The sequence below is a fragment of the Curtobacterium pusillum genome (genome assembly GCF_007680845.1).
GTDB lineage: Bacteria > Actinomycetota > Actinomycetes > Actinomycetales > Microbacteriaceae > Curtobacterium > Curtobacterium pusillum_B.
Genome location: NZ_VEIY01000003.1, coordinates 111,339 through 169,009 on the forward strand (window position 1 = coordinate 111,339; position 57,671 = coordinate 169,009).

Annotated in this window: 52 protein-coding genes, 1 tRNA gene and 1 pseudogene (1 of these 54 only partly in view); 16 read left to right on the forward strand and 38 right to left on the reverse strand. The window is 71.5% G+C overall.

What is annotated here, in order from left to right; genetic code table 11:
- The 3 genes in view from FS825_RS08205 to FS825_RS08215 are tightly spaced (at most 10 nt apart) and all read right to left on the reverse strand, a layout consistent with a single transcriptional unit that may run on beyond the window.
- Positions 1-1,917, reverse strand: the 5' portion of a protein-coding gene (locus tag FS825_RS08205; RefSeq protein ID WP_144712058.1) for an ATP-binding cassette domain-containing protein. Its footprint begins 450 nt before the window's first position; 1,917 of the gene's 2,367 nt are visible here — the first part of the coding sequence; the start codon lies at positions 1,915-1,917; its stop codon lies off the left edge, out of view.
- Between the two features lie 5 nt (positions 1,918-1,922).
- Positions 1,923-2,381 carry an NUDIX hydrolase gene (locus FS825_RS08210; protein WP_144712059.1) on the reverse strand — a complete coding sequence of 153 codons (459 nt, stop codon included), beginning with the start codon at positions 2,379-2,381 and terminating at the stop codon, positions 1,923-1,925.
- Positions 2,382-2,391: 10 nt separating this feature from the next.
- Positions 2,392-3,156, reverse strand: coding sequence for an SDR family oxidoreductase (locus FS825_RS08215; RefSeq protein WP_144712060.1), 765 nt, complete (start codon positions 3,154-3,156; stop codon positions 2,392-2,394).
- A 153-nt stretch (positions 3,157-3,309) separates the two neighbouring features.
- Between FS825_RS08215 and FS825_RS08220 the strand changes: the two genes are divergently transcribed.
- Both FS825_RS08220 and FS825_RS08225 read left to right on the forward strand, forming a co-directional pair.
- On the forward strand, positions 3,310-3,783 hold the full coding sequence (locus tag FS825_RS08220) for an NfeD family protein (protein WP_144712061.1): 474 nt from the start codon (positions 3,310-3,312) through the stop codon (positions 3,781-3,783).
- A pseudogene (locus FS825_RS08225) lies at positions 3,780-4,700 on the forward strand (SPFH domain-containing protein); the annotation flags it as partial. The gene FS825_RS08220 and the pseudogene FS825_RS08225, both read left to right, overlap by 4 nt.
- Positions 4,701-5,183: 483 nt before the next feature.
- Here the strand turns inward: FS825_RS08225 and FS825_RS08230 are convergent.
- From FS825_RS08230 to FS825_RS08270, 9 genes are all read right to left on the reverse strand, one after another.
- On the reverse strand, positions 5,184-5,534 hold the full coding sequence (locus FS825_RS08230; RefSeq protein WP_144712063.1) for an RNA polymerase-binding protein RbpA: 351 nt from the start codon (positions 5,532-5,534) through the stop codon (positions 5,184-5,186).
- Between the two features lie 104 nt (positions 5,535-5,638).
- Complete coding sequence (gene lnt / locus FS825_RS08235; protein WP_260981092.1) at positions 5,639-7,252, reverse strand: apolipoprotein N-acyltransferase; 1,614 nt, start codon at positions 7,250-7,252, stop codon at positions 5,639-5,641.
- An 11-nt stretch (positions 7,253-7,263) separates the two neighbouring features.
- Complete coding sequence (locus tag FS825_RS08240) at positions 7,264-9,741, reverse strand: DEAD/DEAH box helicase (protein WP_144712064.1); 2,478 nt, start codon at positions 9,739-9,741, stop codon at positions 7,264-7,266.
- Entirely contained in the window at positions 9,738-10,490 is a 753-nt protein-coding gene (gene tatC / locus FS825_RS08245) for a twin-arginine translocase subunit TatC (RefSeq protein ID WP_144712507.1), read from the reverse strand. Before tatC ends, FS825_RS08240 begins: the two co-directional genes overlap by 4 nt.
- Before the next feature lie 492 nt (positions 10,491-10,982).
- Positions 10,983-11,954: a helix-turn-helix transcriptional regulator gene (locus tag FS825_RS08250; RefSeq protein WP_144712065.1), complete on the reverse strand. Its 972-nt coding sequence runs from the start codon at positions 11,952-11,954 to the stop codon at positions 10,983-10,985.
- Positions 11,947-13,047 (reverse strand): helix-turn-helix transcriptional regulator, encoded by a 1,101-nt coding sequence (locus FS825_RS08255; RefSeq protein WP_144712066.1) that lies wholly within the window; start codon positions 13,045-13,047, stop codon positions 11,947-11,949. Before FS825_RS08255 ends, FS825_RS08250 begins: the two co-directional genes overlap by 8 nt.
- Positions 13,048-13,118: 71 nt before the next feature.
- On the reverse strand, positions 13,119-14,048 hold the full coding sequence (locus FS825_RS08260; protein ID WP_144712067.1) for an FKBP-type peptidyl-prolyl cis-trans isomerase: 930 nt from the start codon (positions 14,046-14,048) through the stop codon (positions 13,119-13,121).
- A gap of 43 nt (positions 14,049-14,091) precedes the next feature.
- The gene (locus tag FS825_RS08265; RefSeq protein ID WP_260981093.1) at positions 14,092-15,186 is read right to left on the reverse strand and encodes a tRNA (adenine-N1)-methyltransferase; all 1,095 of its coding nucleotides are present in this window, start codon (positions 15,184-15,186) and stop codon (positions 14,092-14,094) included.
- Positions 15,183-15,893 (reverse strand): HAD family hydrolase, encoded by a 711-nt coding sequence (locus tag FS825_RS08270; RefSeq protein ID WP_260981094.1) that lies wholly within the window; start codon positions 15,891-15,893, stop codon positions 15,183-15,185. Before FS825_RS08270 ends, FS825_RS08265 begins: the two co-directional genes overlap by 4 nt.
- Before the next feature lie 150 nt (positions 15,894-16,043).
- On the opposite strand from FS825_RS08270, the gene FS825_RS08275 reads away from it, so the two are divergent.
- A complete protein-coding gene (locus FS825_RS08275) occupies positions 16,044-16,964 on the forward strand; it encodes a proteasome assembly chaperone family protein (RefSeq protein WP_144712068.1) in 921 nt (306 codons plus the stop codon).
- Positions 16,965-17,199: 235 nt separating this feature from the next.
- Here FS825_RS08275 and mshC read toward each other — a convergent pair whose 3' ends face one another.
- The 3 genes from mshC to FS825_RS08290 form a co-directional block, all read right to left on the reverse strand.
- Entirely contained in the window at positions 17,200-18,444 is a 1,245-nt protein-coding gene (gene mshC / locus FS825_RS08280) for a cysteine--1-D-myo-inosityl 2-amino-2-deoxy-alpha-D-glucopyranoside ligase (protein WP_144712069.1), read from the reverse strand.
- Positions 18,441-19,271: an undecaprenyl-diphosphate phosphatase gene (locus tag FS825_RS08285; protein WP_144712070.1), complete on the reverse strand. Its 831-nt coding sequence runs from the start codon at positions 19,269-19,271 to the stop codon at positions 18,441-18,443. Before FS825_RS08285 ends, mshC begins: the two co-directional genes overlap by 4 nt.
- 62 nt (positions 19,272-19,333) lie before the next feature.
- Positions 19,334-20,650, reverse strand: coding sequence for a M20/M25/M40 family metallo-hydrolase (locus tag FS825_RS08290; protein WP_144712071.1), 1,317 nt, complete (start codon positions 20,648-20,650; stop codon positions 19,334-19,336).
- 161 nt (positions 20,651-20,811) lie between these two features.
- Between FS825_RS08290 and FS825_RS08295 the strand changes: the two genes are divergently transcribed.
- Positions 20,812-20,897 (forward strand) — tRNA-Leu (locus FS825_RS08295).
- 331 nt (positions 20,898-21,228) lie between these two features.
- On the opposite strand, the gene FS825_RS08300 is transcribed toward FS825_RS08295, so the two are convergent.
- The 8 genes from FS825_RS08300 to FS825_RS08335 form a co-directional block, all read right to left on the reverse strand.
- On the reverse strand, positions 21,229-21,813 hold the full coding sequence (locus FS825_RS08300; RefSeq protein WP_260981095.1) for a hypothetical protein: 585 nt from the start codon (positions 21,811-21,813) through the stop codon (positions 21,229-21,231).
- 11 nt (positions 21,814-21,824) lie between these two features.
- Entirely contained in the window at positions 21,825-22,964 is a 1,140-nt protein-coding gene (locus tag FS825_RS08305; protein ID WP_144712072.1) for a zinc-dependent alcohol dehydrogenase, read from the reverse strand.
- Between the two features lie 192 nt (positions 22,965-23,156).
- A complete protein-coding gene (locus FS825_RS08310) occupies positions 23,157-24,485 on the reverse strand; it encodes an NAD(P)/FAD-dependent oxidoreductase (protein WP_144712073.1) in 1,329 nt (442 codons plus the stop codon).
- A gap of 32 nt (positions 24,486-24,517) precedes the next feature.
- Positions 24,518-24,736, reverse strand: a complete 219-nt coding sequence (locus FS825_RS08315; protein WP_144712074.1) for a hypothetical protein — start codon at positions 24,734-24,736, stop codon at positions 24,518-24,520.
- A gap of 7 nt (positions 24,737-24,743) precedes the next feature.
- Positions 24,744-26,510, reverse strand: a complete 1,767-nt coding sequence (locus FS825_RS08320) for a DEAD/DEAH box helicase (protein ID WP_144712515.1) — start codon at positions 26,508-26,510, stop codon at positions 24,744-24,746.
- A 128-nt stretch (positions 26,511-26,638) separates the two neighbouring features.
- On the reverse strand, positions 26,639-27,889 hold the full coding sequence (dinB, locus tag FS825_RS08325) for a DNA polymerase IV (protein ID WP_144712075.1): 1,251 nt from the start codon (positions 27,887-27,889) through the stop codon (positions 26,639-26,641).
- A gap of 37 nt (positions 27,890-27,926) precedes the next feature.
- On the reverse strand, positions 27,927-30,218 hold the full coding sequence (locus tag FS825_RS08330; protein WP_144712076.1) for an FUSC family protein: 2,292 nt from the start codon (positions 30,216-30,218) through the stop codon (positions 27,927-27,929).
- Positions 30,219-30,321: 103 nt separating this feature from the next.
- The gene (locus FS825_RS08335) at positions 30,322-31,476 is read right to left on the reverse strand and encodes an acyl-CoA dehydrogenase family protein (protein WP_144712077.1); all 1,155 of its coding nucleotides are present in this window, start codon (positions 31,474-31,476) and stop codon (positions 30,322-30,324) included.
- Between the two features lie 22 nt (positions 31,477-31,498).
- Between FS825_RS08335 and FS825_RS08340 the strand changes: the two genes are divergently transcribed.
- The gene (locus tag FS825_RS08340) at positions 31,499-32,293 is read left to right on the forward strand and encodes an SGNH/GDSL hydrolase family protein (protein WP_144712078.1); all 795 of its coding nucleotides are present in this window, start codon (positions 31,499-31,501) and stop codon (positions 32,291-32,293) included.
- A 28-nt stretch (positions 32,294-32,321) separates the two neighbouring features.
- Here the strand turns inward: FS825_RS08340 and FS825_RS08345 are convergent, their stop codons facing one another.
- From FS825_RS08345 to FS825_RS08355, 3 genes are all read right to left on the reverse strand, one after another.
- On the reverse strand, positions 32,322-33,704 hold the full coding sequence (locus FS825_RS08345; RefSeq protein WP_144712079.1) for a serine hydrolase domain-containing protein: 1,383 nt from the start codon (positions 33,702-33,704) through the stop codon (positions 32,322-32,324).
- 21 nt (positions 33,705-33,725) lie between these two features.
- On the reverse strand, positions 33,726-34,958 hold the full coding sequence (locus FS825_RS08350) for a D-alanyl-D-alanine carboxypeptidase family protein (RefSeq protein WP_144712080.1): 1,233 nt from the start codon (positions 34,956-34,958) through the stop codon (positions 33,726-33,728).
- A 92-nt stretch (positions 34,959-35,050) separates the two neighbouring features.
- On the reverse strand, positions 35,051-35,875 hold the full coding sequence (locus tag FS825_RS08355; protein WP_144712081.1) for a TrmH family RNA methyltransferase: 825 nt from the start codon (positions 35,873-35,875) through the stop codon (positions 35,051-35,053).
- 87 nt (positions 35,876-35,962) lie between these two features.
- Here FS825_RS08355 and FS825_RS08360 point away from each other — a divergent pair, with 87 nt between their 5' ends.
- The 3 genes from FS825_RS08360 to FS825_RS08370 all read left to right on the forward strand — a co-directional run bounded on the left by FS825_RS08360 (position 35,963) and on the right by FS825_RS08370 (position 38,312).
- Positions 35,963-36,844 carry a Sir2 family NAD-dependent protein deacetylase gene (locus tag FS825_RS08360; RefSeq protein WP_144712517.1) on the forward strand — a complete coding sequence of 294 codons (882 nt, stop codon included), beginning with the start codon at positions 35,963-35,965 and terminating at the stop codon, positions 36,842-36,844.
- The gene (locus FS825_RS08365) at positions 36,841-37,479 is read left to right on the forward strand and encodes a histidine phosphatase family protein (protein ID WP_144712082.1); all 639 of its coding nucleotides are present in this window, start codon (positions 36,841-36,843) and stop codon (positions 37,477-37,479) included. Before FS825_RS08360 ends, FS825_RS08365 begins: the two co-directional genes overlap by 4 nt.
- Positions 37,480-37,610: 131 nt before the next feature.
- Positions 37,611-38,312 (forward strand): hypothetical protein, encoded by a 702-nt coding sequence (locus tag FS825_RS08370; protein ID WP_144712083.1) that lies wholly within the window; start codon positions 37,611-37,613, stop codon positions 38,310-38,312.
- Positions 38,313-38,325: 13 nt separating this feature from the next.
- On the opposite strand, the gene FS825_RS08375 is transcribed toward FS825_RS08370, so the two are convergent.
- Both FS825_RS08375 and FS825_RS08380 read right to left on the reverse strand, forming a co-directional pair.
- Positions 38,326-39,489, reverse strand: a complete 1,164-nt coding sequence (locus tag FS825_RS08375) for a glycosyltransferase family 4 protein (protein ID WP_144712084.1) — start codon at positions 39,487-39,489, stop codon at positions 38,326-38,328.
- Positions 39,486-40,538 carry an alpha/beta fold hydrolase gene (locus FS825_RS08380; protein WP_144712085.1) on the reverse strand — a complete coding sequence of 351 codons (1,053 nt, stop codon included), beginning with the start codon at positions 40,536-40,538 and terminating at the stop codon, positions 39,486-39,488. Before FS825_RS08380 ends, FS825_RS08375 begins: the two co-directional genes overlap by 4 nt.
- 69 nt (positions 40,539-40,607) lie before the next feature.
- Between FS825_RS08380 and treS the strand changes: the two genes are divergently transcribed.
- Positions 40,608-42,317 (forward strand): maltose alpha-D-glucosyltransferase, encoded by a 1,710-nt coding sequence (gene treS / locus FS825_RS08385; RefSeq protein WP_144712086.1) that lies wholly within the window; start codon positions 40,608-40,610, stop codon positions 42,315-42,317.
- A gap of 112 nt (positions 42,318-42,429) precedes the next feature.
- On the forward strand, positions 42,430-43,194 hold the full coding sequence (locus tag FS825_RS08390; protein WP_144712087.1) for a 3'-5' exonuclease: 765 nt from the start codon (positions 42,430-42,432) through the stop codon (positions 43,192-43,194).
- A 334-nt stretch (positions 43,195-43,528) separates the two neighbouring features.
- On the opposite strand, the gene FS825_RS08395 is transcribed toward FS825_RS08390, so the two are convergent.
- The 3 genes from FS825_RS08395 to glgA form a co-directional block, all read right to left on the reverse strand.
- The gene (locus FS825_RS08395) at positions 43,529-43,777 is read right to left on the reverse strand and encodes a type B 50S ribosomal protein L31 (RefSeq protein WP_144712088.1); all 249 of its coding nucleotides are present in this window, start codon (positions 43,775-43,777) and stop codon (positions 43,529-43,531) included.
- A 124-nt stretch (positions 43,778-43,901) separates the two neighbouring features.
- The gene (locus FS825_RS08400) at positions 43,902-44,684 is read right to left on the reverse strand and encodes an ABC transporter ATP-binding protein (RefSeq protein ID WP_144712089.1); all 783 of its coding nucleotides are present in this window, start codon (positions 44,682-44,684) and stop codon (positions 43,902-43,904) included.
- Positions 44,685-44,693: 9 nt separating this feature from the next.
- Positions 44,694-45,893 (reverse strand): glycogen synthase, encoded by a 1,200-nt coding sequence (gene glgA / locus FS825_RS08405; RefSeq protein ID WP_144712090.1) that lies wholly within the window; start codon positions 45,891-45,893, stop codon positions 44,694-44,696.
- A 47-nt stretch (positions 45,894-45,940) separates the two neighbouring features.
- Between glgA and glgC the strand changes: the two genes are divergently transcribed.
- Both glgC and serB read left to right on the forward strand, forming a co-directional pair.
- Complete coding sequence (gene glgC / locus FS825_RS08410; RefSeq protein ID WP_144712091.1) at positions 45,941-47,182, forward strand: glucose-1-phosphate adenylyltransferase; 1,242 nt, start codon at positions 45,941-45,943, stop codon at positions 47,180-47,182.
- Between the two features lie 89 nt (positions 47,183-47,271).
- A complete protein-coding gene (serB, locus tag FS825_RS08415; RefSeq protein ID WP_144712092.1) occupies positions 47,272-47,910 on the forward strand; it encodes a phosphoserine phosphatase SerB in 639 nt (212 codons plus the stop codon).
- Positions 47,911-48,053: 143 nt separating this feature from the next.
- On the opposite strand, the gene fabG is transcribed toward serB, so the two are convergent.
- Positions 48,054-48,767, reverse strand: coding sequence for a 3-oxoacyl-ACP reductase FabG (fabG, locus tag FS825_RS08420; RefSeq protein WP_144712093.1), 714 nt, complete (start codon positions 48,765-48,767; stop codon positions 48,054-48,056).
- 166 nt (positions 48,768-48,933) lie between these two features.
- Between fabG and FS825_RS08425 the strand changes: the two genes are divergently transcribed.
- Genes FS825_RS08425 through FS825_RS08435 form a run of 3 tightly spaced genes read left to right on the forward strand, consistent with a single transcriptional unit; the run spans position 48,934 to position 50,629 of the window.
- Positions 48,934-49,353 (forward strand): DUF3099 domain-containing protein, encoded by a 420-nt coding sequence (locus FS825_RS08425; RefSeq protein ID WP_186377139.1) that lies wholly within the window; start codon positions 48,934-48,936, stop codon positions 49,351-49,353.
- Entirely contained in the window at positions 49,353-49,661 is a 309-nt protein-coding gene (locus FS825_RS08430; RefSeq protein ID WP_260981096.1) for a hypothetical protein, read from the forward strand. The genes FS825_RS08425 and FS825_RS08430 overlap by 1 nt, the downstream gene beginning before the upstream one ends.
- On the forward strand, positions 49,658-50,629 hold the full coding sequence (locus FS825_RS08435) for an SURF1 family cytochrome oxidase biogenesis protein (RefSeq protein WP_144712095.1): 972 nt from the start codon (positions 49,658-49,660) through the stop codon (positions 50,627-50,629). Before FS825_RS08430 ends, FS825_RS08435 begins: the two co-directional genes overlap by 4 nt.
- A gap of 111 nt (positions 50,630-50,740) precedes the next feature.
- Here the strand turns inward: FS825_RS08435 and FS825_RS08440 are convergent, their stop codons facing one another.
- Positions 50,741-52,339, reverse strand: coding sequence for an ABC-F family ATP-binding cassette domain-containing protein (locus FS825_RS08440; RefSeq protein WP_144712096.1), 1,599 nt, complete (start codon positions 52,337-52,339; stop codon positions 50,741-50,743).
- 115 nt (positions 52,340-52,454) lie between these two features.
- Here FS825_RS08440 and FS825_RS08445 point away from each other — a divergent pair, with 115 nt between their 5' ends.
- Positions 52,455-53,054: a biotin transporter BioY gene (locus tag FS825_RS08445; protein WP_144712097.1), complete on the forward strand. Its 600-nt coding sequence runs from the start codon at positions 52,455-52,457 to the stop codon at positions 53,052-53,054.
- 297 nt (positions 53,055-53,351) lie between these two features.
- Here the strand turns inward: FS825_RS08445 and FS825_RS08450 are convergent, their stop codons facing one another.
- The 5 genes from FS825_RS08450 to sufB all read right to left on the reverse strand — a co-directional run bounded on the left by FS825_RS08450 (position 53,352) and on the right by sufB (position 57,548).
- Positions 53,352-53,681, reverse strand: coding sequence for a metal-sulfur cluster assembly factor (locus FS825_RS08450; RefSeq protein ID WP_144712098.1), 330 nt, complete (start codon positions 53,679-53,681; stop codon positions 53,352-53,354).
- On the reverse strand, positions 53,681-54,454 hold the full coding sequence (sufC, locus tag FS825_RS08455; protein WP_144712099.1) for a Fe-S cluster assembly ATPase SufC: 774 nt from the start codon (positions 54,452-54,454) through the stop codon (positions 53,681-53,683). The genes FS825_RS08450 and sufC overlap by 1 nt, the downstream gene beginning before the upstream one ends.
- A 62-nt stretch (positions 54,455-54,516) precedes the next feature.
- On the reverse strand, positions 54,517-54,843 hold the full coding sequence (locus tag FS825_RS08460) for a non-heme iron oxygenase ferredoxin subunit (RefSeq protein WP_144712100.1): 327 nt from the start codon (positions 54,841-54,843) through the stop codon (positions 54,517-54,519).
- Positions 54,843-56,129 (reverse strand): Fe-S cluster assembly protein SufD, encoded by a 1,287-nt coding sequence (gene sufD, locus FS825_RS08465; protein ID WP_144712101.1) that lies wholly within the window; start codon positions 56,127-56,129, stop codon positions 54,843-54,845. The genes FS825_RS08460 and sufD overlap by 1 nt, the downstream gene beginning before the upstream one ends.
- Complete coding sequence (sufB, locus tag FS825_RS08470) at positions 56,130-57,548, reverse strand: Fe-S cluster assembly protein SufB (protein WP_144712102.1); 1,419 nt, start codon at positions 57,546-57,548, stop codon at positions 56,130-56,132. It abuts the gene before it with no gap.
- Positions 57,549-57,671: the final 123 nt, after the last annotated feature.

Sequence of the window (57,671 nt, forward strand, 5' to 3'; positions counted from 1 at the left end):
GGACACGGGCATGGCCAGGACCTCGCTGATGTCCTTCCCACCGAGGTGGTACGCCAGCACCGACTGGTCGAACCGCTTCCCGCCACACTCGGTGCACGGCGTCGCGATGCCCGCCATCATGCCGAGGTCGGTGTAGATCACACCGGCACCGTTGCAGGCGGGGCACGCTCCCTCGGAGTTGGCGCTGAAGAGGGCCGGCTTCACGCCGTTCGCCTTAGCGAAGGCCTTCCGGATCGGCTCGAGCAACCCCGTGTACGTGGCGGGATTGCTCCGGCGCGAACCCCGGATCGCGCCCTGGTCCACGGCGACGACGCCGTCACGTGGTGAGAGCGAGCCGTGGATCAGCGTGCTCTTGCCCGACCCCGCTACACCCGTGACCACCGTCAGCACTCCGGTGGGGACGTCGACGTCGACGCCCTGCAGGTTGTGCGCGTCCGCGCCGCGGATCTCGAGCGCGCCGGTGCGTTCGCGGACGACCGGCTTCACCGAGACACGGTCGTCGAGGTGCTTGCCGGTGACGGTACCGCTCCCCCGCAGCCCGTCGACGGGACCCTCGTAGCAGAGGGTCCCGCCGTGGGTGCCGGCGCCGGGACCGAGGTCGACGACGTGGTCCGCGATCGCGATGACCTCGGGCTTGTGCTCGACGACGAGCACGGTGTTCCCCTTGTCACGGAGGCGCAGGAGCAGCCCGTTCATCCGTTCGATGTCGTGCGGGTGGAGGCCCGTGCTCGGCTCGTCGAAGACGTAGGTGACGTCGCTCAGCGAGGACCCGAGGTGCTTCACCATCTTCACGCGTTGCCCTTCACCACCGGAGAGCGTGCCGGTGGGACGATCGAGCGAGAGGTACCCGAGCCCGATCTCGACGAACGAGTCGACCAGTCCGCGCAGGCCGTCGAGCAACGGCCCGACACCGGGTTCGTCGAGCGCGTGCAACCAGGTCGCGAGGTCGGTGACCTGCATCGCACAGACGTCCGCGATGCTCTTGCCGGCGATGGTGGACGACCGGGCGGTGTCGTTCAACCGCGTTCCCACGCAGGCCGGGCACGTCGTGAAGGTCACGGCCCGGTCGACGAACGCGCGGATGTGCGGCTGCATCGCTTCGCGGTCCTTCTGCAGGAGCGACCGACGCACGCGGGGCACGAGCCCTTCGTACGTCATGTTGATCCCCGCGATCTTCTGCTTCGTCGGTTCCCGGTACAGGAAGTCCTGGCGTTCGGCGTCGGCGAAGTCCCGGATCGGGGTGTCCTTGTCGAAGTACCCCGACTCGGCGTACATCCGGACCATCCAGCCGTCCGTGCCGTAGCCCGGGATCGTGATCGCGCCGTCGGCCAGGGACTTCGTGTCGTCGAAGAGCTGGGTGAGGTCGATGTCGTTCACGGTGCCTCGGCCTTCGCACTCGGCGCACATCCCGCCGAGCCGGGAGAACGAGACCGTCTCGGCCTTGGCGTCCTTGCCCTTCTGCACGGTGATCGCCCCGCCGGCGGTCACGGTCGCGAGGTTGAACGAGAAGGCGTTCGGGCCGCCGATGTGCGGCGTGCCGAGCCGGCTGAACAGCACCCGGAGCATCGCGTTGGCGTCCGTGACCGTCCCGACGGTCGACCGCGGGTCCGCGCCGATGCGTTCCTGGTCGACCACGATCGCGGTGGTCAGTCCGTCGAGCACGTCGACGTCGGGCCGTGCGAGCGACGGCATGAAGCCCTGCACGAACGCGCTGTAGGTCTCGTTGATCATCCGCTGCGACTCGGCCGCGATGGTGGCGAACACCAGCGAGCTCTTCCCGGAACCGGACACTCCGGTGAAGACCGTCAGCCGACGCTTGGGGAGGTCGACGTCGACGTCCCGCAGGTTGTTCTCACGAGCGCCCCGGACCCGGATCCGGTCGTGGCTGTCGGCGGCGTGCTCGGCAGTGGAATACATGTCGATCAGTGTAGCGACGCCCACCGACGGACGAGAGCGGGCAGTTCCGCGGGCTCGAACTCCTCGTCGGTGGCCTCGAGTTCGTCGGCGGTCCACCACCGGGAGCGCAGGATGTCGACCCGCTCGTCGTCGGTCCACTCCGCGTCGGACAGCACGAACCCGGTGGTCCGGACGACGTAGAACTCGGCGTGACCGCGGTCGTGGTCGGCGAGGTCCCACTCGACCGTGAAGTCCCACGACCACACGGGCTCCCCCGGGTCGTCGATGACGATGCCGGTCTCTTCCCGGAGCTCGCGGATCGCGGCGTCGCGGTGGTCCTCCCCCGGGTCGACCCCGCCACCCGGCGTGATCCAGCGGTGGGCGCCGTCCGACGAGGGCGAGTTGGTGTCCATCAGGAACACGCGCCCCTCGGGGTCGAGCAGGATGATCCGGGAGGTCAGTCGGAGGCCGGGCTTCGCAGTCACCCGCGCGACGCTACTCCTGGACGAAGCCGCTCACGTCGCCGACGAGCTTGGTGTGGTCGGCCGGGATCGACTCGACCGCGGCGAGGGCGATCTCGGCGGCGAACTCGGACACGCTGTAGAGCTTGCCCACGGCTTCCCGGCGACCCTCGATCGCGCCCGGGTTGAGCCGGTTCAGCAGCGTCGCGGTGATCGTGCCCTCGATCATGTCGCCGGAGACGACCACGAACTCGATGCCGGCTGCTTCCAGCTGCGGCACGAGCTCGCGGAGGGCGAGTTCCCCGGCCCGCTTGCTCTTCGCGACCGGGACGTACTCGTCCATGGTCTCGGCGGTCTCGACGAAGTGCGCCTGGTGGCTCGTCACGAAGACGACCCGCGAGCCGGCCGGCATGTGCGGCACCGCCGTCTGGAGCATGTCGACCTGGGCGTCGCGGTTGAGGCGGAGCGCGTAGTCCTCGCCGAGGCCGGACTCCATGCCGCCCGACGCGTTGAGGACGAGGAGGTCGATGCCGCCCCACTCCTGGACGACGGTGTCCACCATGGCCTGGACCGACTCGTGGTCGGTGAGGTCCGCGCCGACCGCCAGGGCCGACCCGCCGGCCGCGACGACCTTCTCGGCGATCTGCTCAGCACGACGCGCCTTGTTGCGGTAGTTCACGACGACCTTCGCGCCCGCCTCGGCCAGGTACCCGACGGTGTCGGCACCGATGCCGCGCGACGAGCCCGTCACGAGTGCACGCTTGTCGGCGAGGGATCCGGGGGCGAGGGGGTTGGTCACGTCGTGTTCTCCAGCTCTGGTTCGGCGGGTGGGCCGCCGTCGAGCCTACCAACCGCCTGAGCGGGGCCGGGGCCGGTCTGATATGTTGAACGGAGTTGTACCGGCAGTCGCGACGCAGCGAGCGGCCGCGCGCGACCGAGGGAGGGAGATCGCGTGAACGGATTCGATTGGATCCAGACCATCGTCTGGATCGGTCTGGTGCTCTTGCTCGGCGTGGTCGAGATCTTCACGCTCGACTTCATCTTCATCATGCTCGCGGCCGGTGCCGCCGGCGGGTTGATCGCAGCCCTGCTCGGCGCTCCGTGGTGGTTGTCCGCCATCATCGCCGCCGTCCTGGCCCTGGTGCTGCTGTCGCTCGTCCGACCCCGGCTGCTGACGGCGCTCGGCCGCGGCGCCGACCCGCACCGCACCAACGTCGAAGGACTCATCGGACTCCCCGGCACCGTCGCCGTCGCCTTCACGTCGAGCGCTCCCGGCCAGGTCCGCCTGGCCAACGGCGAGACCTGGAGCGCACGGATCTCCACCGCGTCATCCGACCGCACACCGCCGCTCGGGACCCCCGTGGTCGTCGAGTCGATCGAGGGGTCGACAGCTGTCGTCCGCATCGGAGAAAGGGCCACCTCGTGACCACCATCTCAGCCGGGACGATCGCACTGCTCGTCCTCATCCTGGTCGTCGTCATCTTCGTGATCGTCGTCCTGTCGCGCGCGATCCGGATCGTGCCGCAGGCGACCGCCGGGATCGTCGAACGGCTCGGGAAGTACCACAAGACCCTCAACCCTGGGTTGAACCTACTGGTGCCCTTCATCGACCGTCTCCGGCCGCTGCTCGACATGCGTGAGCAGGTCGTCTCGTTCCCGCCGCAGCCGGTGATCACCGAGGACAACCTGGTGGTCTCGATCGACACGGTCGTGTACTTCCAGGTCACCGACGCGCGGGCCGCGACGTACGAGATCGCGAACTACCTCGGCGCCGTCGAGCAGCTGACCACCACGACCCTCCGCAACGTGGTCGGTGGCCTCAACCTCGAAGAGGCCCTGACCAGTCGCGACAACATCAACGGGCAGCTCCGCGTCGTCCTCGACGAAGCGACCGGCAAGTGGGGCATCCGCGTCGGTCGCGTCGAGCTCAAGGCGATCGAGCCGCCCGTGTCCATCCAGGACGCCATGGAGCAGCAGCTGCGGGCCGAGCGGAGCCGTCGTGCGGCGATCCTGCAGGCCGAGGGCACGAAGCAGTCCCAGATCCTCGAGGCCGAGGGGCAGCGGCAGGCAGCCATCCTCGCGGCCGAGGGTGACGCCAAGGCCCAGGTGCTCCGGGCCGAGGGTGAAGCCCAGGCCATCGCCACCGTGTTCGACGCGATCCACACCGGCGACCCGGACGACAAGCTGCTCTCGTACCAGTACCTGCAGACGCTCCCGAAGATCGCCGAGGGCAGCGCGAACAAGCTCTGGATGATCCCGAGCGAGTTCACCGAGGCGCTCTCCGGCATCGCGAAGGGGTTCACGACCGGACGCACCGGCGGCGGTGCCGCCGGTGGAGCAGGCGGCGCCGGCGGGGACTTCCTCTCGCGCATCTCGAAGCTCGCGAACGAGAGCCTGGCGAACACCGCGGCCACCGACACCGCCAGCACCTCGGCTCCCCGTCCGGACGCCACCGCCGCGGACATCGTGCCGGAGTCCGAGCTCGACCAGCGCCTCGCAGAGTCGAACCGCAGCGTCGACGCGCACCTCGCCGCCGCCGACGACGAGACCGAGCAGCGACTCGGCGACGCACCCGCACCCGCACCCGCACCCCAGACCGACGGCTCCGCACCGACGGCGGGAGACGCCTCCGGTCACCGGACCAGCGACGGCTCCGGCCGGCGCTGACGCGGGCCGACGCCGACGCCCGGTGACGCCAGGAGGCGCGACACCGACAGGCGCGGCATCGACAGGTGCGGCGGCGAAAGGCGCGGCACCGCACTCCCCACACACGACGACGCCCGCCCCGGAGAACCGGGGCGGGCGTCGTCGTGTGTGCCGGCGGTGTCAGGCGCCGCGTCGTGCGCGGAGGAACTGCAGGCGCTCCTGCAGGAGTTCCTCGAGCTCTTCGCGCGAGCGCCGTTCGAGCAGCATGTCCCAGTGGGTCCTGGGTGCCTTCACGTCCTCTGCGGCGACCTCGACGGGGATCCCGTCGTCGCCGAGCAGCCGGCCTTCGCGCCCGGAACGGGGCTCGGACCAGGTCTGCGGGACGTCCGCGTCGGCGGAGAAGACGATGTCGAACGTCTCCCCCGAATCCGTCTGGTAGACCGCGCGCTTGCGGTCGGAGAGCTCGACGCCCTCTTCGCTCTGGAGACTCTGACTCCCGAGCCGCATGCCGCGGAGACTCCGATCAGCCATGTGTGTGCTCCTCTCGCTCGTCTGCCCTCCTCAACACTGTCCCACGCCGCATCCATCCCGGTCCGGCGCATTCACAGTCCGTTCCCAGTGGGCGGCGGCGGGCGTCAGGAGCGTCGAGCAGCAGACGGACGCCGACGCGTCCACGGTGCACACGCGAGCAACGTGAGCAGCCCGGCGAGCGAGAGCACGAGCACGATCGCCCCCGAGGCGACCGTCGCCGGTGTCGTGCTCGTCCCGAGCGGCACGTCCGTGATCATCGACGTGGCGGTGTAGGCCGGCACGCGGTCGATCGTCCGACCGGACGGGTCGATCACCTGCGAGGCACCCACCGTCGAGATGTTGACGAGCGAGCGCCCGGTCTCGATCGCCCGCATCCGGGCGATCTCGAGTTGCTGCAGGTTCTCGTCGGTGCCGTCGAAGTCGGCGTTGTTCGTCTGCGCCAGGATGACCTGCGCTCCCCCGCGCGCCATGTCCGTCGTGAGTCCGTCGTCGACGATGTCGAAGCAGATCGCGACCCCGACCCTGATGCCCGCGACCGGGAGCACGTTCGGCTTCGTCCCCGGCGTGTAGTCGCGTTGCAGCAGTCCGATGAGGGACGGCGCGAGCTTCGAGAAGAACCAGCGGTCCGGGACGTACTCGCCGAACGGCACGGGGCGCTTCTTGTCGTAGGAGGACTGCCAGCCGTCCTTCGTCCACACGAAGGAGGTGTTGTGCAGCACCCCCGACGAGGTCTGCGTGATGGCTCCGGCGACGAGCGGTGCCCCGACGGCGTCGACGACCGAGTCGAGCGCCGAGGCGATGACCGGCTGCTGTCGGGGGTCGTACTCGGCCGACGCCTCGGGCCAGACCACGAGGTCGACCCCCTTCGCTTCGACGTCGGTGGCGGCGACCTGCGCGTTCAGGACCTCGCCCGGTGATGCTCCGTCGAAGTACCCCGCGGGGCCGTTGCCCTGCACGGACTCGATGCGGATCGTGCCGTCGGTGGCGGTCGGCCACGCCGGGACCGCCAGGACGGCGGCGACGAGCAGCCCGGCGGTCGCGACGCGCATCGGCAGCCGGAGCGGGACCCCGGGGCTCCGCGGGACGACGAGCGCGAGCGACAGCACCACGGCGGTGCAGTAGACGACGATGAAGGTGAGGCCGAGGACGCCCACGTACGCGGCCAGGTGCGTGAACGGCCCCTCGGACTGCGACAGGCCGACGCGGCCCCAAGCGAAGCCCCCGTAGGGCCAGCTTCCCGAGAACCACTCGCGTCCGGTCCAGAGTGCGGCGACCACGGCCGGGAGGCCCCACACGCGTCCGGCGGTCGAGGGCACCACGCGCGCGACCCAGCGGTACGCCAGGGCGATCGCCACGCTGCCGAGGGCGAAGAACACGGCCTCGAACAGCGCCAGGGCGAACCACGGGACCGGGCCCAGGTACCGGCCGGCCCACGAGATCGCGGGAACGAGGAACGCGGCACCCGAGACGTAGCCGAGCCACGCGGCACGACGAGCGCGTTGGCCCATCGCGGCGAGGAGCATGCACGCGAGCGCCGGGTAGGCGAGGAACCACCAGCCCGGCGACGGGAACGACAGCGCGAAGAGCACGCCGCCGACGACCGCGAGCGGGAACGCCTGCGCGAGCGGCAGCGCGTCGAACGGACCACGCGCGAACGGGACCCGGGGGCTGTGGACCGGACCGCGCGCCGGGCGCACGGGAGTGTCGAGGAGCTGCACCGGGCCTCCTGTCAGACCGTCGCGTAGGCGACGATGCCACGGCGCACCGCGTCCGTCGCACGCCGGGCGGTCTGGGCCAGGGCGTCGTCGCCGGCGTTCCGGATCTGGTCGAGGAGGTCGATGACCTGCTTCGACCAGCGCACGAAGTCGCCGGCCGGCAGGTCGAGCGTCCGGAGGACGTCGTCGAGCGCGGAGCCGGACGCCCACCGGAACATGCCGACCGCCATCGCGGGGGTCGGCGGCTGCGAGCCGGCGAGCCGGGCGTCGCGCTCGATGTCGTCGAGGCGGGCCCAGATGTCGAGCGTCTCGTCGAGGGCGGGCCGGAACGCGCCGCGGGGCAGGGCGTGCTCGGTGCCGGGCGCGTCTTCGCGTCGGGGCTGGTAGACGATCGTCGCCGCCATCGCCGCGAGCTGCGCGGGGGTGAGTTCCTTCCAGACGCCGGCCTCGAGGCACTCGGCGACCAGCAGGTCCCGCTCGCCGTAGATCCGTTGCAGCCGCCGGCCACCGGCCGCGACCGTGGCCTCGCCGTCGTCGGTGGCGACGAGGTAGCCGAGCTGCAGGAGCACGTCGGTCACCCGGTCGAAGGTGGTGGCGACCGCGCCGGTGCGGGACCGGATCTGCTGCACGAGCTTGTCGTTGGCGCGCTTGAGCTTGTACCAGCGCTCGGACCACCGAGCGTGGGCTTCCCGGTCGGGGCAGGCGTGGCAGGGGTGCCGCTGCATCCGTCGTCGGACGTCCGTGATGGCGGCCTGGCGCTCGGCGCGCGCACCGTGCGACGCCTCCCGCCCGCCGGGGACGTTCGTCCCTTCGAGGTCGGAGAGCTCCCGACGGAGCGCCGCGTACTCGGTGAAGTCGCCGAGGTGGCACTGCATCGCCTGGCGGTAGCCGTCGAGCGACTCCTGCTGCGACCGGACCTTCCGCGCGAGGTCGACCACGGAGCGGTCCGCCTGGAACTGGGCGAACGAGGTCTCGAGGACCTCACGCGTGCGCTGCCGGCCGAACTGCTCGATGAGGTTCACGGCCATGTTGTAGGTCGGCTTGAACGACGAGTTGAGCGGGTAGGTGCGTCGACTCGCGAGCGACGCCACGGCCTGTGGGTCGAGTCCGTCCGACCACTGGATGACCGAGTGGCCCTCGACGTCGATGCCACGGCGTCCGGCACGACCGGTGAGCTGCGTGTACTCCCCCGGCGTGATCGGCACACGGGCTTCGCCGTTGAACTTCTCGAGCTTCTCGAGCACCACCGTCCGGGCCGGCATGTTCACACCGAGCGCCAGGGTCTCCGTCGCGAAGACGACCTTGAGGAGCTTGCGCTGGAAGAGGTCCTCGACGACCTCCTTGAAGGCCGGCAGGAGCCCGGCGTGGTGGGCGGCGACGCCCCGCTCGAGCCCCTCGAGCCACTCCCAGTAGCCGAGGACGGCGAGGTCTTCGTCGAGGAGCGTGCGGCAGTGGTACTCCGCCGTCTCGCGGATCTCGTTGCGTTCCTGCACGGTCGTCAGGGACAGGCCGGACCGGAGGATCTGCCGGACGCCCTGGTCGCACCCGTTGCGGCTGAACACGAAGAAGATCGCGGGCAGCAGCATGCGGTCGTCGAGCACCTTCGCGATCTGCTCGCGGTACATCTTCTCGGTCCGGGGGCCCCGACGCTCCGGGTACCCGCCGCGGCCGCGTCGACCGCGGTGTCCGCCGCCGTTCCGCTCGCTGCGGGCACCGCCGCCGACCAGGCGGAGGAGCTCCGGGTTCACCCGGTTCGTCGCCGCCGCACCGCTCGAGTCGAACAGGTCGACCATCTTGTTGCCGACGAGGACGTGCTGCTCGAGCGGGACCGGACGGTCCTCGGACACGATGACGTCGGTGTCGCCGCGCACGGTCTGCAGCCAGTCGCCGAACTCTTCCGCGTTGGACACCGTCGCGCTGAGGGAGACCAGGCGGACCTCGGTCGGGAGGTGCAGGATCACTTCTTCCCACACGGCGCCGCGGAAGCGGTCGGCGAGGTAGTGCACCTCGTCGAGGACCACCCACGCCAGGTCGTCGAGGAGGTCCGAGTCGGCGTAGATCATGTTGCGGAGCACCTCGGTGGTCATCACGACCACCCGGGCGCGCGGGTTCACGTTGGTGTCGCCGGTGAGCAGGCCGACCTCGGACTCGCCGTAGACGGCCACGAGCTCGGCGTACTTCTGGTTGCTCAGCGCCTTCATCGGCGTCGTGTAGAACACCTTCGCCGTGGGCTGCCGCATCGCGAGCCAGATCGCGAACTCCGCCACGATCGTCTTGCCGGCACCCGTGGGGGCGGCGACGAGCACGCTTCGGCCCTGGTCGAGCGAGTCGCAGGCCGCGAACTGGAACGGGTCGAGGTCGAAGCGCAGGTCGGTGCGGAACAGCTCGAGGTTGCGGGACCGGTTCCGGACCTTCGCCGCGGCGAACCGGTCGGCGGCGCTCGGGCCGGCGGCGGATCCCCCAGCGGTCGAGCGTCCGGCGGCGGGGGTCACAGGCCGTACTCTTCGTCGAGCTTCGCCTGGCGCTTCGCCATCCGACGGTCGTGGAACCACGTGACCGCACACGCCGCCACGTACAGCACGATCATCGGCACCGCGAGCAGGAACATCGAGATGACGTCGGCGCTCGGCGTCACGATCGCGCAGAACACCAGGATGCAGAGGATCGCTACGCGCCAGGACTTGATGATCGACGACGCCGACAGCACGCCGACGAAGTTGAGCAGCACCAGGAAGACCGGCAGCACGAACGCGATGCCGACCGCCACGATGAGCTTGATGACGAAGTCGTAGTACGCCTTCGCGTCGACGATCGAGGTGTCCTGGCTGGACACGAAGCTGCCGAGGATCCCGACGACGTGCGGCAGGATGTACCAGCCGAACCAGCAGCCGGCGAAGAACAGCGGGATCGCGGTGCCGAGGAAGCCGAACACGTACTGCTTCTCGCGCCGCACCAACGCCGGCACGATGAACGCCCACACCTGGTAGAGCCACACCGGGCTCGAGATGACGACGCCGATCGTGATCGCGATCTGCAGCTTGAGGTCGAACGCCCCCGTGATCATCGGGAAGTTGAGTTCCGCCGTGTGGCCGCCGACCCTGGCGAGCTGGGCGACCGGGGACCGCAACGAGTCGAGGACGAACGGCGTCAGGAACCAACCGCCGACCGCGCAGACCGCGATCGCGATGACCGCCTTGAACAGGCGGTTGCGCAGCTCGATGAGGTGCTGCCCGAGCGACATGCGGCCGTCGGTGTCCTTCGTCGGACGACCGGTCCGCCTCGCTCGCCCGCGCGCGGTCGTCGAAGCCATGTCGATGATCCTACGGGACCGGGACCGACAGTCCGCCGCGGGTGTCGGTTCCTTCCCAGAACGGGTGCGATGGGAAGCGGAAACGGGCGTACCGGGCGGAAAGGATCGGCCAGGTACGCCCGGTTTCGGCAGGTACGCCCGGTTCTGCCCGGGACGCCCGGGTGCGCGCGGGGCGCGGGCGCGCGCGACCCCCGGCCTCCAGGTCACGACGCCAGCGCGGTTCTTCCCAGAACGCGTGCGATGGGAAGCGGGAACGGGCGTACCTGATCGAAAGGATCGACACGGTACGCCCGGTTCCGGCAGGTACGCCCGGTTTCGGCAGGTACGCCACGGACGCGGGACCGCGGGACGGGAGGCGCGGGGCGGGCTGGCACCGCGCCTCCAGTCCGACGGTGGCCGGCTCGCGCCGGGGGCGACGTGTCGTCAGTCGGCCGCGAGTGCTGCCGCGGCGAAGTCTCGCACCGCGGCGCGCGCCGCGGGCGGGTCGAGCACCACCGCGCGCCCGGGGAGCCCCGCCACCAGACGCACGACGCCGTCGAACCCGTTCGACGCGGCGAGGCGGATCCGCACGCGCCCGTCGTCGTCCGGCGCGTCCGCGGTGTCCGCGAGGAAGTCCGCGACGAGCGGCAGCGACGACGAGTCGAGCTCGACGGTGACGATGACGTCCTCGGCGGACTGCTGGAACAGGGTGTCCGGGATGACGACGTCGTCGATCGACTTCTCGGCCGCGCGCTCGTCGACCCGCACGCCGGACATCCGGTCGAGTCGGAACGTCCGGAGCGCCTGCCGGTCGAGGTCCCACGCGCGGAGGTACCAGTCGGTGTCGATCGACTCGACGCGCAGCGCGTCGACACGTCGGGTGCCGCCCTGGGTGCGCGGTCCGGCGTACTCGAACGCGAGCCCGCGGCCGTCCGCCATCGCGCGGCGGATCGTTGCGAGGGCGACGTCGTGGAGGTCCTGTCCGACCGTGACGTTCGCCGCCGCTCCCCCGGCGCCGCGGGACAGCTTGGCCATGAGGGCGCGGATCGCGTCGCGGTCGGCCGCTTCGGGTAGGGCGGAGAGGTACTGCAGGCCGGCGATGAGCGCGGACGCTTCGCGGGCGGAGAGCCGCGGGGAGTCGTCGATCGCGACGAGGTTCGTCAGGACGATCATGTCGTTCTGGTCGAAGTCGTCCCAGGCGATGTCGAACAGGTCGCCGTGCTGGTACTGCATGGTCTCGCCGGGGACACCCGAGACCGCGATGAGCTCGACGGCGCGGCGGATCCGGGTCTCGGGGACGCCGAAGTGGCGGGCGGCCTCGGCGACGGAGACGCGCTCGCGGTCGATGAGGTACGGGACGAGGGCGAGGAGGAAGGCGAGCTTGTCCTGCGCCTGGAGCGGTTGCTGCTCAGCCACGGTCGCTCCCTTCCTGCTCGGTCGTTCCGGTCCGTTCGGTCGCCTCGTGGTCCGCGACCAGCGCCCGGAGCCGTTCGGTGACGCGGCGGCGCAGGTCGTCCGGCTCGAGCACCCGCACCTCGGGACCGTAGGCCGCGAGTTCCTCGGCGAGGATCTGCGGGTCGACGTGGTGCAGCACGAGCACGCCGTCGTCGTCCGTCTCGGTGTCCCGGCGGCGCGCCAGCCGACGTTCGGCGTCCGACCCGGGCACGACGCGGATCCGCGCCGTGCGGGTCGCCCAGATGCGTTCGAGCTCGGTGAGGGCGCGCTCCCCCGCCCCCGCCGGAGCGGGGTGCTGCCCGACCTCGTACTGGGCGACCGGACCGACGATGCGTGACAGCAGGTAGTTCTTGTCGCTGTCGGTGGCGAACTCGTGCGCGGCGAGCATCCACCGGCCGCCGTGCTGGACGAGCGCGAGCGGCGCGACCTGGCGACGGCGGGCGTCGTGCTGACCGGGGGTGATGTAGTCGAACCGGACGGCTGCACCGCGGTCGAGGGCCGACCGGAGGGGTTCGAACGCGACGTCGCGCGCGCGGAGCCGCGGGGCGTAGGCGTCGACACCGAGCGTCCCGACACTGCCGGCCCCGCCGCCGTCGCCGCGGTGCTCGCTGTCGCCGCTGGCGTCGTCGTCCTCGGAGCCCGCCGAACGGACCTTGAGCAGACCGCGGCGGGAGTCGGCGGACAGCGCCCCTTCACGCCACGCCATGGCCGCGAGCGACAGCAGCGCGGACTCGTCCGGCGTGAACCGGACGTCGACGGGTAGGTCGTACTCGCCCTTCGGGATCCGGTACCGGAGCGTCTGGTTGTTGCCGGCCGCGCCGGGGGTCTCGATCGTCTCGAGCGGGATGCCGAGTTCACGGACGTCGTCCTTGTCACGCTCGAACTGGCGCTCCAGCGAGGCGTTGTCGCCGCCGGTCGTGAAGCGCTGGCGGTACCCCTGCACGTTCGCGAGGATCTCGCCCTTGGTCAGCCCGGACTCCGTCGAGAGCAGCGCGAGCACCAGGCTGAACAGCCGTTCCTCGGCAGGCACACGGGGCACACGGGTCGCTGGCACGAGCCGATCCTACGGCAGCGCGGGTGCACCGAAGTGCATCCGCGCCGCCGTCCGTGGATGGTCGGACGAGGTCAGCTCGCGGTCTTCCCGAGGACGTCGATCACGTACGCGTAGGCCGTTCCCTGCTGGTGCACGATCGCGAGGACCTGGTCGCCGACGCGGTGCCCGAGGATGGCGGTCCGGACGCCTTCCTGCACCTGGCCCTTGGCGAGCGGGACCGTCTGCGCGCCCGAGCCGTCGGTCCAGCTGGAGCCGGCGACCGAGGACTCGGTCCCGTCGGTCCCCCACGTCACGGCGGTGTACTTGATGATCGCGCTGTCCTTCGCGGTGAGCTCGGCGCCGTGTCCCTTGCGGAGCAGGTGCGTCTCGTCCGACTTCGGGGCGGTCCACGACGGGATCGTGATGCCGGGCGCGCCGGACGGGGCGAGCACGACGGCGGGCATGCCGTCGCCGGCCAGCTGGGGCGTCCCGGTGGCACGGGCGTCGAACGCGCGCTTGACGTCGATGACCGCGACGACGGCGTCCTCGGTCTTCTTCGACGAGGTGCTCGTGTCGCCGGTGTCCGAGGAGCTCACGGCGCTCTTCGGCAGGGCCACCGCGAGGCGGTCACCGACGTGCGCGCACTCGAGGGACGCACCGAGCGCGCCGTAGTTGTCGGCGCCGGCGGTGATCGGGGCGGTCTGGCCCGAGTAGCCGCTCGTCTGCGCGACATCGCCCGTGGCGCCGTCGACGAGGGTGTACTCGATGAGGACGGGGGTGCCGTCCTCGATCTCGCGGCCGTTGCCGGACTTCAGGACGGAGACCTGCGTGCCCTTCGTGGTGAGGCCGCTCGGGATGGAGACCTTCGGCTCCTTGCCGAACGAACCGGTCGCGGTCACCGCCTCGGACGCGGCGCCCGGGGCGGCGCAGCTCGACGGCGTGCTGCCGGCCCCGCTGGCCGCGCACCCGGTGAGTGCTGCGGCGAGGCCGATGGTGACCAGGAGTGCGGGGATGGTGCGCACGGACCCTCTTTCCGTTCGATGCAGGACGGGCACGGTGCGTAGCCTACCGGTCGTCCTCAGCAGGCCCGTCCGTGGGCGCGGGGGCTCCCGCGTCGGACGCACCGGCCTCGGCAGCAGCGACCTTGCGGGCCTGTGCGGCAGCCTGACGAGCGACCTTGCGGAGCTTCTTGTCGCTCGCGGAACGCTCGCCGACGGCACCGGGGGTCCAGGCCTCCACGTCCTCGTCCGAGAACTCGACCTTGCCTGCGCGACGCTTCAGGTTGGGGAGCACGACGCCGTCGGCCAGCCGGCGCGCCGTGACGAGGAACCCGGTGTGCCCGACCATCCGGTGGTCCGGACGCACGGCGAGCCCTTCGACGTGCCAGGTCCGCACGAGCGTCTCGCTCGACTGCGGGTCCGTGAAGCGGCCGGTGTCCCGCAGTGCCTCGGCCGTGCGGGAGAGCTGGGTGACGGTCGCGACGTAGCAGACGATGAGGCCACCGGGCACGAGGGCGTCGGCTGCGGCGTCGACGCACTCCCACGGCGCGAGCATGTCGAGCACGACGCGGTCGATGCTCTGTTCGTCGGTCGCGCCCGGGAGCTCCTCGACGAGGTCCCCGACCGTGACGGACCAGTTGTCCGGGACGGCACCGAGGAACGTGCCGACGTTGCCGCGGGCGATCGCGGCGAACTCCTCGCGCCGCTCGAAGGACTGCAGCTGCCCGGTCGGGCCGATCGCACGGAGGAGGAAGAGCGAGAGTGCGCCGGAGCCCACGCCGGCCTCGACCACGCGGGCGCCGGGGAACACGTCCGCGAAGGCCACGATCTGCGCCGCGTCCTTCGGGTAGACGATCGCGGCACCGCGGGGCATCGACATGACGTAGTCGTTGAGGAGCGGGCGCAGTGCGAGGTACTCGTCGCCGGTGCTCGCGCGGATGACCGACCCGTCCGGCTGGCCGATGACGTCGTCGTGCCGGAGCACGCCGCGGTGCGTGTGGTACTCGCCGGCGACCTCCAGCGACAGCGTCGTGAGTTTGCCCTTCGGACCCGTCAGCTGGACGCGGTCGCCGGCGCGGAACGGGCCGCGCGGCGGGGTGTGCGGTGCGCCGCCGGCGGTGTGCGGGAGCGCGTCCGTGAGGGACTGGGTCTCGTCGGTCATCGTGCGACCTCCTGGGTGCGGGCCGCGAGGGCCGGGCCGGTCAACTCGATGAGCCGGTCGACGTCGACGTCCGCGAGGGTGGTCAGGTGGACGTCGCCACCGGCGATGTCGGACAGCGGGACGATGTGCTCGACGGCCACGGTCACCGCGCCGGACGCCACGGCCGAGGCGACCCCGGTCGCGGAGTCCTCGATCGCTACGCAGGCGGTCGCGTCGACGCCGAGCTGTGCCGCGGCGAACAGGTAGGCGTCCGGGTACGGCTTCGGACGCTCGACGTCGTCGCCGGCCACGACGACGCGGAAGCCGCGCTCCCCGAGTGCGTCAGCGGCGACGAGTGCCATCTTCCGGCGGGACATCGTGACGAGTGCCGTCGGGATGCCGCGGGCGTGCAGCCCCTCGATGAGTTCGCGGGCACCGGGACGCCACGGCAGCTCACCGTCGAGCAGCCGCTCCATCACGTAGTCGGTCATCCACTGGACGATCTCCTCGACCTCCATGTCGACGCCCTTGTCGCGCAGGATCTCCCCCGACCGCTCGAGGCCGCTGCCCACCAGGGACAGACCGTCTTCGTGGGTCCAGACGGCACCGTGGCGAGCGGTCAGCTCCACCTGGGACTGCTGCCAGATCGGCTCGGTGTCGATGATCGTGCCGTCCATGTCCCACAGCACGGCTGCGGGCGGGACGAGGGCGGAGGGTTGCGCGGTCACGGGCGACGAGTCTACCGGGGCGGTTCCGCTCACCGCGGACGGGCGGGCGCGCTGCCGCTCCGGGGCCATATCCTTGTTGCTGCGAATCGTGTCCGGCCGCGCTCGGCCCCCGCCGCCCGCGCCCCGCTCCACCACCAGGAGGTCCCGTCCGTGCCACAGCACTCCCCCTTCAGCGACGGGCGGTTGCTCGTCGTCGCGTTCGAGGGCTGGAACGACGCCGGCGAAGCGGCCAGCGGTCTCGCCCGGCGCATCGTCGAGTCGCTCGAGCTCGACGAACTGCGCGAGCTCGACGGTGAGCGGTACGTCGACTACCAGTTCAACCGGCCGAACGTCGGCACCGACGACAACGGCGACCGCGGGATCCAGTGGCCGCGCATCGTCCTCCACGGCCCCGGCGCGGAAGGGCGACCCGTCATCGGCGCCACCGGCTCGCCCACCGAGCGGGACGTCTTCGTGCTCGTCGGCCCCGAGCCGTCCCGCACCTGGCGCGGCTTCTGCGCGGAGATCATCGACCTGGCCGACGTCTACTCGATCGACGCGGTCGTGTTCGTCGGGGCGATGCTCGCCGACGTGCCGCACACCCGACCGATCTCCGTCTTCGTCTCGAGCGAGAACGCCGGGGTCCGTGCGGCGTTCGACGTCGACAAGTCATCGTACGAGGGGCCGACCGGCATCCTCGGGGTGCTCGCCGACGCGATGGACAAGGCCGGACTGACGACCCTGTCGCTCTGGGCGTCAGTGCCGCACTACGTGCACAACTCCCCGTCGCCCAAGGCCACACTGTCCCTGCTCGACAAGATCGAGGAGCTCACCGACGTGACCGTCCCTCGCGGGTCGCTGCTCGACGACGCGACCGAGTGGGAAGAGGGCATCGACGCCCTCGCCGCCGACGATGAGGACATGGCGTCGTACATCGGCCAGCTCGAGCAGCAGCGCGACACCGTGGACTCCCCCGAGGCGTCGGGCGACGCCATCGCGCAGGAGTTCGAGCAGTACCTGCGGCGTCGGGAGCGCAAGGACGGCAAGGACGGCGGGACCGCCGGCGGCGAGGGCTTCCGCCCGCCGCAGTAGGCGGGGGGGGCCCGGGCCGGGCGACGGGCCGCCCCGCCCCGCCTCCCCGAGCGGGCGATCTACGTCCCGCTCGGCGCCGCCGACCGGCACGTTCCGCCCGCTCGCCGAACGCGAGCGGCGTGTCGTGCCCGCTCGCGGACCGCTCGGCGCCCGCTCGCGGACCGCTCGGCGACCGCTCGATCGCCGGCACCGCGTGCACCGAGCGGGCGATCGGCACCCGCGCCGCGGCGCCCCGTCAGGCCAGGCGGATACCGAGCAGGGCGTCCACCAGGTCCACGAGCTCCGCCGTGACCGCCGTCCCGCCCGCGATGGCCGTGTCGACCGCCGCGACCGCGCCGGGCGTGTCGAGGTCGTCCGCGACCCGAGCACGGATCCGGGCGATGACCTCGGCGGCGTCGTCGGCGTGACCGGCATCGGCGCCGGAGGCCCAGGCGTCCCAGGTCGCCAGCCGCGTCGTCGCACTCGTGAGCTCGGCGTCGAACCACTCCCAGTCGTCCGAGTACTTGTGCGAGAGCAACGCCAGCCGGATCGCACGAGGGTCGGCACCGTCGTCGAGCAGTCCGCGCACGGTGACGAGGTTGCCGAGCGACTTCGAGATCTTCTCGCCCTGGTAGGCGATCATCCCGGTGTGCACGAAGGCGTTCGCCAGCGGCTGGTGCGCGAGCGCTGCGGCGTGCCCGGCGCTCATCTCGTGGTGCGGGAAGACGAGGTCGCTCCCCCCGCCCTGGACGCTGATCGGCAGACCGAGTCGGTCGCCCGCGATCACGCTGCACTCGATGTGCCAGCCGGGCCGTCCGGCACCGACCACGGAGTCCCAGCTCGGTTCGCCGTCTCGCGCGGCACGCCACAGGAGCGGGTCGAGTCGATCGCGCTTGCCGACGCGGTCGGGGTCGCCGCCGCGCTCGGCCGACAGCGCGAGCATCGTCTCGCGGTCGAGGCCGCTCTCGTCGCCGAGGGTCCAGGCTTCGGTCGGGCGGTTCACGTCGAAGTAGACGTCGTCGCCGGTGGAGTCAGGAGTCGGGACCTCGTACGCGTACCCGGTCTCCTTGAGGAACGCGACGGCTTCGGCGACGCGTCCGACCTCGTCCGTCACCGCGACGTAGTCGTCCGGCGGCAGGACCCGGAGTGACTCCATGTCCCGGCGGAAGAGGTCGATCTGCGACGCGGCGAGTTCGCGCCAGTCGACCCCGTCCCGAGCAGCGCGCTCGAGCAGGGGGTCGTCGACGTCGGTCGTGTTCTGCGCGTACTCGACCTCGAGCCCGGCGTCGCGCCAGATACGACCCAGGGTGTCGAACGCCAGGTAGGTCGCGGCGTGCCCGAGGTGCGTCGCGTCGTACGGGGTGATGCCGCAGACGTAGAGCGCGGCTCGCTCGTCGCCACCGGTCGGGTCGACGGGCTTGCCGGTCGCCGTGTCGTGCACGACCGGGCGGGGCGCGGAACCGGGGACTTCGGGGACGGACGGGACCTGCCAGGCCCTCACGGCTGGATCACTCCGAGCGACAACAACACGAGGAGAACGATACCGAGTGCGATCCGGTAGACCACGAAGGGAAGGAAGCTGCGCTTGCTGATGTAGTTCATGAACGCGGCGATCACGACGAAGCCGACGACGAACGCGACGACGGTCGCGATGAGGGTGTCCGCGAGACCGAACGGGGCGCCGGTGTCCCCGAGGCTCGTCGCCGCCTCGTACAGCCCCGACAGGAACACCGCGGGGACGGCGAGCAGGAAGGCGAACCGGGCCGCCGCGGGACGGGTGTAGCCGAGGGCCAGCCCCATCGAGACCGTCGCTCCGGACCGGGACACCCCCGGCACCAGGGCGAGCACCTGCGCGAGGCCGATCAGGATCCCGCCACCGAAGGTCATGTGCTCGATGCGCCGGACCTTCCTGCCGAGGACGTCGGCGACCCCGAGCACGATGCCGAACACCACGAGGACGATCGCCACGATCCACAGCGACCGGAAGGTGGTCTCGATCGAGTCCTTGAGCAGGATGCCGGCGATGCCGATCGGGATCGTCCCGATGATCACGAGCCACCCCAGGCGGGCGTCCGGGTCGTTGCGCGGCACGGTCTTCCCCGCGAGCGACCGGAACCACCGCCCGATGATCCGGGTGATGTCCCGCCAGAAGTAGATGAGCACGGCGGTCTCGGTGCCGAGCTGGGTCACCGCGGTGAACGCTGCACCCGGGTCCTTCGCGTCCGGCAGGAACAAGCCGACGATGCGCAGGTGCGCGCTCGACGAGACGGGCAGGAACTCGGTGAGCCCCTGGACGAAGCCGAGGAAGATCGCCTCGAGGATGTGCATCGCGTGCGGGCCTTTCGGGGAGGAAGGTCAGGACACCGCCACGAGGGCGACCATCAACAATATCAGTACGTGGCGAGGAGGTCCCCGAGGACGCGCCGACCGAACGCCAGGGCGTCGAGCGGCACCCGCTCGTCGACCCCGTGGAACATCGCGGGGAAGTCCACCCGGGCGGGCAGCTGCAGTGGCACGAAGCCGTACCCGGCGATGCCGAGGGTCGACAGCGCCTTGTTGTCCGTCCCGCCGGAGAGCAGGTACGGCAGGACCGGAGCCCCGGGGTCGTGCCGCTCGAGGACGTCCCGCACGGCATCGACCAAGGGGCCGCCGAAGTCCTGTTCCAGCCCGATGTCCCGGAAGGACATCACGACCTCGACGTCGTCACCGGCGAGCTCCCGCACGCGCGCGAGCACGGACTCCTCGTCGCCGGGCAGGCACCGGATGTCCACGAGGGCCTCGGCGTGGTCGGGGATGACGTTGTGCTTGTAGCCGGCCGTGAGGACCGTCGGGTTCGAGGTCGTGTGCAGCGCCGCGTGGATGAAGCGCGAGGCCGACCCCGTCGCGAGGGCGACCTCGTCCGGGCCGGTCACGGTCGGGTCCACCCCGAGGAACCGCGCGACCTCGGCCACCATCGCGTCCGTGGTGGCCGACAGTCGGACCGGCCACTCCTCGCTGCCGATGCGGGCGACCGCCGCCGCCAGCTTCGTGATCGCGTTGTCGTGGATCACGTGCGACCCGTGCGCCGCGGTACCCGTGGCGACGAGCTTGATCCACATCAGGGCCTTCTCGCCCGTCTGCAGCAGGTACGCCCGCCGGTCGCCGAGGGTGATCGAGTACCCACCGACCTCGCTGATCGCCGCACTCGCCCCCGCGAAGACCTCGGGGTGGTTGTCGACGACGTAGTGCGACCCGAGGACTCCCCCGGCTTCTTCGTCGGCGAAGTAGGCGATCACGAGGTCGCGCTCCGGCGCACCCTGCTGCTCGATGACGTCGGCCAGCGACGTGAGCATCATCGCGTCCATGTTCTTCATGTCGACGGCGCCGCGACCCCAGAGCGAGCCGTCCTTGATCTCGCCGCCGAACGGGTCCACCGACCAGTTCGCCGGGTCCGCCGGCACGACGTCGAGGTGTCCGTGCACGACCAGCGCCGGCTTGTCGCGGTCGCGCCCAGGGACCCGCGCGACGACGCTGACGCGGTCGGGTTCGGACTCGAACAGCTGCGGTTCGAGCCCGAGCGCCCGGAGCTTCGCCTCGACGTAGTGCGCGGCCTCGGTCTCGCCGCGCGACTTCCCTTCGCCCCAGTTCGTGGTGTCGATGCGGATGAGGTCGCGGGCGATGGCCGCCGTGGCCTCGAGGTCGGTCAGCGTGGCCTCCGGGTGCGTCATGCCACCACGCTACCGGTCCCCGCCGACGCCCCTCCCGTGCGTGACCCCGCGGGACGCGCCCGGGATGCGCGGCCGTGTTCATCGTGCGTTCAGAGGCGTGCTAGTGTCTTCTCTCGGCAGGAACGCCGGGTTCGCCCCGGGAAACAGACACCAGACACCCTGTCCGGGTGGCGGAATTGGTAGACGCGCTAGCTTGAGGTGCTAGTGCCCGTATTAGGGCGTGGGGGTTCAAGTCCCCCCTCGGACACACAGAGCGAATGCCCCTGGCCTGCTGGCCGGGGGCATTCCGCGTTCCTCCGGTCCTCGGCCGCTCCGTCCACACTCGTGCACGCGCATGATCCGACACGGCACCGGTCGTTCAACCCGTGCGACGTCGACGGATGCACACGCAACGGTTGCGCGCGCATGAGGCGACACCGCAGGCGTCGATCGACGCGCGTGTTGTCGCACCACGCACGCGGACGCCCCGAGCGCGACCCGCCCCCGCCCCGCCCCGCCCCGCCGGCCCACCGCACCACACGGCGGACGGGAGGCGCGGTGCCAGCCCGCACCGCGCCTCCCGTCCGCCACCACCAGCGTCAGCGCGACCGCCGCACCCGCCGCACCACCAGCACGACCGCGCCGAGCGCCGCCAACCATCCCCAGTTGGCGACCAGCGGATCGAGCAGCTGGTGCCGCCAGTCCCGCCGCGAGGACCCGAGCCGCGACGACACCGGGTGGTTCCCGATCTCGGCCCGGACCCCGGTCTCGCGGATGACGCGGTCGGGCCTCCCGTGCAAGGCGTCCGTCACCCGGTGCGTGGCCACGTCGATGCGGTCGCCGATGACGAGGAGCATCCAGTGCGCCAGCCGCCCCTCGCTGAACCGCACGTAGGCGTACCGCCGGACGACCCCGGCGAGACCCGACAGGGGCTGCGCGGTGCCGAACACCGGCGTGACGTGCGCGTGCTCGATGGACCGCTCGCGGCCGGATGCACCGTCCTGCTGCGCGGGGACCTCCCAGTGCGCGCCCGTGGCGGCTCCGGCGTCCCGGGAGAGCTTCGGCACGGACGGGCGCTGCTCGAGGTCGAGGTCGCTCCCCCAGCCCGGGATGCGGGCTCGGAGCTCCTCGGCCGAGGGGACCCGGCGCGGCGGGTCGGCGATGTACGGGGTGTGATCGGACACGGGACGCTCCTTCACGGGACCACGACGGTCTTGATGCAGCCGTCGAGCTTGGACGAGAACAGGTGGTACCCCTCGGCGATGTGCTCGAGGGGGATGCGGTGCGTGATGATGTCGCTCGGCTTGAAGTGCCCGGCCTGGATGTGCTCGAGCAGTCGCGGCCATTGCCGTTTCACCGGCGCCTGGTTCGTGTGGATGGTGAGGCCCTTGTTCATCGCGTCCCCGAACTTCACCGCGTTCGGGATCGGCCCGTACGCGCCGATCGCCGAGACCGTGCCGCCCTTCCGGACGCCGTCGATGGCCCAGTTCAGCGCGGTCGGCGACCCGCCCTGCAGCTTGAACTTCGAGGCGGTGACCTGCTGGGTGAAGTTGCCGTCCGCCTCGGCTCCGACGGCGTCGATGACGCTGTCCGCGCCCAGGTAGTCGGTCTGCTTCTTCATCTCGAGGACGACGTCGTCCACCTCGGCGAAGTTGATCGTCTCGGCATGGGCGAAGGTGCGCGCCTTCTCGAGCCGGTACTCGAGCTGGTCGACCACGACCACGCGCCCCGCGCCCATGAACCACGCCGACGCCGCCGAGAACAGCCCGACGGGTCCGGCTCCGAGCACGAACACGGTGTCGCCCTCGCGGATCGACGCGAGCTGGGCCCCGAAGTAACCGGTGCTCAGCGCGTCCGTCATGAGGAGCGCGTCCTCGTCGTCGAGCCAGTCCGGGATGACCTGCGGCCCGACGTCGGCGAACGGCACGCGCACGCGCTCCGCCTGCCCGCCGTCGTACCCGCCCGTGGTGTGCGAGTACCCGTAGATGCCCCCGACGGCCGTCGCGTTCGGGTTCACGTTGTGGCAGTTCGAGAACAGTCCTCTGGCGCAGAACCAGCACGTCCCGCAGCAGATGTTGAAGGGGACCATCACCCGGTCGCCGACGGACAGGGTCTCGACCGACGAACCGATCTGCTCGACGACGCCGATGAACTCGTGGCCGAAGGTGTGGCCGACGCGAGTGTCCGGCATCATGCCGTGGTACAGGTGCAGGTCGGACCCGCAGATCGCGGCTCGCTCGACCCGGACGATCGCGTCGTTGGGGTGCTCGATCCGTGGGTCGGGCTTCTCCTCGACACGGACCCGGTAGGGCCCGCGGTAGGTCATGGCGCGCATGGGACGCTCCTCTCGCTGGTGCCCCCAACGCTCACCGGAGGCACGTGGGAGCCGGCCCAGGACCGCGCATCCTGTCCACGGACGGACGGGAGGCGCGGTGCCAGCTGGCACCGCGCCTCCCGTTCCGTCGTGTGGTCGCGCTAGCTCTTCGACGCCTCGACGACGTTGCGGCCTGATGCCGCGTTCCGTCTCCTAGCTCTTGGACGCCTCGACGAAGTTGCGCCGCGGGTCCGTCTCCTTGATGAGCGAGGTCGCGTCGCGACCCGACACGGCGCCGGTGACCCAGCCGATGATGATGCGGGCCTTCCGGTTGAGCGTCGGCATCGCGTACACGTGGTACGCACGGTGCGCGAGCCAGGCGAGCACGTTCGTCATCTTGATGCCCTTGATGTTCGCCGCACCCTTGCCGACGCCGTACGAGGCGACGGTGCCGATGGACGGGTGGCGGTACTCCTCGAGCGGCTTGCCGGTGATCGTCGCGACCACGTTGTCCGCGGCCACGACGGCCTGGCGGACGGCGTTCTGCGCGTTCGGCGGGTAGTAGGCCGGCTGCTTCTCGGCGGTGAGGTCGGGGACCTGCGCCACGTCACCGAGCCCCCAGACGCCGGGGACGACCTCGTGCGTCTCCTCGTTCTCGACCTGGAGCTTCGCGTTCGCGGCGAGGTGGCCCTTCGGTCCGCGCGGCAGGTCGGACGCGTCGAGGAGCGGGTTCGGCTTCACACCGGCGGTCCAGACGAGCAGTCCGGCCGCGAACTCGTCGCCGTCGGACAGCTTGATGACACCGCCCTCGGCGCTCGGCATGGTGGTCTTCAGGCGGACGTCGATGCCGCGGGCGCGGAGGGACTCGAGGGTCCACTTCGACAGCTCCGGGCCGACCTCGGGCGCGACGCGGTCGAGCGCGTCGATGAGGATCCAGCGCGGGTGCTCGCCGGCGAGCGACGGGTAGGTCTTGATGGCGGCCTGCGAGACGTCGAAGAGCTCGCCGATCGCCTCGACGCCGGTGTAGCCACCACCGACGAAGATGCTGGTGAGGAGCCGGCGGCGCTCGTCCTCGTCGCGCGTGGCAGCGGCCTTCGCGATGTTGTCGAGGAGCTTGGCGCGGACGAACGCGGCCTCTTCCACGCTCTTGAAGCCGACGCCGTACTCCTCGAGCCCGGGCGTCGGGAACGTGCGGGTGACCGAACCGAGGGCGACGACGAGCTGGTCGTAGCCGAGGGTGCGGTCGTCGCCGCCGGCCGTGGCGATCGAGACGGTCTTGTCGGCGGAGGAGATGCCGGTGACCTTGCCCTGGATGACGCGGGTCTTCCGGAGCGCGCGACGCAGCTCGACCGTGACGTCCTTCGGGGCGATGTGCCCGCCGGCGACCTCGGGCAGGAACGGCAGGTACGTGTAGTACGTGTTCTGGTCCACCAACGTGATGCGCATGGGCACCGTGGCCGCGTGCTTCTGCAGCTGCTTGACGGTGGAGTAGCCAGCGGAGCCGCCGCCGAGGACGAGGACGTGAGGGATGGAGTCTGCCATTCCTCCGGTCTACCGGAGAAACCCTTGGTGTGTCATGAGGCCGCGCCGCCCCGGGGACGATCGCGCAACCGCCACCACGCGGTCTCAGCGAGTTCGGGGCCGGTGAAGACCCCGTGCGGCGTCCGGCGGGACTCGGTCAACGAGAACCGACGCAGCCGGTAGCCGCCGCCGAACCGGTCGATGATCGCCTCGGGCGAGGACTCCGGGTCCCGCTTCACGTACCAGGTGCGGTCGTCGACGGGGTCGATCACGCCGGTCTCACCGTCGGCCGCCGATCCGGGACCGCAGGACGTCGATCCGCTTCTGGATCTGCTCGATGCTCGCCTGCGCCACGGCCGGACCGCCGCTGATCCGACGGAGCTCGGCGTGGATCGCACCGTGGGGCTCGTTCGCGTGCCGGGACCAGATCGACACGAGCCGGTGCAGCTCGGACCGCTGTTCCTTGATCGTCTGGTACATCGGGCGGTCCTCGGGGGCCTGCACCTTCGGCATGCCGTCCTTCGGGTTGCCGCCCTTCGCACCGCGCTGCCGCTTCGCCTGGGTCGCCTGCCGCGCACGGAGCAGGTCGCGCACCTGGTCTGGTTCGAGGAGCCCCGGGATGCCGATGAAGTCGAGTTCCTCGAGCGAGCCGACCTCTCCCCCGGTCCCGAACTCGCCGCCGTCGTAGAGCACCCGGTCGAACGAGGCCTGCGAGTCGAGCGCCTCGAACGGCTGCACCTCGAGCAGGCTCTCCGACGCGCGGTCCTCCTTGTTGGCCTCGGCGACCATCGCGTCTTCCGGGTTGTACATCCCGTCGTCGGCGTCCTTCGGGCGGTCCAGCGCGTGGTCGCGTTCGAGCTCGAGCGACGCCGCCAGCGCCATCAGGCCCGGCACGCTCGGGAGGAACACCGACGCGGTCTCACCGCGCCGACGAGCACGGACGAAGCGGCCGATCACCTGGGCGAAGAACAACGGCGTGCTGGCGCTCGTGGCGTACACCCCGACGCAGAGCCGGGGGACGTCGACGCCTTCGGACACCATCCGGACGGCGACCATCCAGCGCGAGGTGTCCTCGGCGAAGGCCTGGATCCGGCTCGACGCCGCGGCTTCGTCGGAGAGCACGACGGTGGGCCGTTCGCCGGTGATCGCCTGCAGGATGCGGGCGTACGCGCGCGCCGTGGTGGTGTCCGTGGCGATGACGAGCCCGCCGGCGTCCGGGACGCCGCGGCGGACCTCGGTCAGGCGCTTGTCGGCCGCGGAGAGGACCGCCGGCATCCACTCGCCTTCGGGCGAGAGCGCGGTGCGCCACGCCTGGGCGGTGATGTCCTTCGTGACGGCTTCGCCGAGGGACGCCGACATCTCGTCGCCCATCCGGGTCTTCCAGCGCATCTGCCCCGCGTACGCCATGAACAGCACCGGACGGACGACGCCGTCCTTGAGCGCGCGACCGTACCCGTAGTTGTAGTCGGAGATCGAGGTGCGGATGCCCTGCTCGTCGGGGGCGTACTGCACGAACGGGATCGGTGCGGTGTCCGACCGGAACGGGGTGCCGGACAGCGAGAGCCGCCTGGTGGCCCCGGAGAAGGCTTCCCGGATGCCGTCACCCCAGGTCAGGGCGTCGCCGCCGTGGTGGACCTCGTCGAGGACGACGAGCGTCCTGCCGCCCGCGGTGATCTTCTGGTGCACCTCGGGGTTCATGCCCACCTGCGCGTACGTGATCGCCACGCCCTGGTAGTGCCGGCCGAACATGCCGTCGCCGTTCTTGAACATCGGGTCGATGCGGATGCCGACGCGGTCCGCGGAGTCCGCCCACTGGCGCTTGAGGTGCTCGGTCGGCGCGACGACCACGATGCGGTCGATCGTGCCGCGTGCGAGGAGCTCGGTCGCGAGGCGGAGGGCGAACGTCGTCTTCCCGGCGCCGGGGGTCGCGGCGGCGAGGAAGTCGCGCGGTTCCTTCTCGAAGTACTTCGTCAGCGCTTCGACCTGCCAGGCGCGGAGCTTCGACGCGGTGCCCCACGCGGCGCGGTCCGGGAAGGCCGGCGACAGGTGCTGGACGGCGGAGTTGCCGGCGGCTTCGGCGACGGCTGCGGCGTCGTCGTGGAGGACAGCGGGCTGGTCCCCCGGCCCGGGCTGTTCGGTGTACTCGGCTGCGCTCACTCCGGGAGATTCTACCGTCACCCTCGGTCCTGCCGAGCGTGCGGGACGTGGCCCTCGGGCGCGCCGCGGACGAGCGATGCCGGTCGCAGCACGCCGGCACCGAAGCGCGCGGCGACGGCGTCGACGGTGGTCTCGGTCTCACGCCACGGCGCGTCGTCGTCCCAGAGGGCGTTGCTCGCCGCCGCCGGCACGAGGTTCTCGCCGCGGACCCCGATCAGGCGGATCCGGTTGCCCGGCTGGTGCAGCACGTCGTACAGCTCGACGGCTTCGTGGTGCAGGCGCTTGGCGACGTCGGTCGGTTCGGCGAGGGTCCGGGAGCGGGTCAGGGTGGTGAAGTCGGTGTACCGGACCTTCAGCGCGACCGTCCGGGCCTGCACATCGGCGCGGCGGAGGCGCACCGCCACCTTGTCGGCGAGGCGGAGGAGTTCCCGGGCGACGTCGTCGCGTTCGACGAGGTCGCGTCCGAACGTCACCTCGTGCCCGATCGACTTCTCGCCGACGCCGCTCTCGACGGAACGGGGGTCGCGCCCCCAGGAGAGGTCGTGCAGCCGCTGCCCGCCCGCCGGGCCGAGGGCCGACACGAGCGAGGGCAGCGGAGTGTTCGCGAGGTCCCCCACGGTGCGGATGCCGCGGCGCTCGAGCTTCTCCTGCGTGGTGCCGCCGACGCCCCAGAGCGCGGAGACCGGCTGCGGGTGCAGGAACGCCACGGTGTCGGCCGCCGGCACCACGAGCAGGCCGTCCGGCTTCGCTCGGCTCGACGCGAGCTTCGCCACGAACTTGGTCGACGCCGCGCCGACCGAGCAGTGCAGGCCGGTCTCGGCGTACACGGCCGCACGGATCGCCCGGCCGATCTCCCACGGGGTGCCGTAGAGGCGGATCGCCCCGGCGACGTCGAGGAAGGCTTCGTCGATGCCGAGCTTCTCGACCCGGGGCGTGAAGCCGTCGAACACGGCCATGACGGCGGCGGACTTGTCGCGGTACTTCTCGAAGTGCGGCTCGACGATGATCGCGGCCGGGCAGCGGCGCTTCGCGACGGCCATCGGCATCGCGGAGTTCACGCCGTACTTGCGCGCTTCGTACGTCGCGGCGGTGACGACCGAGCGGTCCGAGTCGTGTCCGACGATGACCGGGAGCCCGCGGAGGTCCGGCCGGTCGAGCAGCTCCACCGAGGCGAAGAAGGCGTCCATGTCCACGTGGAGCACGCTGGCGGTCACGTCGTCGACGGGTTCGTCGGAGACGAGCCGGTTGCGTCCGTCCTGCTTGCTCACACGGCGATGATGCCAGGCCCCACCGACATCGCCACCCTCACGCGGGCAGCGTCGCCGCCGACCGCGGTGCGGCGTCCCCGACGACGGTCGCGTGGTGCCGGTCGGCGAGCAGCGCGAGCGCCTCGTCGATCCGGCCGATCGCGCGCGCCGCCGTCTCGACGGCAGCACCGTCGGATCGTGCGGCCGCCGCGGCGACGGCCTCGTCGACCTGGTCGCCGACCCGCGTCCAGACGGTCGCCGGTGCGGCGGACCGGGGTGCGGTCACGACTCCGTCGGCGAGTCGCGCGATCGAGGAGGCGAGGCCCTGGGCCGCACCACGCAGGGCGGCGGGCGGGTCCTGCGGCGGCGTGTCGAGCCTCCCGGCCGCCGCACGCGCGAACGTCGCGGCCGCCTGCAGGGAGGTGCGCGTCCGCGCGTCGGCGCGCGCCGGTCCGCCCGTCGGGAACCGGACCATCGGTCGCAGGACCGCGTCCAGTTGGTAGGTGGCGGCGTCCACGGCGCGTGACCGGGCACGCAGGCCGGTGACCGGGGCGTCGGCGGTCGGACGGGAGGCGCGCCCCGCCTCCGCCGCGTCGCCCGCGTCCGGCTCGGCGTCGGCATCGACACCCACCAGCGCGAGCACGAACGCGCGGACCGCGAGGAGCTGCCGCCGCTCGGCGCGGCGGATGACGGCGCGGGTGGCGATCGGGAACACCACCGCGCTGACGAGCACCGCGACCGCGGCGCCGAGCAGGTTCTCGGCGAGGCGCATCGGGATGAGCGCGTCCGTGAAGGTGCCGGAGAACGCGTACACCTGGCAGAGCACGACCACGAGGCACGCGACCCAGACGGAGTACACGCCGCCGAACCCGTACGTGCCGACGGCGAGCAGGACGCACACGAGCACGATCGTCACCCACGGGTGGGTCGTGCCGACGAGGTGCACGAGGGCGATGCCGACCGCTCCCCCGACGACCGTCCCGACGCCGCGGTGGAGCCCCTTCCGGATCCGCTCGTGCGTGGTGTTCGTGCCGGCGAGGACGATCATCACCCCGATGACGCCCCAGTAGAACCGGCTGCCGTCGAGCGCCAGGGCGAGCGGTTCGACGATCGCGACGGCGATGGCGGCGTGCACGGCGGTGCGGAGCGAGGCGGTGAGGTGCCAGCGACGCCACGGGCCTTCGGCGACGGCGTCGGCGAGGACCGGCACGGCACCGGCCGGGCGCCCGCCCGCCAGGACGACCGGTGTCGCGAACGGCACGGCGGCACCGTGCCGGGGCAGGACGTCGCGGAGCTCCCGCCACCGGAGGCCGGCTGCCCGCAGGTCGGTGAACTCGGCCGCCATGCGGCGCACGATCGCCGTCGTCCGGGAGCCGTCGTCCGCGGCTGCGGCGGTGATGCCGAACCGGGCGAGGAGGGTGTGCGCCGCTTCCTCGCCGTGTCCGCCGCCGTGCCGGAGGACGATCGTGAACGCCCGGAGCGCCGCGTGCCGGACGTCCGACGGCGCGCCGTGCTCCACCAGGGCGCCGGCTGCGCGCCCGAGCTCGTCGATCGCGAAGTGCGTGTCGAACACCAGCCGGTGCAGTTCCTCGGCGGTGGTGCCGGCGTCGACCCCGCTCGCGGCGAGCATGCCGTCGACGGTCAGGGCGATCTCGTGGTACCGGTCGCGGCTCCGGCCGAGACGGCGGAGCGCCCGGTCGTCCCCGGCGACGAGGACGGCCGCGGAGGCCTCGAGGACGTCGACGCCCCGCGCCACGAACCCGCGACGCGTCCGGAGGAGGGCACGGTGCGGGTCCGGCCGGAGCAGCAGGCGGACGACGATCGTCACCGCGAGCGAGGCGGCGACGACCAGTCCCAGCGGGACGACGCTCGTCTCCGGCAGCGGGAGGAGCAGCCCGCAGAGGTACCCGGCGAACCCGACGATCGCGGCGTCGGCGGCCCACGCACCCCACGCCGCCGCCGCGAACTGCAGGAACAGCAGCACGACGATGAGGACGAGTTCGACGAGCCGGAACGGTTGCAGGGCGATGCTCCCCGCGAGCGCCACGACGAAGGGCACGAGGACCGCTCCGGTGCGGGCGGCGGTGCGGCCGGTGCTCGGGTCGACGATGACGAGGCACGTGATGAACGCCGGCATCGCCCCGATCATCACGCCGAGGATCGCCGGCAGGCCGAAGGCGGTCGCGACGGCGTACCCCACGCCCATGCCGGCCGGGACGGCGACGAGCGTGCGGAGCGCCCCGTCGGTCTTCACGAGGCCGGGGTCGAGCGCGAGGGCACGGTCGGCGATGCGGCGGGTGCGGGTCCGTCGCCGCGGGGCGGTCCGGTTCGTGGTCTCGGGTCTCGGCACGCTCCGGACGCCTCCTGTTCGCTGCGGACCCCAATGGTACCGCAGCCGAACTAGTTGGCGCGGGCCGGCGCTGCCGCCGGCGCTGCCGCCGCCGCCGACCGCGTCAGCCGAGCGGCCCGAGCACCGTCGCCGCGATCGTGCGCGCCGCCGAGTCCCGGGACGACGGGTGGTACTGCCCCGCCCGGACGTCCCGCGCGAGCCGCGCGAGCTCCCCGGACGCCCGGTACGCCCCGCCGCCGACGACGCGCATCGCCTCGTCGACCACGTGCTGCGCCGCGTCGACCGTCCGCGCCTTCGTGCCGACGAGCAGCGGGAACCACCGCGCTCCGAGGTCCTCGAGCTCGTCCACCGCCCGTGCGAGCGACGACACCTGCAGCTCGACCGCGTCGACCGCTCCGCGCATGTCGGCGATCGCGCGACGGACGTCCGGGTCCGCGGAGCGCGGGGTCCCGTCGAGCGCCGTCCGTCCCCGCACGCCGTCCACCGCGAGCGCGAGCGCGCGTTCGGCGATGCCCACGTAGACCGACGCGACGAGCAGCTCGAACGCCGCGAACACCCCGAACACCAGCGGGTCCTGGTTCGGTCCGACCGGCAGGCTCCGCACGATCCGGTCGGCGGGGACGTGCACGCCGTGCAGCCTCGTCGTGCGGCTCTGGGTCGCGCGCATCCCGAGGGTGTCCCAGTCGTCCAGGTGCTCCACGTCGCCGTCCGACCGCAGCACGAAGCCGTGCACGAGCCGTGGCTCCGGGCCGGTGTCGTCCTTGCCGAAGACACTGAGCACGTCCCACGCCGGTGCGAGGGAGGTGAAGACCTTCGTCCCGGTGAAGCGGTAGCCGCCGTCGCCGTCCGGCTCCGCCGTCGTCGTCGAGTCGAAGAGCACGGCGTCGTTGCCCGACTCGCTCACCCCGAACGCGAGCAGGTGGTCGTCCGACGCGTGGTCGGTGACGGTCTGGAGGAACGACCCACCTCGCGCGGTGACGGCTCGCGCCGCCTGCACCCACACCTGGTGCATGCCGAGACCGAGCGCGGTCGCCGGTGCGGCCTGCGCCAGGCGGCGCTGGACGCGGGACGTCGCCGCGAGGCCGAGGTCGGCGCCGCCCTGTGCCTCCGGGACGCCGAACCGGAGGTACCCGGCGGCCCGGAGTTCGTCGAGGTCCTCGGCGCAGAACGCGTTCGCCGCGTCGTACCCGGGGGCGCGTGCCGCGATCCGGTCGAGGAGGTCGTCGGGCAGGCTCCGGGCGGGGTTGGCCTTCGTCATGGCACGAGACTATGGTCCGAGGGTGTCCGATCGTCATCCGTGGTCCAGGTACGTCGCGATCGGTGACTCGTTCACCGAGGGGATCGGCGACCCCGACCCCACGGTCCCCGGTGGCAACCGCGGCTGGGCCGACCGCGTCGCCGAGGTCCTCGCGAACCAGTCCGAGGAATTCGCGTACGCGAACCTGGCGATCCGCGGCCGGCTGCTGCAGCAGATCATCGACGAGCAGGTCGGACCGGCGCTCGCACTCCGGCCCGACCTCGTGACGGTGTCCGCCGGCGGCAACGACATCATCCGCCCCGGGACGGACCCCGACGAGCTCGCCGAACGCGTGGACGCCATGGTCGCCCGGCTCCGCAGCGACGGCGCCACCGTGGTGCTCTTCACCGGACCCGACGTGGGGATGACCCCGGTGCTCGGCATGGTCCGCGGCAAGACCGCGATCTACAACGAGAACCTGCACGCGATCGCGCTGAAGCACGGCGCACTCGTCGCCGACATGTGGGCGCTCCGGGTCCTCCGCGATCCGCGGATGTGGGCGCCCGACCGCCTGCACCACTCCCCGACGGGTCACGCCACCGTCGCCGCGGCGGTGCTCGACGCACTCGGCGTGGCGCACGGCCTGGAACCGTTCAACCCCGAGCCACTCGAGGCCCGTCCGTGGCGGGAGGCCCGCGCCGAGGACCTCGGGTGGGCGCGGGAGTACCTCGTGCCGTGGGTCGTGCGGCGCATCAAGCACACGTCCTCCGGCGACGGTGTCACCCCGAAGCGCCCCGAGCTGCAGGACGTCGTCGAGCACAAGTCCGACATGCCCTGACCCGTGGCCGCCCGCCGGCTCGAGCGGATCAGTCGGACGGGCGCCGCAGGGTGAGCGGACCGTCGTGGAGCGGCTGCGTCACCCACGCCGCGCCGAGCGTCCGGGCGACCGGGTCGACCCGGAGACGAGCGGCGTGCGGGGTCTCGACGAAGCGCAGGTGGACCACGACGCTGCCGTCCTCGTCGACCGCGGCACTCGCGGCGAGCGGCCCCTCGGTCGCCCATGTGCCCTCGCCGAGCGGGACCGTCAGCTCCTGCCCGTCGAGGGTCGCGACCAGGCGCCACGTGTCGCCGTCCCGGTCGAACGCGACCGTGTCGAGTCCGCCGAGGTCGCCGGACGCACGCAGCGGACCGAGCGCGGCCAGGTCGGGGAGCGAGCCGCCACGGACCGGAGGCAGTCCCAGGGACGCGAGTCGCGCCTCCAGGACGGCATCCGCGGCCACGTCGACGTCCGCAGCGTCGATGGCGGGCAAGAGGTGCTGCCACGCTGCGTCCAGGACGGCTTGCATGTCGAGGCTCTGCCCGGTGAGCGCGAGGACGACGTCCTGCTCGGGCAGGACGACGCAGAACTGGCCGTAGGCGCCGTCGCCGCGGAAGCCGTGGCGGGCCATCCAGAACTGGAAGCCGTAGCCCTGGCTCCAGTCCGGGTTGCCCTCGTCGGGGTTCGCCACCTGCGTGCTCGTCGCGGCGGCGACCCAGTCCTCGTCGAGGATCCGCTCGCCGTCCCACACGCCGCGCTGCAGGTACAGCTGCCCGAGCCGGGCGACGGCGTCGGTGGTCGCGTAGCAGCCGCTGAAGCCGAGTTCCGCGCCGGTCTCGTCGCGACGCCAGGCGAGGTCGCCGATGCCGAGGGGGTCGAGGAGCCGCGGTCGCAGGTACTCGACGAGGGACTGGCCGCTGACCCGGCGGACGATCGCGCCGAGCGTGTACGTGCACGGCTGGTTGTAGGCGAAGACGGAGCCGGGCTCCTCGTCGGGCGGGGTGAGGAGGAAGCCGCGGACGAGGTCGTCGGGGTCGGCCGCACGGGCGCGGTCCAGGGTCTCCTCGCGGTGGCCGCTCGCCATCGCAAGGACGTGGCGGACCCTGATGCGGCGGCTGCGCGCGTCGGTGACGTCGGCGTCGAGCTCGGGGAAGTACGACAGGACGGTGGCATCGAGGTCGATGAGGTCCTCGCGGACGGCGATCCCGACGGCTGCAGCGGTGAAGCTCTTGCTGAGCGAGTACAGGAGGTGGACGCGGTCGGGGCGGTACGGGTCCCACCAGCCCTGGGCGGCGACCTGCCCGTGGCGGAGCAGCACGATGCTGTGGGGCTCGACGTCGGGGGTGTGCTCAAGGGCGTCGAGGAAGGCCGTCACGCCACGGGCGTCGATGCCGAGGGCGGACGGAGCAGTGCGGGGGAACGTCGTCGTCACCCGTCCGACACTACGCAGGCGTCACGCGCCCTGGAACGGGTTCGTCCACCGCCACCACACGCCCGGATCCTCGATCGGCCGTTCCAGCACGAGCGGGACCGTCACCGGGTCGTGGTCCGAGATCGTGAAGCGCACCTTGCCGACGCGCTCCCCCTTCGTGCCGAGGGTGATCCGGTCGAGGTGGGCCTTCGCCGACACCGTGGTCTTCCCCCAGACGAGCACCTCGGACGCGGACCCCGCGACCGCGTCGGCCTCGTCCTGCCAGGGCGTCGAGAACGTCCCGAAGGTCTGCCCGGCGTGGGCGAGGGTGACCACCTGGAAGTTGTCCGCGACGGACCGGAGGAGCCGCTGCACGTCCACGTCGAGCGAGTCGTGGTCGACGCCGCCCAGGATCGCGCCGACGACGGTGACCTGCTTGCCGCCGCGCTCGTACGTCGCGGCGAACAGCAGGCACGCTCCGGCCTCGTCGAGCGTGCCGGTCTTGATGCCCTCGACGCCGTCGAGCCCGAGGAGCTTGTTCGAGTTCTCGATCGCGCCGGCACCCGGCACGGTGACCGCCTTGGTGCCGACGACCTCCTTCACGACGGGGTTCGCGAGCGCGAGCTGCCCGAGTTCGACGAGGTCCGTCGCCGTCGAGGTGTTGTGTGCGTCCAGCCCGGTCGGCTCCTCGATCGTGGTGTGGTCGAGGTCGTGCGCGTCGAGCCACTTGTCGGCCGCCGCACGGTAGGCGTCCATCGAGCCGAACGCCCAGAGCGCCAGCGATCCGGCGTAGTTGTTCGCCGACTTCATCAGCATGACCTGTAGTGTCTGGTACTCCGACAGCTGCAGGCCCGCGGGCATCGGCGCGACCTCGCCGTCCACCGCCAGGTACTTCGCGTACAGCGCCTGCATCCCCGGACTGAACGAGATCGTCGGGCCCGACTCGCCCGGCTGCAGCGGCTTCTCGTCGAGCACCACGAGCGCCGTGACGACCTTCGAGATGCTCGCGATCGACCGCGGCTTGGTGTCACCGCTCGTGCGGAGGCTCTCCGGGAAGGCCGTCGCCTCGACCGCGGTCGCCCCGTACCCGGGGAAGCTCAGCTCCGGCACCGACGAGGTCGGCGCGGAGTACGTCGTGGTCGACGCGCTCGCCGGAGCGAACGGGACCACCGCGGCGGCCACCAGGTAGCCGACGGCCAGCACGAGCACCGCGATGACCGAGATGGTCACCGGCCTCCGGACGGCGGAACGGGGGCGACGGACGACTCGTGACACGAGAACCGAGCGTACTGGAGGCGCGACTCGCCACCCCGGGACGACGCACCGGACGAGGCGGACCCGACCCGCGCCTCCCGGCTTCCACCGGCTCAGCCGCCGTGCTGCGCCCGCTGCGCGTGCGCGACGGCCCACAGGCCGACGGCGCTCGCCGCGGCCACGTTGAGCGAGTCGACGCCGTGCGACATCGGGATCCGGACCGTCGTGTCCGCCGACGCGACCGCGGCGTCCGTGAGGCCCTGCCCCTCGGTCCCCATCACGAGCGCGACCTTCTCGGGGACGTCCTCGACGAACGCGTCGAGGTCGACCGAGCGGTCCGTCAGCGCCATCGCCGCGAGGTGGAAGCCCTGCGCCCGCAGCTCCTCACCGGCCGCCGGCCACTCGCCGATCCGGGTCCACGGCACCTGCAGGACCGTGCCCATGCTGACCCGCACGCTCCGGCGGTAGAGCGGGTCGGCGCACCGCGGGCTGACGAGCACGGCGTCCGCGCCGAGCCCGGCGACGCTCCGGAAGACGGCGCCGACGTTGGTGTGGTCGACGATGTCCTCGAGCACGACGACGAGCTTCGCGTCCCGCACGACGTCGGCGACCTCCGGGAGCTCGGGGCGCTGCACGGCGGCGATCGCGCCCCGGTGCATGCGGAAGCCGGTGAGCTCCTCGAGCAGGGCGTCCGGCCCGACGAACACCGGCCCGTCGTGCTCGGCGACGAGGGGCAGCACGCTGTCCAGCCACTTCTCTTGCACGAGGATGCTGCGCGGCTTGTGACCGGCGCGGACCGCCCGCTCGATGACCGTGTTCGACTCGGCGATATACAGGCCGCCCTCCGGCTCGGACACCCGGCGGAGCGCGACGTCGGTCAGCCGCGCGAAGTCGTCGAGGCGGGGGTCGTCGAGGGAGTCGATGCGGACGGCGTGCACGGGGCTCGTTTCGGTGTGGTGCGGGACGGTCGAGCGGGCGGGAAGTGACCGGGGCGGTCGGCAGTTGAGGGTACCGTGAACAGGGTGTTGAACGACGACGCTGCGGCGACGAGCGAACCGACCAGCCCCGCCTCCAGCGCGGTCGATCTGGACCGCGCCGTCGAGCTGCTCGCCGGCAAGCGCATCGCGGTGCTCTCCGGCGCCGGCCTGAGCACCGACTCGGGCATCCCCGACTACCGCGGCGAAGGACGGGTCGTCCGGAAGCCGATGACCTTCCAGGAGTTCCGCGCCGACCCCGCGAAGCGTCAGCGCTACTGGGCCGGGTCGCACCTCGGCTGGCGCACCTTCGCCTCGGCCCGCCCGAACGCCGGGCACCGGGCGCTCGCCGCGCTCGAACGCGACGGGATCGTGACGGGCGTCATCACGCAGAACGTCGACGGCCTCCACCTCCGGTCGGGGTCCCGCCGGGTCGTCGAGATCCACGGATCGATGGACCGCGCGGTGTGCCTGACCTGCGGGCAGGTCTTCTCCCGCGCGGACCTCGCCACCGTGCTCGACCGCGACAACCCCTGGATCGACGAGCCCGGTTCGGTGCAGCTCCAGCCGGACGGCGACGTCGAGATCACCGACGTGGAGCGCTTCCGGGTCCCCGACTGCTCGGTGTGCGGCGGCGTCCTGAAGCCCGACGTGGTGTTCTTCGGCGAGTTCGTCCCGGCCGAGAAGTTCCGCGAGGCGGTGTCGATCGTCGCCGACGCCGAAGCACTGCTCGTCGTCGGGTCCTCGCTCACCGTGAACTCCGGCGTGCGCCTCGTCGACCACGCGGCCCGCCGCAAGCACCCGGTCGTCATCGTGAACCGCGGGGCGACCCGGAGCGACCGTCGGGCGGCGGTCAAGCTCGACGCCGGCACCACCGAGACGCTCGAGGCGCTGGCAGCGCGGCTCGACCCGTCTGCGATGATCGAGCGGTGACGACGCTCCTCTACCTGGTCCGGCACGGTGAGACCGACTGGAACGCCGCGCGGCGCATCCAGGGCTCCACGGACATCCCGCTCAACGACACCGGACGGCGCCAGGCGGCATCGACCGCCGCGCTCCTGGAGCGCCGACGGTTCGACGCCGTCGTCGCGTCCCCGCTGTCGCGTGCGTTCGAGACCGGGTCGATCATCGCGGCGCACCTCGGACTCGCCGAGCCCAGCACCTACCCGGGGCTGGCCGAGCGCTCCTACGGCGAGGCCGAGGGCCTGACGAACGACGAGGTCCTCGAGCGGTACCCGCACGACGACGTCCCCGGCCGTGAGTCCCGGAGCGCCCTGCTCTCCCGCGTGACCGAGACCCTCGGCGAGATCGCCGTCCGGTTCGACGCCGGTGCCGTCGTCGTCGCCACGCACGGCGCGGTCATCCGGAGCGTCGTGAACGCCGCAGCTCCGGGGACGGCCGACCGGCTCAGCACCCCGATCCGGAACGGGTCCGTGCACTCGTTCCGCTGGGACCCGGAGCGGTTCCACGCGGAGCTCGTCCGGTTCGACGACCCGATCGACGGGGTGTCCGACGGCCCCGGCCGGTACGCGTTCGAGTACCAGAACCCGCTCGAGCGGCGCGGGTAGCGCGGGTTGATCCGCGCGGCGCGGGGAGCGCGGGTCGTTCCGCGCGGCGCGCGGCGTCCGTCGGTACCAGTGTCGGACCGGGCGGACTAGGCTCCGGTGCACTCGCAGGACCGCGTGTGAGGGGGGCCGACATGACCGACGACTCGGACGACCTCGACCGCGCGTTCGGACCGGACACCGCCTCCGTCCCGGTGCGGAGCCCACGCCAGCGCGTCGGACGCAGCGCGCTCGTCGGCGGCTTCGTGGTCGGGGCGGCCGTGGTGCTCGCCGTCGTGCTCGTCACCATCATCGGGAGCGTGCAGAACGGCGTTGGCGGGGTGTTCCCCCGGCCCGACGCCGCGCTCGACCGCTTCGGCGACTCCGCCCGCGCGGTGTCCGGCGTTGAGCGCGTGACCGCGTCCGACCCGCGCAAGACCTCGTTCGCGAGCTACGACGTGGTGTCCACGGTCGAGGTCGAGCCCACCCTCTCGGACGGGGAACAGACCGCGGTCGTCGGAGCGCTCCGCACCGCTGCGAAGGACGCGAGCGGCAACGGCGTGCGGGTGTTCGCCGTGGTGGACCTCGGCGAGGTCGAGGTCGGCGTGTCCCCGGACGCGAAGGTGACCGAGCGGCGCCTCGCCCTCGCGCGGCAGGTGGACGCCATCGGCGGGGTGTCCGGCGTGCACTGCTCGTGGAGCGGTGCCGGGCCGTCGGACGAGCCGGGCGACCAGGCCGTCACGGTGGTCACGCGGGGCACCGGCGCGGGGCTGCAGGCCGTGGTGGCGAAGGCGACGCAGGAGGTGCACGCGGTGTTCCCCGGAGCGACGGTGCGGTCGGCGGCGCCGACGTCCTGACCGGGGACGCCGGCTAGCGCGGCTGGCGCGGCTGGCGCGGCTGGCGCGGCTGGCGCGGCTGGCGCGGTTGGCGCTCCCGCGACCGCCCACGGCCCGTGCGCTCCGCGCGGTCGGCGACCGCCCGCTCGACCGCCCGGACGACCTGCTCGGCGGAGTCCTCCCAGCGGAACCGGGCCGCCTGTGCGACCGAGTCCGACGAGGCGGACTCCCACCGCGCCTCCAGTCGACGGACGGCCGCGGCGACCGCTGACGGTGACGACGGGTCGAAGTACTCGGCGGCGTCGCCGCCGATCTCCCGGAAGATCGGGATGTCGCTCACGACCACCGGGGTGCCGACGCCCATCGCCTCGACCAGGGGGATGCCGAACCCTTCGTCGTACGACGCAGTGGCCAGCGCCGTCGCCGATCGCAGCACGAACAGGTACTCGTCGTCCGAGGCGCCGTCGTGGAACACGATCGCACCCGCCGGGGCGAGCCGCTCGAGCCGCGCGCGGTCGGCGTCGGACACCCGCGACATGCAGCGCAGCGTCCAGTCCGGGCCGAGGAGCGGCAGCGCGGCCGCGAGGGTCTCGACGTTCTTGTACGGCATGAACGATCCCATGTAGACGAGCGACCGCTCGCGCGCCGCACCCTCCGGCCGGCGCTCGGCGGGATCGGCGGCGTTGACCGCGACGGTCACGGGTCGCTTCGTCAGGTGGTGCTCCGCGATCAACCCCGCGGTCGTCTCCGACACGGTCACGACCCCGTCGGCTCCGTTGAGCAGGAGCCGTTGCGGCGCCCAGCTGAGGTGGAACGCGCGCCACCCGAGCCGGATCGGCCACGAGAACTCGCGCGGCGGCGTGCGGTTCCAGTAGTAGATGAGGTCGTGGAGGGTGAGCACGAGGGCGTAGCGGCGCCCGCGTGAGCCCATCGTCTGCATGGGCGAGAACACGGCGTCGAGCCCGAGGCCGTTCACCCGGCGGGCGAGGAGGGGCTCCCCCGGCTCAGTCGGCGCGGGCAGCAGCTCCCACGGGATCCCGGCGGGCAGCGACTCGAGCTGTCGCTCGTCGTGCACCAGCAGGGTGTAGTCGTGCCGGTCCGGCAGGTGCGACACCACTCCGGCCGTGAACCGGCTGATGCCGTCGTGCCGGCCGATGCGCACGTACCGGCAGTCGATGCCGATGCGGAGCCGGGTCACGAGACGGTTCCGTCCGTCGTCCGGTCCGCCGGTTCCGGGGCGGCGGTCGGACTGGAGGCGCGGCTCGCGTCCGCCCGGTCGCGTGCCTTGGTCGGGCGCGGCTTCTCCTTGGTCGGGCGCGGCTTCTCCTTGGCCGGGCGCGGCTTCTTCTGCCGCTTCGGTGCGTCCGCCATCCGGCGGAGGACCGCGGCCGCCGCGATGTCGGGCGTCTCGTAGTGCACGAGGTGCCCGACCTCCGGCACGACGACGAGTTCGGCGTCCGCGAGCCGTGCCGCGAGTGCCCGCTGCTCCGGCACCGCGGTGATGTCGTCGCGGTCGGCGGCGATCATCAGCACCGGGACGCGCAGGCGGTCGGCGTACTCGGACACGTCGTGGGTGACCGAGGTGCGGAAGGCCTCGAGCACGCTCGTCCGGTCGGCGAACGCCGAGAAGTACCGGTCGTGCTGCTCGTGCACCCACCGGCGGAGGTCGCGGTCGTGCGACTTGAGCATCGCGATGCTCATCGCGCGGACGATGACGGGGTTGCGGAGCAGCCCGAGGCCGAGGGCCTTCGGCAGCAGGGCGCCGGCGCGGTAGTACCCGATCGCGATCCCCGTGCCGACCGCCCTGGGCCCCTGGAGCGCCGGCGCGGCGATCGGGTTCACGAGGACGAGCAGGCGGGTGTCGAGACCAGCGGCGACCGTGGCGGCGACGACGATCGAACCGAAGGAGTGCCCGAGGACGACGGTGTCGTGCCCGAGGCCGAGTGCCCGGTGGAAGCCCGTCAACCAGCCGACGTACGAGTCGATGTCGGACACCGGCAGCGGGTCCGAGATGCCGAACCCGGGCAGGTCCGGCACGATCACGCGCACACCCTCGAGGTGCGCGGCGATGGTCTCGAGCCCGTGGTGGTCGCCGCGGAACCCGTGCACGGCGAGCACGGTGGAGGTCGCGTCGGACGGCCCGTACTCCCAGTAGTGCGTGGTGCGGCCGTCGACCTGCACGGAGCGGTGGACGACCGGAGTGGCGGCCATCAGCGACTGGTACGGGGAGAGCACGGGCGGTTGCATCCCCGCCAGTCTACGAATGCCCGACCTTTCTGCGGACAACCGGAGCAGCGGCGGCCTAGCGTGTCCATGGTGACGTTCACCGCCCCGATCCAGCTCCCCGGACTGACCCTGGACCCGCAGTGGTACAAGCGCTCGGTCTTCTACGAGTGCATGATCCGTTCCTTCGTCGACTCGAACGGCGACGGGATCGGCGACATCCAGGGCGTGATCGGCAAGCTCGACTACCTGCAGTGGCTCGGTGTCGACGCCCTCTGGTTGCCGCCGTTCTTCCAGTCGCCGATGCGCGACGGCGGGTACGACATCGCCGACTACAAGGCGATCCTGCCGGAGTTCGGCACGCTGGACGACTTCCGCGAGCTCGTCACGAAGTCGCACGAGCGCAACATGCGCATCGTCATCGACATGGTGATCAACCACACCTCGGACCAGCACGACTGGTTCCAGCAGTCCCGCGAGGACCCGGACGGCCCGTACGGGGACTTCTACGTGTGGCGGGACACCGACGAGGACTACTCGAACATCCGCATCATCTTCGTCGACACCGAGGAGTCGAACTGGACGTTCGACCCGGTCCGCCGCCAGTTCTTCTTCCACCGGTTCTTCTCGCACCAGCCGGACCTCAACTTCGAGAACCCCGCCGTGGTCGAGGCCGTGTACGACGTGGTGCGGCACTGGCTCGACCTCGGCGTCGACGGGCTCCGGCTCGACGCGATCCCCTACCTCTTCGAGTCGGAGGAGGGCAACGGCGAGGGCGAGCCGGAGACCCACGAGTTCATCAAGAAGCTCCGGGCGATGGTGGACGACGAGTACCCCGGGCGCGTCCTCCTCGCCGAGGCGAACCAGTGGCCGCGCGAGACCGCCGCGTTCTTCGGCACCGACGAGGAGCCCGAGTGCCACATGGCGTTCGACTTCCCGGTGATGCCGCGCATCTTCTACTCGCTCCGCGCCCAGCACGCGGCCGAGCTCAAGGCGATCCTGTCCGAGACGCTCGACGTGCCGTCCTCGGCCGCGTGGGGCGTGTTCCTCCGCAACCACGACGAGCTCACCCTCGAGATGGTGAGCGAGGAGTACCGCCAGGCGATGTACGGCTGGTACGGGTACGACCCCCGGATGCGCTCGAACATCGGCATCCGCCGGCGCCTAGCACCCCTGCTCGACAACTCCCGCGCCGAGCTCGAGCTCATCCACGCCCTGCTCTTCTCGCTCCCCGGGTCGCCGTTCCTCTACTACGGCGACGAGATCGGGATGGGCGACAACATCTGGCTCCCGGACCGCGACTCCTCCCGCACGCCGATGCAGTGGACACCGGACCGCAACGCGGGCTTCTCCACCGCCGACCCCGGCAAGCTGTACCTGCCCGTCGTGCAGTCGCTCGTCTACAACTACGCGCAGGTGAACGTCGAGGCGCAGCTCGCCCAGTCCCGCTCCCTGCTGCACTGGGTCCGGAACGTCATCCACGTCCGGAAGGCGCACCCGGTGTTCGGCCTGGGGACGCTCGACGTGCAGGACACGTCGAACGACTCGGTGCTCGCCTTCGTCCGGTCGTGGGAGGGGTCCGGGCAGCAGTTCGGGCCGTCCGCGGAGGACGTCCTCTGCGTGTTCTCGTTCGCCACGAACCCGACGTCGGTGACGATCTCGGCGCCGGAGTTCGCCGGGCGGCCGCTGTACGACCTCTTCGGCGGCGGGTCCTTCCCCTCGTTCGACGAGTCGGGGTCGGTCACGCTGACGATGGGTACGCAGTCGTTCTACTGGCTGCACATCGGCGCGCCGGTCGGCTAGGCGTTCGCGTCCGTCGCGTCCGGCTCGGTGCGGCCGTCGTCCTGGAGGCGCGGGTCGTCCCCGCCAGGCGGGTCGCGACGGGCGTGTCGGTGCGTCCCGTTAGCCTGGCCGCGTGACGTTCCTCGAAGAGCAGGTCGACCCCACCGCCGAGCTCGACACCCCGGCCCCGGCCCAGGACCTCGCCGGCCGACCCTGGTGGCACGCGCTCGGCGTCTTCGACCTCGAGACCACCGGCATCGACGTCGAGACCGCCCGGATCGTCACCGCGCACGTCGGCCTGATCGACATGACCGGCCGCTCCATCGTCGAAGGCGTCTGGCTCGCCGACCCCGGGGTCGACATCCCCGAAGGTGCCGCCGCCGTCCACGGCATCACGACCGAGCGCGCCCGCGCCGACGGCCGTCCCGCCGGCGAGGTCGTGGCGGAGATCATCGCCGCCGTCGAAGCCGTCTTCGCCCGCGGCATCCCGCTCGTGATCTACAACGCCCCGTACGACCTCACCGTCCTCGACCGGGAAGCCAAACGGCACGGCATCGCCTCCCCCGTGATCGGCAACGTCGTCGACCCGCTCGTCATCGACAAGGCGCTCGACACCTACCGCAAGGGCAAGCGCACCCTCGAAGCCGCGTCCGAGCTGTACGGCGTCACGCTCTCCGATGCCCACGACGCCGGCGCCGACGCCATCGCTGCCGGTCGGGTCGCGCAGGCCATCGCGGCGAAGTACCCGGACGAGCTCGGTGTCTCCGCCGAGGAGCTCCACCGCAAGCAGGTCGGCTGGTGCGCCGAGCAGGCCACTTCGTTCCAGGACTACATGCGGAAGAAGCGCGACCCGTCCTTCACGGCCGACGGGCGCTGGCCGCACCGCAACGGCAGCTGAGGCGCCCGGGCGCCTCGCCCGCCGCGCCTTGCCCGCGCTCCCGCGGGCACCAGGTTCCGGACACAGCACCGCGCAGAACCCCGGTGCCGTGTCCGGAACCTGGTTCCGCACGAGCCGCCCCGCGCTCCGAACCACGAAACCGACGTTGAACCACGCCCCGCCCCTGGTTCGACGTCGTTGCCGTGGTTCGAGGCCGCCCCACCGCGTCGCGCCGCACGTAGCCGCCGCCACCGCCCCGCCGCACGCCACCGCCGCCGCGCGCGCAGCGCACCGCGCACGCGGAACGGGCGGCCCTCCCGCAGGAGGACCGCCCGTCGAAACGCTGAGCGACTGCTTACTTGCCGAAGCCCTTGAAGCGCTGGTTGAACTTCTCGACGCGGCCGGCCGAGTCGAGGATGCGCTGCTTGCCCGTGTAGAACGGGTGCGACGCCGACGAGATCTCGACGTCGATGACCGGGTAGGTCGCACCGTCGAGCTCGATGGTCTTGTCGCTGGTCGCGGTCGAACGCGTCAGGAACGTCTCACCGGAGGCCAGGTCGCGGAAGACGATGGCGTTGTACTCGGGGTGGGTGTCGGTCTTCATGGAGATTCCTCGGTCAATGTCGGTGATGGGAGATGCGCGGCCGGGTCGAGACCCTGCCAGTGCATGAAGTCTGCGGCGTGCGCCAGCCGTCTACGTTACCAGAGAGACGACCAGCACGCAGCGCCTACGCCGCGCGCGCCGTGTACCGGCCGGCGTCCTTCGTGACGGTCAGTTCGATGCCGAACGCCTCGGTGAGCGTCGCCGCCGTCAGGACCTCGTCGATCGGGCCGGCAGCCTGCACGTGACCGTCGGCGAGCACCAGGGCATGGGTGAAGCCCGCGGGGATCTCCTCCACGTGGTGCGTGACGATCACGATCGCGGGCGAGTCGTCGCTCTGGGCGTAGCCGCCGAGGGTCCGGACGAGGCTCTCGCGGGCGCCGAGGTCGAGCGACGCGGCCGGTTCGTCGAGGAACAGGATCTCCGGGTCGGTCATCACGGCACGGGCTATCTGCACGCGCTTCTGCTCGCCGTCGCTCAGCTCCCCGAAGGTCCGGTCGGTGAAGGCACCGAGACCCCACTCTTCGAGCACGCGCTGCGCCCGGCGGACGTCGAGCTCCTCGTACTCCTCGTTCCAGCGACCCGTGACCGAGTACGCCGCGGTGAGCACGACGTCGATGACCTTCTCGGTCACCGGGATCCGGCGCGCCAGGGCGGTCGACGCGAAGCCGATGCGGGGCCGGAGCTCGAAGAGGTCAGCGCCGCCGAGCTCGGTCCCGAGCACCTCGACGTCGCCCGAGGTCGGGAACGTCTGGGCACCCGCGACCTGCAGCAGCGTGGTCTTGCCGGCGCCGTTGGCACCGAGCACGACCCAGCGTTCGTCGTCCTGCACCTCCCACGAGATCCCGTCGAGGATGGTGGCCCCGTTGCGGACCACGGAGACGTCTGACAAGCGCACGACCGAGGGCATGCGCCCAGCCTAGAGGTTCCGCCCGAGCACCTCGTCGTAGACCTGCCGTGTCCGCTCTGCGATGGCGCCCCAGGTGAACTCGGTCTCGACGCGGAGCCGTCCGGCGCGGCCCATGAGCTTCGCCAGCCCCTCGTCGGCGAGCACCTCGTTCAGGGTCGCGGCGAGGTCCGCCACGTACCGGTCCGGGTCGGTCGGCGTGCCGGTGCCGTCCTGCGCCTGGTCGATCGGGACGATGCGGCCGGTGAGCCCGTCGGCGACGACCTCGGGGATCCCGCCGGTGCCGGTGCCGACGACGGGGATGCCGCACGCCATCGCCTCGAGGTTGACGATCCCGAGCGGCTCGTAGATCGACGGGCAGACGAAGACGGTGCCCGACGAGAGCACGTTGACGATCTCCTGGTGGGCGAGCATCCGGTCGATCCAGACGACGCCGTCACGATCGGCGCGCAACGCGTCGACGAGACCCGTGACCTCGGCCATGATCTCCGGCGTGTCCGGGGCCCCGGCACAGAGCACGATCTGGACCTCCGGCGGCAGCGACGCCACCGCGCGGAGCAGGTACGGCAGGCCCTTCTGCCGGGTGATCCGCCCGACGAACACCACGCTGGGACGGGACGGGTCGATCCCGAGGGCCCGGACGGCGTCCTCGTCGACGGTCGGCTTCCACTCCTCGATGTCGATGCCGTTGTAGACGACGTGCACCTTCGCCGGGTCGATCGACGGGTACGAGCGGAGGATGTCCGCCCGCATCGCCTTCGACACCGCGATGACGCCGTCGGCGTTCTCGAACGCCTCGCGCTCCATCCAGCTCGAGAGCCGGTACCCGCCGCCGAGCTGCTCGGCCTTCCAGGGCCGGAGCGGCTCGAGGCTGTGGGCGGTCACGACGTGCGGGATGCCGTAGGTCAGCTGCGCGATCCGGCCGGCCGAGTTCGTGTACCAGGTGTGCGAGTGCACGACGTCCGCGCCCTCGACGTCCGCCGCGATGGCGACGTCGGTCCCGAGCGCCTGCAACGCACCGTTCGCACCGTCGAGTCCATCCGGCGTGCGGTACGCCCACACGTCCGCCTCGTCCCGGAACGCCCCGAAGGCGCGGACCCGCACCTCGGTGTCGGTCCCGGACCGCAGGGCGGCCGTCAGTTCGGCCACGTGGACACCTGCACCGCCGTAGACCTCCGGCGGATACTCCCTGGTCAGTAGATCGACTCGCACGCGTTCAAGGTAACCGGTTCCCAGTGCTGACGCCTACTGTGAGCGTCATGGCACCAAAGAAGGTCTTCGGCATCGTCCTCGCTGGCGGCGAGGGGAAGCGGCTCATGCCGCTCACGGCCGACCGGGCGAAGCCCGCCGTCCCGTTCGGGGGCAACTTCCGTCTCATCGACTTCGCACTCTCGAACCTGGTGAACTCCGGGTTGCAGAAGATCGTCGTCCTGACGCAGTACAAGTCCCACAGCCTCGACCGCCACGTCGCGGAGACCTGGCGCATGGAGGGGTTGCTCGGCTCGTACGTCGCGTCCGTGCCCGCGCAGCAGCGGCTCGGCAAGCGCTGGTTCGCCGGCTCGGCCGACGCGATCCTGCAGTCGCTCAACCTCCTCCGCGACGAACGCCCCGACATCGTGGTCGTGGTCGGTGCGGACCACGTGTACCGGATGGACTTCCACCAGATGGTGGAGGCGCACATCGCCTCCGGCCGCAGCGCCACGGTCGCCGCGATCCGGCAGCCGATCGGCCTCGCCGACCAGTTCGGCGTGATCCAGGTCGACGCCGACGACCCGACGAAGATCGACGCCTTCCTCGAGAAGCCGAAGGACGCCATCGGGCTCGCCGACTCCCCCGGCGAGATCCTCGCGTCGATGGGCAACTACGTGTTCGACGCCGACGCGCTGGTCGACGCGGTCCTCCGCGACGGGCAGATCGAGACGTCGAACCACGACATGGGCGGCGACATCGTCCCGGACTTCGTGAACCGCGGCGACGCCGGCGTGTACGACCTCCAGCGCAACGGCGTGCCCGGGTCGAACGAGCGCGACCGGTACTACTGGCGCGACGTGGGGACCATCGACTCGTTCTACGACGCGCACATGGACCTCATCGCGCCGGTGCCGGTCTTCAACCTGTACAACCAGGACTGGCCGATCTTCAACCAGCAGACGAACCTGCCCCCGGCGAAGTTCGTCCGCGACGCCAACGGCAACACCGGCTCCACGGTGGACTCGCTCGTGTCGCTCGGCTGCCTGGTCTCGGGCGCGCAGGTCGAGCGCAGCATGATCGGCCCGTGGTGCAGCATCGACTCCGGTGCGAAGGTCCTCGACTCGATCGTGTTCGAGCGGGCGTCTATCGGCGCCGGCTCGACCGTGAACCGCGCGATCCTCGACAAGGACGTCGTCATCGCACCGGGAGCGCGGGTGGGCGTCGACCGCGAAGCGGACGAAGCGCGCGGCTTCACCGTCACCGAGTCCGGCATCACGGTGGTCGGCAAGGGCGTGCGCGTCGAGGCGTAGCCGTCCAGACGCGTGCGCTGGCACTGTCGGGAGGCGCGGCTGACGTCACACACGTCGGCCGCGCCTCCGTCAGTCGGTACCGTTGGTCCGTGCCCCGCTTCCTCGTCGTCCTCGATGCCGATTCCACGCTCCTCGAGGACGAGGTCATCGAACTGCTGGCCGACACGGCGGGGACCCGGCCACAGGTCGCGGCGATCACGGAGCGCGCCATGCGCGGCGAGATCGACTTCGCGGAGAGCCTCCGGGAGCGTGTCGCAACCCTTGCGGGCCTCCAGTCCGACGTCTTCCGACGCGCACAGGACGCGGTCCGTGTGACGGGGGGCGCCGACCAGCTCGTCCGCGGCGTGCACGCCGCCGGAGGCACCGTCGGTGTCGTGTCGGGCGGCTTCCACGAGGTGCTCGACCCGTTCGCCGAGCGCCTCGGCCTCGACCACTGCCGGGCGAACCGGCTCGAGGTCGTCGACGGCGTCCTGACCGGGCGGGTCCTCGGGGACGTGGTGGACGCGCACGCGAAGGCCGTGGCGCTCCGGGAGTGGGCGGGAGCCGACGGCGTGCCGGTCGTGCGCACCGTCGCGGTGGGCGACGGCGCGAACGACCTCGAGATGATGCGGGTCGCGGGGCTGTCGGTCGCGTTCGACGCGAAGCCGCGCGTGCGGGAGCAGGCCGACGTGGCGGTCGTCGACCGCGACCTGTCGAGCGTGCTGGCGACGCTGGGCCTGCGCGGCTGACGGGCCCGCGCCGGCCCGTGTCCGCCGGCCCGTGTCCGCCGGCCCGAGTCTCGGGCTGGGCGACCGTAGACGCGGCCGACGCCCCGAGAATCGTCGCCAGACCCGAGACTCGGGCCGCAGCCGGCCGCGCGCCGCGCAGGCGGCTAGTGCCCCATCCCGAGGCCACCGTCGACCGGGATGACCGCGCCCGAGATGTACCCGGCACCGTCGCCGGCGAGGAACAGCGTGGCGTCCGCGACGTCGTCCACGGTGCCGTACCGGGCCGCCGGGATCTGCTTCTTGAACTCGGCCTGCAGCTCCTCGGGCAGCGCCGCCGTCATGTCGGTCTGGATGAACCCGGGAGCGACGACGTTCGCGGTGATCCCGCGGGACCCGAGCTCCCGCGTGATCGACCGGGCCATGCCGACGAGGGCGGCCTTCGACGACGCGTAGTTGACCTGGCCGACCTGCCCGTAGGCGCCGACGACGCTCGACATGAGCACGATCCGCCCGAACTTGGCCTTCATCATCCCCTTCGTCACCCGCTTGACGACCCGGAACGTGCCGGTGAGGTTCGTGTCGATGACGCTCGTGAAGTCCTCCTCCGACATGCGGAGCAGGAGCTGGTCGTTCGTGATGCCGGCGTTCGCGACGAGGACCTCGATCGGCCCGAGCTCGGCCTCGACCTGCGTGAAGGCGGCGTCGACCGAGGCGCTGTCCGTGATGTCCGCCTGCACCGTGAGCGCGCCCTCGGGGCCGCCCTGGCCGTTCCGGGACGTGACGGCGACACGGTGTCCGGCGGCGACGAAGCGCTCCGCGAGGGCGTGGCCGATGCCGCGGTTGCCGCCGGTGACGAGGACGGTACGGGGGGTGCTCATGGTCGCTCCGTTCGGGGTGGGGGTGCTCGGCGCGCCGGACCGGACCGGGCCGGACACGCCCGGACGAGCGTACCCGAGCCGATACGCGCATCGTGTCCGCGCGCGGCGGAACCGGCGAGCGGCAGACGGGCTTAGGCTTGTGGTCGGGAAGAGGAAAGAACATCGGATGAAGACGACCCACAGCATCACGTCGCTCCCGGATTCACCGGAGCAGGACCGGGCGCACCGCCTGTCCCGGTACGTGTGGCAGATGGCCGTCCGTGTCGTGTTCTTCGTCGGCGCCGTCCTGGTGTGGTCCGTCTGGCACACCTGGCTCGCTGTCATCCCGATCGTGCTCGCCGGGGTCATCCCGTGGGTGGCCGTCGTCATCGCGAACGCCGGCAACCGCGCCGAGAACGACATCGTGACGCCCGCCGGCGCGATCCAGCTGTACGACGCGGTCGACCCGCGCCTCCGCGAACAGCAGGAGGACGCCCGCGCCGAGGCGTACCGCGCCGAGCAGGACCGCCTCCGGGAACAGGCCCAGCACGCGCAAGAGGAGTGGCAGCGCAACGGCGACCGGTCCCGCGTCTGGGGTCGACGCTGATGGGCGCCACGTTCGACCTCTTCACCGAGCCGGGCTCGACGCCCGTGTGCTCGCGCGCCGGGTGCTCGTCGACCGCCTCGTGGCGCGTCAACTGGCGGAACCCCCGCATCCACGCCATCGACCGCGTCAAGATCTGGGCCGCGTGCGAAGAGCACCGTGACTTCCTGGCCGACTACCTCCGGTCCCGTTCCTTCCCGGTCCGCGTGACCGGCATGCACGAGGACGTGGACCGGCTCGACGACGAGCGCGACCCGGCCGACGCCCCGAAGAACGACGTCGGTGTGCGCGCGGCCGGTGAGCGTCGGTGAGCGACCAGTTCGACCCGAGCACCCGGTACGGCCGGCGGCACGCGCAGAAGATCGCCCGCGCGGCCGCCGCATCGCCCGACCGCGCCGAGCCGGCCGACCGCGACCCGGACGAGCCCTTCGTCGGCTGGCGCTTCGTCGGCAGCCGTCGGTGGCTCGGCTACTTCGCGATCGCCGTCGCGTTCGCGATCGTCTGCGCCCTGTTCGGCATGTGGCAGTGGGACCGCCGGAACGAGGCGGTGCGGCAGAACGAACAGGTCTCACAGAACTACGAGCACACCCCCGTCCCCCTCGATGTCGCGCTGCCGAAGGCCTCGAGCTGGGACGACTCGCAGACCTGGCTCCGGGTCCGGGTCACCGGCCGGTACGACACCGACGACCAGCTCCTCGTCCGCAACCGCGTGCACAACGGGCAGCCCGGCTTCGAGGTCCTCACACCGCTCGTGACCGCCGACGGCCGGGCGTTCGTCGTCGACCGTGGCTGGGTCCCGACCGGCAACGCCCAGGACGCCCCCGACCACGTCCCCGCTCCCCCGTCCGGTGAGGTCACCGCGGTCGTCCGGCTCCAGCAGAGCGAACCGCGGATCCCCGGTCGGACGGACCCGGCGCACACCGACCAGGTGCAGTCGGTCACGCTCTCCGACGTGGCGAACAAGGTCGACACGCCGATCTACACCGACGCGTACGGGCAGCTCGCGTCCGAGTCGCCGGCCCCGACCGAGGCGCGGCCCCTGGGCTGGGACCGCCCGACCGCCGACACGGGGCTGCACCTCAGCTACTTCATCCAGTGGTTCATGTTCGCGGCCGGCGGGTTCGGGTTCCTGGCGTACCTGATGGTGCAGGAGTACCGGAACCTCAACCAGGACGACCCCGAGGAGCGCGAGCGCGCCCAGGAGCGCCAACGCCGCAAGGACGCCAGGCCGAAGACCGACGCGGAGATCGAGGACGAGCTCCTGCGCGCAGGCCGCTGACGGACGTCCCCACGGACGGACTGGAGGCGCGGTGCCAGCTGGCACCGCGCCTCCAGTCCGTCGGTATGGTCGCGACCAACGCGACCAACGCGACCAACGCGACCAACCCGACTACGCCAGCTCGATGAGCTCCGCGTAGTCCTTGTTCCAGTGGTCCTCGGTGCCGTCCGGCAGGAGCAGCACGCGCTCGGGGTTGAGCGCCTCGACCGCACCCGCGTCGTGCGACACGAGCACGACCGCACCCTCGTACCCGGCCAGCGCGCCGAGGATCTCCTCACGCGACGCCGGGTCGAGGTTGTTCGTCGGCTCGTCGAGGAGCAGCACGTTCGCGCCGGACACGACGATCATCGCGAGCGACAACCGGGTCTTCTCGCCGCCGGACAGCACGCCGGCCTTCTTGTAGCCGTCGTCGCCCGTGAACAGGAACGACCCGAGGACGCGACGGGCCTCGGTCTCGTTCAGCTCGGTCGACGCGGACACCATGTTCTCGATGACGGTCCGGTTGACGTCGATGTTCTCGTGCTCCTGGGCGTAGTACCCGATGCGCAGGCCGTGCCCGGGCAGGATCTCCCCCGTGTCCGGCTTGTCCGCGCCGGCGAGGATGCGCAGCAGCGTCGTCTTGCCCGCACCGTTGAAGCCGAGGATGACCACGCGGGACCCGCGGTCGATCGCGAGGTCGACGCCCGCGAAGATCTCGAGCGAGCCGTAGGACTTCGAGAGCCCCTCGGCCATGAGCGGCGTGCGGCCGCACGGCACCGGCGTCGGGAACCGGAGCTTGGCGACGCGGTCGGCGACGCGCTCGTCCTCGAGGCCGGCGAGGAGCTTGTCGGCACGCGCGACCATCTGGTGCGCCGCGGCGGCCTTCGACGCCTTCGCACCGAACCGGGCTGCCTGGTCCTTGAGCGTGGCGGCCTTCTTCTCGGCGTTCGCGCGTTCCTTGCGACGGCGCTCTTCGTCCGCGGCACGCTGCCGCTGGTAGAGGCGCCAGCCCATGTTGTAGACGTCGATCGACTGGCGGTTGGCGTCGAGGTAGAAGACGCGGTTGACGACCTCGTCCACGAGCTCGACGTCGTGGGAGATGACGATCACACCGCCCGGGTACGTCTTGAGGTGCTCGCGGAGCCACACGATCGAGTCGGCGTCGAGGTGGTTCGTCGGCTCGTCGAGGATCATCGTCTCGGCGTCCGAGAACAGGATCCGGGCGAGCTCGATGCGACGGCGCTGACCACCCGAGAGGGTCTTGAGCTGCTGGTCGAGGATGCGGTCCGGCAGCTTGAGGTTCGACGCGATCGACGCCGCCTCGGCCTCGGCCGCGTAGCCGCCGAGCGCGTTGAACTGGTCGTCCAGGCGGCTGTACCGACGCATCGCCTTCTCGGCCACCGTGGTGTCCGTGCTGGCCATGTCGAGCGTGGCCTGGCGGATACCCTCGACGAGCTCGCCGAGCCCACGCGCGTCGAGGATCCGCTTGCGGGCGGTGTCCTCCGGATTCCCCGAGCGGGGGTCCTGCGGCAGGTACCCGATCTCACCGGAGCGGTCGATCTTGCCGCCGGTGGGCTGGGTCTCGCCCGCGAGGGCCTTCGTCATCGTGGTCTTCCCGGCCCCGTTGCGGCCGACGAGACCGATCTTGTCGCCCTTCTCGACGCGGAAGGACACGTTCTCCATCAGGAGGCGAGCCCCGACGCGGATCTCGAGGTCGTGCACGGCAAGCACAGCAGACGTCCAATCAGTTGGTGGGTTTGCACAACGACGTGTGCGGGAGGTGCACCGCTACGCTGACGGGACCGATGGTCCTGAAGAGGACCAGCAGTCCATTCTAGGAGAATCCATGACGAACGCCACCGGGTTCGCTCCCCGCGCAGTCCTCGCCGACCGTCTGCGCACCCACGGCTTGGCCACCGATGCCGCCCTGATCGCCGGCGGAGCGCTGTTCACGGCCGCGATGGCGCAGCTCGAAGTGCCGATGTGGCCGGTGCCGATCACGGGTCAGACCCTCGCGGTCGTGCTCGTCGGCGCGACCCTCGGGGCTCGCCGCGGCATGCTGGCGCTGCTGGTCTACGCGGTCGCCGGGCTCGCCGGGGCGCCGTTCTTCGCCGGGTTCTCCGGTGGTCTCGCCTCGCTGACGTCGCCGAGCTTCGGGTACGTCATCGGGTTCGTCCCGGCCGCCGCCGTCGTCGGGTGGCTGGCGCGCCGCAACTGGGACCGGCACGTGGGGCGGGCGGCCGTGGCGATGCTCGTCGCCAGCGCGATCCCGTTCGTCACCGGCCTGCCGTACCTGGCGGTCGCGCTCGGGCAGCTCGGCGCGCCGAACGACCTGCAGTCGGTGCTCGCCGCCGGCCTCTACCCGTTCATCGTGGGTGGCGTCGCGAAGGCGCTCATCGCCGCCGGCATCCTGCCGCTGGCGTGGAAGCTCGTCGGCCGCCGCTGACCTCCGCGTCGAAGGGCCCCGTACCGTTCCGGTGCGGGGCCCTTCCGCGTGCGCGGCGCCCGGCGCCGGCCCGCCTGCCGAGCGGGCGCGACTGGCCGCGCGCCGCCCGCCGAGCGGGCGGAACCGGCCGCCCGGCGCCGCCGAGCGTGACGTATCCTGCCCGCTCGCGCCGGGCGGTGGGGCCGCCCACTTCCGGACGGGAGGCGCGGTGCCAGCTGGCACCGCGCCTCCCGGCGCCGGCCCGCCTGCCGAGCGGGCGCGACTGGCCGCGCGCCTCCCGTCCGGAAGTGGTCGCGACTAGATCGAGAAGCCGAGCGCGCGCATCATCTCGCGCCCGTCGTCGGTGATCCGCTCCGGACCCCACGGCGGCATCCAGACCCAGTTGATCCGGAACGCGTCGACGATGCCGTCGAGGGCGTTGGCGGTGTCACCCTCGATGACGTCGGTGAGCGGGCAGCCCGCGCTCGTCAGCGTCATGCTGATGACGAGCGCGTTCGCCTCGTCGTCCATGGCGAGGTCGTAGATGAGCCCGAGGTCGACGATGTTGACGCCGAGTTCGGGGTCCTGGACCTCCTTCAGGCCTTCGACGACCTCGTCGAACTTCTCCGGGGAGAGCGCGGCGATCATCAGTTGCCCGCCGCCGCGGCCGCGGCCTGCACGTAGCGGTCGTAGCCCTCGTTCTCGAGGCGCTCGGCGAGCTCGGGGCCACCCTGCTCGGCGACCTTGCCCGCGACGAACACGTGCACGAAGTCCGGCTTGATGTAGCGGAGGATGCGCGTGTAGTGCGTGATGAGCAGCACGCCGAGGCCGGTCGCGGCCTTGGCGCGGTTGACGCCCTCGGACACGATCTTCAGCGCGTCGACGTCGAGGCCGGAGTCGGTCTCGTCGAGGACGGCGAACTTCGGCTTGAGGAGCTCGAGCTGCATGATCTCGTGGCGCTTCTTCTCGCCGCCGGAGAAGCCCTCGTTGACGTTGCGCTCGGCGAAGGCCGAGTCCATCTTGAGGTCGGCCATCGACTTGCGGAGGTCCTTGACCCAGGTGCGGAGCGCGGGCGCCTCGCCGTCGATCGCGGTCTTCGCGGTGCGGAGGAAGTTCGACACCGTCACGCCGGGGATCTCGACCGGGTACTGCATGGCCAGGAACATGCCGGCACGGGCGCGCTCGTCGACGCTCATCGCGAGGACGTCCTGACCGTCGAGAGTGATCGAGCCACCGACGACGTTGTAGCGGGGGTGCCCGGCGATCGTGTACGCCAGGGTCGACTTGCCGGAGCCGTTCGGCCCCATGATCGCGTGGATCTCGCCCTCGTTGATCGTGAGGTCGACGCCCTTGAGGATCTCCTTGACACCCTGGTCGGTGTCGATCGAGACCTGCAGGTCGCGGATTTCGAGAGTGGACATTGCGTTCCTTCGGTTGCAGCTGGGGTGCGGCGTCAGCCGCGGGAAGAGTGGAGGGAGCGGTCTCAGTCGACCGGGACCGGGTCCTGCACGTCGACGTAGACGTCGCCGTCGCGGACCTCGACCCGGAAGACCGGTACGGGCTCGTAGGCCGGGAAGTTCTGCGGCTTGCCGGTGGCCAGCGAGAACCGAGACCCGTGGGCCCAGCACTCGAGGGTGTCGCCCTCGACGAAGCCCTCCGCCAGGGAGATGTCCCCGTGGGTGCAGGTGTCGCCGATGGCGTGCACGGTGCCGGCGGAGTCCTTCACGATGGCCACCGCGGTGCCGTCGACCACGGCGCGCATCGGGCTGTCCACCGCGATGTCCGCCTCGGCACAGACCTTCGTCGACATCAGGCAGTGGCCTCCGGCTGACCGGCGCCCGACTCGGCCGGCGCGGCGATCACCGAGCGGCCTTCGGCGAGCTCCTGCTCGACCGCGGCGATGAGGCGTTCCTCGAGCTCGGGCGCGCCGATCTTCTGGATCACCTCGACGAGGAACCCGAGCACGACGAGACGACGTGCTTCTTCCTCGGGGACACCGCGCGACTGCAGGTAGAACAGCTGCTCGTCATCGAAGCGACCGGTCGCACTCGCGTGGCCGGCGCCCTCGATGTTGCCCGTCTCGATCTCGAGGTTCGGGATGCTGTCCGCGCGGGTGCCGTCGGTGAGCACGAGGTTGCGGTTCTGCTCGTACGAGTCCGTGCCGTCGCCGGTCCGGCCGATGAGCACGTCGCCGATCCAGACCGTGTGGGCGCCCTGCCCCTGGAGCGCGCCCTTGTAGTTGACCCGACCGCGCGTGTTCGGCGCGTCGTGGTTCACGTAGACCTGCTGCTCGATGTACTGACCGGCGTCGGCGAAGTACACGCCGTACATCTCGGTGTCGGCGCCCTGCGCACCGAGGTGCGTCGACGGGTTGACCCGGATGACGTCGCCGCCGAGCGAGACCACGACGTGCTTGAGGAAGGCGTCGCGGCCGACCTCGGCGAAGTGCGTCGAGACGTGCACCGCGTCGTCGTCCCAGTCCTGCAGGCTGACCACCGTGAGGCGGGCGCCGTCGCGGACGACGATCTCGACGTTCTCGCTGAGGAGCGCCGAGCCGCGGTTGTCGAGCACGACGATGCCCTGCGCGTGCGCCTCGGCCGTGATGACCGTGTGCGCGGCGCGCGGCTGCGTCCCGAAGTCGGACCGGGTGATCGTGATGGACTCGTACGCCTCGGTCGCCTTCACGGTGACCGCCAGCACGGCGTCACGCGCGGACCAGGCGGCAGCGGCAGCGCGGTCCTCGGGGAGCCCGGCCGTGCCGACGCGGGGGTCGTCGCTCCGGCCCCACTCGACGTCGGCACCGTCGGTCTGGCGGGCGAGGAACGGGTAGGCGGATCCGTCGAGTCCGCCGGCCAGGAGGGGCTGAAGCTTCGCGAGCGGTGCGAACTTCCAGTTGACCTCCCGGCCGGTGACGGTCGGGAAGGCCGCGACGTCACCGGACTGGAACCGCTCGGAGCGGGTCTGGACCGGGATCTTCTTGTCGGGGGCGTCCCAGCCGCCGTCGGAGTGGGCTCCGGCGCCGTGCTGCTCGCCGCCCTGTGCGGCTGCCGCGGGCTGGATCGGCTGGTCGATGTGAGGAGGGGTGGTGCTGGACATCTAGCCGACGGATCCTTCCATGCTCATCTCGATGAGCTTGTTGAGTTCGAGTGCGTACTCCATCGGGAGCTCGCGGGCGATCGGCTCGATGAAGCCGCGGACGATCATCGCCATCGCCTCGTCCTCCGCCATGCCGCGGGACATGAGGTAGAAGAGCTGTTCCTCGCTCACGCGGGAGACCGTTGCCTCGTGCCCGAGCTGGACGTCGTCGACGCGGATGTCGATCGCCGGGTAGGTGTCCGACCGGCTGATCGTGTCGACGAGCAGCGCGTCGCAGCGGACCGTGTTCGCCGCGTGGTGCGCGTTCGGGTCGACACGGACCTCGCCGCGGTAGCCCGCACGGCCGCCGCCGCGGGCGATCGACTTCGAGACGATCGAGGACGTCGTGTACGGCGCCATGTGGATCATCTTCGCGCCGGCGTCCTGGTGCTGGCCGGGGCCCGCGAACGCGACGGAGAGCGTCTCGCCCTTGGCGTGCTCACCGGCGAGGTAGATCGACGGGTACTTCATCGTGACCTTCGACCCGATGTTGCCGTCGATCCACTCCATCGTCGCGCCCTCGTGCGCGATCGCACGCTTGGTGACGAGGTTGTAGACGTTGTTCGACCAGTTCTGGATCGTCGTGTAGCGAACGCGGGCGTTCTTCTTCACGATGATCTCGACGACGGCCGAGTGCAGCGAGTCCGACTTGTAGATCGGGGCCGTGCAGCCCTCGATGTAGTGGACGTAGGAGTCCTCGTCGGCGATGATCAGCGTCCGCTCGAACTGGCCCATGTTCTCGGTGTTGATCCGGAAGTACGCCTGCAGCGGGATCTCGACGTGGACGCCCTTCGGGACGTAGACGAACGAGCCGCCGGACCACACGGCCGTGTTCAGCGCGGCGAACTTGTTGTCGCCGGCCGGGATCACGGTGCCGAAGTACTCCTCGAAGATCTCGGGGTGCTCGCGGAGGGCCGTGTCGGTGTCCATGAAGATGACACCCTGCTCTTCCAGGTCCTCGCGGATCTGGTGGTACACGACCTCGGACTCGTACTGCGCGGCGACGCCGGCGACGAGGCGCTGACGCTCGGCCTCGGGGATGCCGAGCTTCTCGTAGGTCGCGCGGATGTCCTCGGGGAGGTCCTCCCACGACTGCGCCTGCTTCTCGGTGGAGCGGACGAAGTACTTGATGTTGTCGAAGTCGATGCCCGTCAGGTCGGCACCCCACGTCGGCATCGGCTTGCGGCCGAAGAGCGACAGCCCCTTGAGCCGGTTCTTGAGCATCCACTCGGGCTCGTTCTTGAGGTTCGAGATGTCCGTGACCACCTCTTCCGAGATGCCACGGCGAGCCGAGGCGCCGGCCGAGTCGGAGTCGGACCAGCCGAACTCGTATTGGCCGAGCCCTTCGAGCTCGGGACGGTCGATGAGCACGTCGGACATGGTCTCCTCGTTTCCTTCTCGCGGCAGCGTCTTCAGGTGTGAACCCGTGGCGTCTGGACGCCATTCCACCGCAGACCGCCGACACGGCGACCACGGTGCTGCTCCCTCGCAACGTCGATGGTT

Excerpts from the sequence above, each read along its gene's own strand:
- fabG (WP_144712093.1), bottom strand. The coding sequence starts at position 48,767 with ATGAGCACCCCCCGTACCGTCCTCGTCACCGGCGGCAACCGCGGCATC.
- sufD (WP_144712101.1), bottom strand. The coding sequence starts at position 56,129 with ATGTCCAGCACCACCCCTCCTCACATCGACCAGCCGATCCAGCCCGCG.
- FS825_RS08430 (WP_260981096.1), top strand. The coding sequence starts at position 49,353 with ATGGGCGCCACGTTCGACCTCTTCACCGAGCCGGGCTCGACGCCCGTG.
- tatC (WP_144712507.1), bottom strand. The coding sequence starts at position 10,490 with ATGTCGCTCGGGCAGCACCTCATCGAGCTGCGCAACCGCCTGTTCAAG.
- FS825_RS08450 (WP_144712098.1), bottom strand. The coding sequence starts at position 53,681 with ATGATCGCCGCGCTCTCCCCGGAGAAGTTCGACGAGGTCGTCGAAGGC.
- FS825_RS08230 (WP_144712063.1), bottom strand. The coding sequence starts at position 5,534 with ATGGCTGATCGGAGTCTCCGCGGCATGCGGCTCGGGAGTCAGAGTCTC.
- FS825_RS08380 (WP_144712085.1), bottom strand. The coding sequence starts at position 40,538 with ATGCAACCGCCCGTGCTCTCCCCGTACCAGTCGCTGATGGCCGCCACT.
- FS825_RS08285 (WP_144712070.1), bottom strand. The coding sequence starts at position 19,271 with ATGCACATCCTCGAGGCGATCTTCCTCGGCTTCGTCCAGGGGCTCACC.
- FS825_RS08305 (WP_144712072.1), bottom strand. The coding sequence starts at position 22,964 with ATGCGCGCCATGACCTACCGCGGGCCCTACCGGGTCCGTGTCGAGGAG.
- FS825_RS08335 (WP_144712077.1), bottom strand. The coding sequence starts at position 31,476 with ATGACGAAGGCCAACCCCGCCCGGAGCCTGCCCGACGACCTCCTCGAC.
- FS825_RS08460 (WP_144712100.1), bottom strand. The coding sequence starts at position 54,843 with ATGTCGACGAAGGTCTGTGCCGAGGCGGACATCGCGGTGGACAGCCCG.
- FS825_RS08395 (WP_144712088.1), bottom strand. The coding sequence starts at position 43,777 with ATGAAGACCGACACCCACCCCGAGTACAACGCCATCGTCTTCCGCGAC.
- sufB (WP_144712102.1), bottom strand. The coding sequence starts at position 57,548 with ATGTCCGACGTGCTCATCGACCGTCCCGAGCTCGAAGGGCTCGGCCAA.
- FS825_RS08425 (WP_186377139.1), top strand. The coding sequence starts at position 48,934 with ATGAAGACGACCCACAGCATCACGTCGCTCCCGGATTCACCGGAGCAG.
- sufC (WP_144712099.1), bottom strand. The coding sequence starts at position 54,454 with ATGTCCACTCTCGAAATCCGCGACCTGCAGGTCTCGATCGACACCGAC.
- FS825_RS08370 (WP_144712083.1), top strand. The coding sequence starts at position 37,611 with ATGACCGACGACTCGGACGACCTCGACCGCGCGTTCGGACCGGACACC.
- FS825_RS08290 (WP_144712071.1), bottom strand. The coding sequence starts at position 20,650 with ATGACGCACCCGGAGGCCACGCTGACCGACCTCGAGGCCACGGCGGCC.
- FS825_RS08265 (WP_260981093.1), bottom strand. The coding sequence starts at position 15,186 with ATGACCGACGAGACCCAGTCCCTCACGGACGCGCTCCCGCACACCGCC.
- FS825_RS08310 (WP_144712073.1), bottom strand. The coding sequence starts at position 24,485 with ATGGCAGACTCCATCCCTCACGTCCTCGTCCTCGGCGGCGGCTCCGCT.
- glgC (WP_144712091.1), top strand. The coding sequence starts at position 45,941 with ATGGCACCAAAGAAGGTCTTCGGCATCGTCCTCGCTGGCGGCGAGGGG.
- FS825_RS08400 (WP_144712089.1), bottom strand. The coding sequence starts at position 44,684 with ATGCCCTCGGTCGTGCGCTTGTCAGACGTCTCCGTGGTCCGCAACGGG.
- FS825_RS08445 (WP_144712097.1), top strand. The coding sequence starts at position 52,455 with ATGACGAACGCCACCGGGTTCGCTCCCCGCGCAGTCCTCGCCGACCGT.